This window comes from Rhodoplanes azumiensis (assembly GCF_042682915.1).
Classification (GTDB): domain Bacteria; phylum Pseudomonadota; class Alphaproteobacteria; order Rhizobiales; family Xanthobacteraceae; genus Rhodoplanes; species Rhodoplanes azumiensis.
Map to the genome: position 1 here is coordinate 57,672 of NZ_JBHUIW010000017.1, position 55,333 is coordinate 113,004.

Consider the following 55,333-nt stretch of genomic DNA (forward strand, 5'->3'; position numbering starts at 1 on the left):
AGCGGCAGCAGGATCAGATGCGCGGCGCCGAGCCAGACGAACACCGAGCGCCAGCCGATCGCCACCAGCACGGCGGCCAGCACGGCGATCATCACGAGCTGGCCGAGGCTCATGCCGGCCGTCACGGCGGCGTTGGCGAGTCCGGCACGGGCCGGGAAGGCACGCGTCACCATCACGCTGACCGGGATCAGCGAGGCTGCGCCGTTGCCGGCGGCGAACACCACGCCGTAGAGGAGGAGCGCGTGCCAGGGCGCGGCGACGAGGCTCATCGCGCCGATGCCGATGCCGGCGACGAGCAGTCCGCCGGCGAGCACCAGGCGCGGGCTCGCCCGGTCCGACATCCGCCCGGCCAGGAACATGCAGACGGCGGACACCACCTGGAACAGCGCCACCGCGAGCCCGAGCTCGGCCCGCCCCCAGCCGAGATCGTCGACCACCGCCTTGAGCGTCAGCCCGATCGCGAAGCGCGCCCCGCCGCCGACGAACAGCACCGCGAAGCCGGCGACCAGCACCAGCGCGGCGCCGGCGGGGAGGGGACTTCTCGGGGGCATGCGGTCACCGACACGCTGTGGGAGGAACGAAAGACATCCTGCCAGACACGCACCGCAATTCGACAGTCCGCGGCGGCCGAAATGCCGCTTGGCTTCCGCCGCCCGACCCCTTACCTCGTGCGGCGCGTCGTCCGACGGTGGACGTGCGGCAGGCCTCCTGGAAAAACAGCCCCCGATGAGCAGCAACGAGATCGTCTTCGACAAGAGCTTCGCCCTGCCGCCCGGGCAGGTGGAGGAGGTGGCGCCGGGCGTGCGGCGGCTCTTGTGCGACAACCCGAGCCCGTTCACCTGGAAGGGGACGGTGAGCTACATCCTGGGGCGCGGCAACGTCGCGATCGTCGATCCGGGGCCGGACGATCCGCGCCACGTCGCGGCCCTGCTCGACGCCGTGCGGGGCGAGACCGTCACCCACATCCTGATCACCCACACGCATCGCGATCACTCGCCCGCCGCCGCCGCCGTGAAGGCGGCGACCGGCGCGCCGACCTTCGCCGAGGGGCCGCACCGGCCGTCGCGCCCCATCGAGATCGGCGAGGCGCCGCGGCTCGACGCCAGCGCCGACACCGATTTCTCGCCCGACCATGTGCTCGCCGACGGCGACACGATCACGGCGGGGGGCTTTTCGGTGGAAACCGTGACGACACCCGGCCACACGGCGAACCACGTCGCCTTCGCGCTGCGCGGCACCGGGATCCTGCTCTCCGGCGATCACGTGATGGCGTGGGCGACCTCGGTCGTGGCGCCGCCCGACGGGGCGATGAGCGACTACATGGACTCGCTGCGCAAGCTCGCACGGCGCGACGAGGCGCTCTACCTGCCGGGCCACGGCGGTGCGGTGCGCGACGCGCAGACCTTCGTCGTCCAGTACATCCGCCATCGCGAGGGGCGCGAGGCGTCGATCCTCGGCCGGCTGCGGAAGGGTGCGGCCGACATCCCGACGCTGGTGCGCGCGATCTATATCGGGCTCGACCCGCGCCTCGTCGGCGCCGCCGGCCTGTCGGTGCTGGCCCATCTGGAGGACATGGTGAGGCGCGGCGTCGTCGCGACCGAGGGCCCGCCCTCGGTGACCGGCACCTATCGTCTCGCCGACTGACCGCCCTTGGCGGGGGCGGCCGGCTTCGGCGGTGCCCGCTCCGGCTTCGCCACGCTGGTGAGGTCGTCGATGTCGTCGAGCAGGCTGCGGACGCGCGCGGCGTTGTCGCCGAAGTCGATGCGGCCGTAGCGCGAGGCCGAGCGCATGTCGATGCGGCTGCCCGGCCCGACGGCGCGGATGCGGATCGCCACGTCCTCGCGGAACGCCATGATCGGCGTGAGCGCCACCGCCTCGATGAAGCCGTCGCGTCGCCCGGCCTGCGGGCTGCGGGCGTTGACGACGCGCCACTTGCGCTTGGTCACCAGCGCCATCGTCGCCTCGTAGGCCGCCTCCGGAGCGACATTGACCATCAGGGGCTCGATGTCCGGCCAGGCGGCGCGCTGCTGCTCGGCCGTGTAGAGCCCGGCATAGAGAACCGGATTGGCCTGCCGGGTGCGCAGCCGCGCGATCGCCTCGAAGCGCGGCGGATCGAGCGCGTCGGTGGTGATGTCGGCGATCATCGGCAGCTTGCTCGCCTTGTATCCCAGGTAGGACGGGTAGGCGATCAGCGCCGTGCCGAGCGCGAGCGCCGTGACGGCGTGGCCGAAGCCGCGTGCCCCCGACTGCCAGATCACCCCGAAGGCGATGAAGGCGACCAGAATCCCGAGCACGGCCAGCACCAGGCCGGCGCCGAGCGTGACCAGCACGGGCAGCGTGTCGAGCAGGCCGGCGCGCGCGATGACGATCGCCAGCAGGACCACGGCGAGCGAGAACAGGACGAGCCGCCGCGACCAGACGGCGAAGCGGGACAGCGGTTCTTCGGGCAGGCGGCGGCGCGCCATCGTTCAGCCTTTCCGGGCGCGCATTCGTCGGCCCGCCGGCCGCATCGATAGAGCGAAGCGCTGCGGCTGGCAACGTCCGGTCGGACCGGACGCCGGGTCTCCGCCCGCGCTGCGCCGCGACGATCCGCGACGCGGTCGCCCGCGCGCGCCGGCGTCGGTCCTGCTAGAGTGCCGCACCGCTCGCCGCTTTGCCTGTTTCGTGAAAGTTTCAGCCATGACCGTATTCGGAAACCAAGCCGTCCGCGACATCGAGACCGTTCTGCACCCCTACACGAACCTCGCCGCCCACCGCGACACCGGCCCGTTGATGCTGGAGCGCGGGCAGGGCGTGTTCGTCTACGACACGAGCGGCAAAGACTATATCGAGGGCATGGCGGGCTTGTGGTGCCTGTCGCTCGGCCACGGCAACGAGGAGCTGATCGAGGCCGCCGCGTCGCAGATGCGCAAGCTCTCCTTCGCGCATCTGTTCAACGGCAAGAGCCACGACCCGGCGATCGAGCTCGCCGAGACGCTGAAAGGCCTGATGCCGGTGCCGACCTCCAAGGTGTTCTTCTGCAACTCGGGCTCCGAGGCGAACGACACCCAGGTCAAGCTGGTGCGCTACATGAACAACGCGCTCGGTCGGCCGGAGAGGAAGAAGATCATCGCCCGCGACAAGGCCTATCACGGCGTCACGGTGGCCTCGGCCTCGCTCACCGGGCTCGCCGCGAATCACGCCGATTTCGACTTGCCGATCCCCGGCATCCTGCGCACGGCGTGCCCGCACTACTACCGGGGTGCGCAGCCGGGCGAGAGCGAGGACGACTTCGCGACCCGCCTCGCCGCCGAGCTCGAGGCGCTGATCGAGGCCGAGGGGCCCGAGACGGTCGCCGCCTTCATCGCCGAGCCGGTGATGGGGGCGGGCGGCGTCGTGGTGCCGCCGGCGAGCTACTTCCCGAAGATCCAGGCCGTCTGCGACAAGTACGAGCTGTACGTCATCTCCGACGAGGTGATCTGCGGCTTCGGGCGCACCGGCAAGATGTTCGGCTGCGAGACGCTCGGCTTCCGGCCCGATTCGATCTCGGTCGCCAAGGCGCTGTCCTCGGCCTATGTGCCGATCGCCGCCGTGACGATTCCCGAGGCCATGTACGAGGCGATGCTGATCGAGAGCCGCAAGATCGGCACGTTCGGCCACGGCCTCACCTATTCGGGCCATCCGGTCGCGGCCGCGGTCGCGCTGAAGACCCTCGAGATCTATGCGCGGGAGAAGATCGTCGCGAAGGTCGCGGCCAGGGCGCCGCAGTTCCTGGGGCATCTGAAGCGGCTGGCCGAGCATCCGCTGGTCGGCGACACGCGCGGCGTCGGACTCGTCGGCGGCATCGAGCTGGTCGCCGACAAGGCGACCAAGCAGGGCTTCGAGCCGAAGCAGGGCGTCGCCGCGGCATGCGTGCGCTTCGCCGAGGAAGAGGGCCTGATCGTCCGGGCCCTCGCCAACGACACGATCTCGGTCTGCCCGCCCATGATCATCACGGCGGACGAGATCGACGAGCTGTTCCGCCGCCTCGACCGGGCGCTCGCCCGCACCCAGGCGTGGTTGCGGAAGGGGTGAGCGGGTTCGGCTGATCGACCCGGTCGCCATTCCGGGGCGGCGCATTCCGGGGCGGCACGTCACGTCGAACCCGGAATCCGGCCGAGACGACCGAGCGTGCGGCTGGATTCTGGGTTCGCCGCGGAGCCTGTGCTCGGGCGGCGCGAAGCGCCGACCCGCGTGCGGCGCCCCGGAATGACGGCGATAAAAAAAAGTCCCGCGTCTCCGAAAGACGCGGGACTTGAGATCGCGCCGTGAGCCCCCCAGCCCGGCGCGCAGTGATCGGTCGGTCAGTTGTTGCCGAGTCCGGCGACCTTCGCCCCGCTCATCGGCGAGGGCTGACCGGTGCCGGGCGCCAGCACGACGACGGTCGTGCCCGTCTTCACCCGGCTGTACAGGTCGATGACGTCCTCGTTGGTCATCCGGATGCAGCCGGACGAGATCGCCGAGCCGATGTATTCCGGCTGGTTGGTGCCGTGGATGCGGTACAGCGTGTCCTTGCCGTTCGCATAGAGATAGAGGGCGCGGGCGCCGAGCGGGTTGGCCGGACCCCCCGGAACATGGGCCGGCAGGCCTTCGATGCGCTTGTGAATGTCCGGGGTCGGCGTCCAATTCGGCCACTCGGCCATGTTGCCGACCTTGGCGATGCCGGAGAAGGCGAGCGCCTCCTCGCCGACCGTCACGCCGTAGCGGATCGCCTTACGGTTCGGCAGCACGAAGTAGAGGAAGCGCGCGTCGGAATCGACCACGATGGTGCCGGGCGCCTCGTTGCGGTGATAGTCGACGATATGCCGCTGGTACGGCGCCGGGATCGACGCCTTCTGGTACGGCGCCCGCGCGAGAAGCTCGCGATCGCGCGGCTTGAGGCTCGCCTCCGGCGCCGGCTCCGGCGTCGCGGCCGTCACGCACGCGCCGAGAGACAGCCCCGCAAGGACAACCACGATCGCCTTCGGAATCATCGCCGGCCCCATCCCGTTCCTGTATTTCGGTCGACTCATGGTGTAACGAAATCCGCCCGGTCGTTCCAGGCTATGGCGCACCGGCGTGGCAAGAACGCCCGTGGCTGTTGCGGTTTTGCCGCACATTCCTGGAACTTGGCGAAAATACGGCGCGTCCTCCGGGCTTTGCCGGAGGCTTGGCATGATTTCGGAAGCTGCCAGCATTCCAGGATTATCATGCCGGACCTTTTACGGCTCCTTTAACATGTGAGCGCTCAACTGGGGCCGACGGCGCGTCGCGAGACGGGCGAGCGGCTCGTGAGAGGACGGGCACCCGGCCCGTCGATCGGCACCGAATGGCCGCGCTCTCGGACGGTTTTCCACCCAAATCCGCCGAGGTCGGTCGCCATTTCCGGGGCGCCCCGGCCGAGGCCGCCGGGTGAGCCCCTCGAGGAGTTCGACATGACGAAGACTGCCCAAGAACAGGCTGCCGGCGCCATCGCCGACGCCGCCCACGACCAGCATTTCGCCCGCATCGGCATCGGCGCCGTCGCGGCGGCGGTGAACTGCCAGCATCTGCCGGAGCCGGCCAAGCTCGTCCACACCGCCGAGGACGACGAGTGCTGGGGCGGCCATCACGACTTCGCGGCCTGACCGGTCGAGCCCGCCCCGAACGAGCCCGCGCCCCCCCGGGCGGCGCGGGCCGACGGCGACGCGCCGCCGCCTCTCCGCGCGGCCTGCTTCCCCCTTCCACCTCCTTCCTCCGCCTCCGGTTCTCGCCTGACGCGCCCCGGCCCGACGCGACTCGGCCGACGCGACTCGGCCGACGCGACCGTAGCCGGTCGCATCGGCGGCTCGGCCGAACCGCGGCGTCGCCGCCAAGGGGCTTGCGAAAAACGCCGAATAGGTCTCGATTAGGCCGAGCCGCTTCGGCGGAGTTCCTGGTCACCGCCGAGGCCCGATGCTCGTCGTCAAGCTTCCCACCGGCACGACGCTCGAGGGGCGTGTCATCGCGCCCGACGAGGACATTCCCGACTCGGCCGTGTGGATCGACCTCGTCTCGCCGGTGCCGCCCGAGGACAAGATGGTCGAGCGGGCCGTGGGGGTCTATGTCCCGACCCGCGAGGAGATGCAGGAGATCGAGCCGACCAGCCGGCTCTATGTCGAGAACGGCGCCCGCTACATGACGGCGACGTTGATGTGCCGCTCCGACTCCGACACCCCGACCACCACGGCCGTCACCTTCATCCTGGCCGGCCATCGCCTCATCACGGTGCGCTACGACGAGCCGAAGCCGTTCAGCCTGGTCGCCAACAAGCTCGCCCGCCAGTGCTCGGCGACGATCTCGGGCGAGATCGTGCTGATGGAACTGCTCGACGCCATCATCGACCGCTCCGCCGACATTCTCGAGCGGATCGGCACCGAGGTCGACGCGGTGTCGCGCACCATCTTCCTGCCGGAGCGGCCGGGCGGACGCATCCGTAGTCAGGACATCCTGCGCGAGATCGGCCGCACCGGCGACCTCACCTCCAAGGCGCGCGAGTGCCTGGTCTCGATCGGCCGGCTGGTGCTCTATCTCGCCAACGAGGCGGACGGGCTGCGCTGGGCCAAGGATCAGCGCGCGACTCTGAAGGGCATGCAGCGCGACGTCCAGTCCTTGTCCGACCACGCCACATATCTGGCCAACAAGATCACGTTCCTGCTCGACGCCATGGTGGGGGTCGTCACCATCGAGCAGAACAACATCATCAAGATCTTCTCGGTCGCCGCCGTGGTGCTGATGCCGCCGACGCTGGTCGCGTCGATCTACGGCATGAACTTCAAGCATATGCCGGAGCTCGACTTCCCCTACGGCTATCCGATGGCGTTGGTCCTGATGGTGGTCGCGGCAGTCGTGCCCTACGTGTTTTTCAAGCTGAAGAAATGGCTGTGACGCGACCTGCCGCACCGTCGGGAGACACCCGCCGGAATCGGCCGGTGCGTCCGCCGCCGAGATGCAATTGCGGGAATTTACCTATGCGATGCGCGCTCGCCCGCATGGCGAGTGTTCCGTGAAGCTGCTATAGCCCACCCGATCGACACCTGGAGCGGACCGAGGGACATGTTGGCGACCACGAAGATTCCCCCCCATGTGAAAAGCGAGCGCCTGAAGGCCTGGGTGACCGAGATGATCGCCTTGTGCAAGCCGGCGGACGTGCACTGGTGCGACGGGTCTCAGGAGGAGTACGACGATCTCTGCGAGCAGCTCGTCCAGGCCGGCACCTTCAAGCGCCTGAACCCGGCCAAGCGTCCGGGTTCCTACCTCGCCTTCTCCGACCCGAGCGACGTCGCCCGCGTCGAGGACCGCACCTACATCTGCAGCCTCAAGAAGGAGGACGCCGGGCCGACCAACAACTGGGTCGACCCCAAGGAGATGAAGGCGACGATGACGAAGCTGTACGACGGCTGCATGGCCGGTCGCACGCTCTACGTCATCCCGTTCTCGATGGGGCCGATCGGCTCGGACATCTCTTACATCGGGTACGAGATCACCGACTCGGCCTATGTCGTCACCAACATGAAGCTGATGACGCGCATGGGCCGCGCCGTCGACGAGGCGCTCGGCGACTCGGACGTCTTCGTGCCGTGCCTGCATTCGGTCGGCGCGCCGCTCGCCCCCGGCCAGCAGGACGTCGCGTGGCCGTGCAATCCGACCGTGAAGTACATCGTGCACTTCCCGGAGGAGCGGCTGATCTGGTCCTACGGCTCCGGCTACGGCGGCAACGCGCTGCTCGGCAAGAAGTGCCTCGCGCTGCGCATCGCCTCGGTGCTCGGTCGCGACGAGGGCTGGATGGCCGAGCACATGCTCATTCTCGGCGTCACCGACCCGAAGGGCCGCAAGACCTACGTGGCGGCGGCGTTCCCGAGCGCCTGCGGCAAGACCAACTTCGCCATGCTGATCCCGCCCAAGGAGATCGAGGGCTGGAAGGTCTCGACCATCGGCGACGACATCGCCTGGCTGAAGCCCGGCTCCGACGGCAAGCTCTACGCCATCAATCCGGAGGCCGGCTATTTCGGCGTCGCGCCGGGGACGAACTACAAGACCAATCCCAATGCGATGCGGACCATCGAGAAGAACACCATCTTCACCAACGTCGCGCTGACCGACGATGGCGACGTGTGGTGGGAGGGCATGGACGGTGATCCGCCCGCGCACGCGATCGACTGGCAGGGCAAGGACTGGACGCCGGACTGCGGCCGCAAGGCGGCGCATCCGAACAGCCGCTTCACCGTGCACGCCTCGCAGAACCCGGCGATCGATCCGGAGTACGAGAACCCGAAGGGCGTGCCGATCTCGGCGCTGATCTTCGGCGGCCGCCGCTCGACCGTGACGCCGCTCGTCTACCAGTCGCTGTCGTGGGCGTTCGGCGTCTATGCCGCCGCCACAATGGGCTCGGAGATGACGGCCGCCGCCTTCGGCAATATCGGCGAGGTGCGCCGCGACCCGATGGCGATGATCCCGTTCTGCGGCTACCACATGGGGAGCTACTTCAACCACTGGCTCGACATGGGCCGCAAGTTCCCGATCCCGCCGCGCATCTTCAACGTCAACTGGTTCCGCAAGGACAAGGACGGCAAGTTCCTGTGGCCGGGCTACGGCGAGAACATGCGCATCCTGAAGTGGATCGTCGAGCGCTCGAACGGCAGCGCGCGGGCGGTCGAGAGCCCGCTCGGCTACACCCCGACCTACGACGACATCGACTGGCGCGGCAGCGACTTCACCCACGAGCAGTTCGAGGAGGTGATGTCGGTCGACCGGGCCGAGTGGATGAAGGAGATCCTCAGCCACGAGGAGCTGTTCATCAAGCTGTTCGACCGCCTGCCGAAGGAGTTGCTCGCCGTGCGCGACCTGATCCTCTCCGGCCTCTATCGCTCGCCGAACCGCTGGCTGCCGCCGGACTACGGCACGATCAACAGCTGATCTTTCTCGCGTCGCCGCGAGACGCGACGGCCGGGCGAGAGCCCGGCCGTCTTTTTTCGGGACGACTTTGCATGAGAAGTCATCCCGGGGCGCGGACCCGGAGGTCCGCGAGCCCGGGATCCGATCCCTGGTGTCTGCGGCTCACGAGAGCTCGGGGGTGCGGGTTCCGCCTTCGCCGCTTCGCGGCGACCCGGAACGATGGGGGACTGGGCCGCGCTCTTCCGCTTCGCTCCCCCGCACCAATGTCCCGATTGGTCGCTCGCCGGGTCTTTCACCCGGCCTCTCGCTCGGGCTAGGATCGCGGCCCATCCTGCGAGAGTCCTCCCGATGCCTGTCGATATCCCCCATTTCGTCGCCGGTGCGCGCGTGCCCGGCCGCAGCGGCCGTTCTGCGCCGGTGTTCGATCCGGCGACCGGCGAGGTCACCGGCACGGTGCCGCTCGCCTCGCGCGACGAGGTGAACGCCGCCGTCGCCGCCGCCCATCGCGCCTTTCCGGCCTGGGCCGCGACCCCGCCGCTGCGCCGCGCCCGCATCCTCAACCGCTTCCTGCGGCTCCTGGAGGAGCGCACCGACGACCTCGCCGCCGTCATCACGGCCGAGCACGGCAAGGTGCTGTCCGACGCCAAGGGCGAGGTGCAGCGCGGCCTCGAGGTGGTCGAGTTCGCGACCGCGGCGCCGCAGCTCCTGAAGGGCGAGGTGACCGAGAACGTCGGCACCAGCGTCGACAGCCATTCGCTGCGCCAGCCGCTCGGCGTCGTCGCTGGCATCACGCCGTTCAACTTCCCGGCCATGGTGCCGCTGTGGATGCTGCCGGTGGCGCTCGCCTGCGGCAACTGCTTCGTGCTGAAGCCGTCCGAGCGCGACCCGTCCGCATCGCTGCTGCTCGCCGACTGGCTGAAGGAGGCGGGCCTGCCGGACGGCGTGTTCTCGGTCGTGCACGGCGACAAGGAGGCCGTGGACGCGCTGCTCGCGAATCCCGACATCGCGGCGGTGTCGTTCGTCGGCTCGACGCCGATCGCCAAGTACATCTACGAGACCGCGACCCGCACCGGAAAGCGGGCGCAGGCGCTCGGCGGCGCCAAGAACCACATGGTGGTGATGCCCGACGCCGATCTCGACCAGGCGGTCGATGCGCTGATGGGTGCCGCCTACGGCTCGGCCGGCGAGCGTTGCATGGCCGTGTCGGTCGCCGTGCCGGTCGGCGAGAAGACGGCCGACGCGCTGATCGCGCGCCTCGCGCCGCGCGTGCGGGCGCTGAAGATCGGACCCGGCACCGATCCCGAGGCCGAGATGGGGCCGCTAGTCACCAAGCAGCATCTCGACAAGGTGCGCGGCTATGTCGACATCGGCGTGCAGGAAGGCGCCGAGCTCGTCGTCGACGGGCGCGGCCTCAAGCTGCAGGGCCACGAGAACGGCTTCTTCATCGGCGGCTCGCTGTTCGATCGCGTGACGCCGTCGATGCGCATCTACAAGGAGGAGATCTTCGGCCCGGTCCTGGCGGTCGTGCGGTCGCGGAGCTTCGAGGATGCGGTCCGCCTGATCAACGCGCACGAGTTCGGCAACGGCACCGCGATCTTCACCCGCGACGGCGACGCCGCGCGCGAGTTCGCGACCCGCATCCAGGTCGGCATGGTCGGCATCAACGTGCCGATCCCGGTGCCGATGGCGTTCCACTCCTTCGGCGGCTGGAAGGCGTCGCTGTTCGGCGACCATCACATGCACGGCCTCGAAGGCGTGCGCTTCTACACCCGCCTCAAGACCATCACGACCCGCTGGCCGACCGGCATCCGCTCCGGCGCCGAGTTCGTGATGCCGACGATGAAGTGAGGACGACGTTGGGGTGAGACGAGGGCGCGCTGCTCATCCGAACAGCGCGCCGACGTCGATTTCGATTTCGGGCGGATCGAGCCGCAGCGCGTCGTCGCGGGCGATCCTGGTCGCAACGGTGTCGCCGTCGCTTCGGGCGTGATGGACGACGATCCGGTTGTCCGGATCGACGATCAGATAGTGCCGCACGCTGGCGAGGCGGAAGTAGCCGAGGAACTTGTCGCGCAAATCGGTGAGCGCGTTGCCGGGGGAGCGCACCTCGACGACGATCACCGGGCTTTCCAGCACCACGGCGTCACGCGCGCGACCGGCTCGCCACAGATCACCATCGCATCGGGTTGGAACAGCGTCCGCTCGTCGATCCGCACCGCGGCGCTGTCGAGCACGAAGCGGCATGGCACGCCCGCGGTTCCGATCGCCGCGTCGAGGGCGCGGGCGAGCCGGTACTTGGTGTCGCCGTGGATCACCCGCTCGGGCGACATCGCGACCGGCACACCGTCGTGCAACTCGAACGACCCGGGACGCCGATCGGCCCAGGCGAGGAACTCCTCCACGGTCATGCTCGTCTCGCGCAGCGCGGTCATGAGCGGATGATAGGGGGCATCCGGGCCGCGATCAACGCGACCCTCGCGCCCGGCTCGCCTCAGACGTGCTGGCCGCCGTTGATGTGGATCTCGGCGCCGTTCACGTAGGACGAGGTCTCGGTGCACAGCACGTAGATGATCTTCGCCACCTCGTCGGTGGTGCCGAGCCGCTGCATCGGGATCTGCGCCACGATCTTGTCGGTGCCGGGCGAGAGGATCGCCGTGTCGATCTCGCCCGGCGCGATGGCGTTCACGCGGATGCCGACCCTGCCGAAGTCCGACGCCATCTCGCGGGTGAGCGCGGCGAGCGCCGCCTTCGAGGTCGCGTAGGCCGAGCCGGCGAACGGATGCACGCGCGAGCCGGCGATCGAGGTGACGTTGACGACCGAGCCCTTGGTCGCCTTCAGCTCGTCGATCAGGCCGCGGGCCAGCATGATCGGTGCGAAGAAGTTGATCTGGAATACCTGCTGCCAGGTCTCCAGCGGGGTCTCGATCGAGCCGAGACGGTGCCCCTCCTCGTCCTTGGGCGAAATGCCGGCATTGTTGACCAGCGCGTGCAGCTCGCCGTCGAGCCGCTCCTTGATCTCGGCGATCGCCTCGCGGGTCGAGGCCGGATCGGCGAGGTCGACCTGGATGTGGTCCTCCGGGCCGCTCGCCCACGGGCAGTTCTCCGGGAAGGCGTGGCGCGAGCAGGTGATGACCCGCCAGCCGGCGGCCGAGAAGCGCTTCACGGTGGCGTGCCCGATGCCGCGGCTCGCGCCGGTGAGCAGAAGCGTGCGGCGCGGCTGGTTGCTGATCGGCGTGGTCATGGGCGGCCTCCGGTCGACGGGTCGATGCGTCGGGTCAATGGCAAGGTGGTGAAAAGGATCAGGCGCAAGATCGAGACGAGATCAGGGATAGAGGCGGAACTTGGTCCACGGGGCACTCGGCCGCTCGCGCTTGAACACGATCCGGTCGTGCAGGCGGAACGGCCGGTCCTGCCAGAACTCGATCGACAGGGGCGCGATCCGGTAGCCGACCCAGGTCGGCGGCCGCGGCACGCTGCCGATCGCGTACTTGGCCGTGTAATAGGCGACCGACTTCTCGAAGGCCAGCCGGCTCTCCAGCGGGCTCGACTGCTTGCTGGCCCAGGCGCCGATCTTCGATTGGCGCGGCCGGCTGTCGAAATAGGCGTCGGCCTCGGCGTCGGAAACCAGCGAGACCGGGCCGCGCAGCCGCACCTGGCGCTGCAGCGACTTCCAGTGGAACACCGCGGCGGCGGACGGGTTGGCGGCGATCTCCTGGCCCTTCTGGCTGGTCTGGTGCGTGTAGAAGACGAAGCCGCGCTCGTCGACGCCCTTGAGCAGCACCATCCGGACGTTCGGCATGCCACCGGCGTCCGCCGTGGCGATCGCCATGGCGTTCGGATCGGCCGGCTCGCTCCTGCGCGCCTCCTCGAACCACGCGTCGAACAACACGAAGGGCGCGTCGGATTCGGTGAAATCACCAGACGTTAACCGGCTCGGTTGTTCAATCGGAGTTGTATCGGACATGGTTCGGAGCACCTCTTGGCAATCGATCCGCCGGCTCTTGCGGTCGGGTCCGGGCCTTATAGGCCCGGCGGTCGCGGTCGCCTACGCCGCCGTGGTGGTGGCCGCCACCGCCGTGGCGTATGGGCCGTCGGGCTCGCCGTCGCCGTGCTGACGGGGGTGCTCGGCGGCGGCTGTGCTTATCAATTGGGGTCGCTCGGCGGGAAAGACGAGGACTCCTCGCTCGCCGCCACCGGGGCGCTCGGCGCCCGCGCCGCGGCCGGCCACGTCGGTTCGGCCGGAACGCCGGCCGAGGCGGCGCTGCCCGGCGAGGCCGACCTCGCCGTCGCCCGCACGGCGATCGCCGAGGCGCTCGGCAAGAGCGGCACCACGGCGAGCGCGTCCTGGGAGAATCCGACGACCGGCGCCCGCGGCACCGTCACGCCGATCACCTCGGCCTACAAGGAGGACGGGCGAACCTGCCGCGACTTCCTGGCGAGCCATGTCCGCGACGGCGCCGAGACCTGGCTCGAGGGCGGTGCCTGCCGGGTGGGCCTCGGCCGCTGGGAGGTGAAGCGGCTCAAGCCCTGGAAGCGGGCCTGAGCCGCGGGCCGATCGGCGCCGTCGTCCATCCCCGATCTCCGCCTGCGATCTTTGCGCCGAACCGCCCGCAGGCCGACCGGCTCGCGTTGCGAAATCGGGCGATTCCCCCCACATTGATCCGTGAACGGGTGAATCACCCGACCTGCGTTTCGGAGTTTTCAGAGCATGCGCAACCCCTACGAGGTTCTCGGGGTGCCGCGGACCGCGGACGCGGCCGCGATCAAGAGCGCGTTCCGCAAGCTCGCCAAGAAGCTGCACCCCGACGCCAACCAGGACGACCCGAAGAGCGCCAAGCGCTTCGCCGAGGTCAACCAAGCCTACGAGATCATCGGCGACGAGAAGAAGCGCAAGGCGTTCGACCGCGGCGAGATCGACGCCGAAGGCAAGCCGCGCTTCCACGGGTTCGAGGGCTTCGGCGCCCATCCCGGCGCCGGCGCCGCCGGCGGCGGCCCGGGCGGCGCCCATTTCGAGAACTTCTCGTTCGGGCCGGAGGGTTTTCGGCGCGCCGGCGGCGGCGCGGGGGCGCGCGGCTTCGGTGGCGGCTTCGAGGACATTCTCAAGGACGTGTTCGGCGCGGCCGCGGCGAGCCAAGGCGGCCGCCGCACCGGCTTCGGCGGGATGCCGTTCGAGGCCGAGGATCTGCACCAGCCGGCCGGCCGCGACGTCGAGGCCGCCGTCACCATCACGCTGGCCGAGGCGGCCAAGGGCGGCACCCGGCGCGTCCACCTGCCGACCGGCAAGGAGGTCGAGGTCAAGATCCCGGCCGGGCTCGCCGACGGCCAGCAGATTCGCCTGAAGGGGCAGGGGCTTCCCGGCCCCGGCGCGGTCGGCGACGCGCTCGTCACCGTGACCATCGCGCCGCATCCGCTGTTCGACCGCGACGGCGCCAATCTGCGCCTCGACCTGCCCGTGACGCTCTACGAGGCGGTGCTCGGCGGCAAGGTGCGGGTGCCGACGCTGGACGGCGCCGTCGAGCTGAACATCCCGGCCGGCACGTCGAGCGGCCGCACCTTCCGGCTCAAGGGCAAGGGTCTGCCCGCCAAGGGGGCCACCGGCGATCTCCTGGTCGGCGTCCGCATCGTGCTGCCCAAGGAGCATGACATCGAGCTCGACGAGCTGATGCGCCACTGGCGCGACGCCAAGCCCTACGACCCCCGCCGCGACATGGAGTGAGCCGGGCGGACGGGACCATTCGCGGGCGAGCCGCGCCGCGCCAGAGTGGCTTCGTCCGAGACGCGCTTCCGAGCCCCGAGATCGTCGCACGCCGGTTTCCGGAACGCTCGGTGCCCTGCGGAGTGGCCGCCCCAGGACGGTGAAAACGTTTCCATCGTAGGTGGTTGAGCCCGGTTTCCGCGCCGCGACGGAGACGGTGTGGGCGATCCGCGCGCCACCGCGGCATCGCCCGGGGGGTGATGCTCCCGTCGCACATCCGACCAATGGCGCGCCGTGCTTGCGTCCGCCCCGCCTTGCCGCGGCCCGGCCCGGCGTGCCATAGGTGCGGCCGCGCCGGTCACGGCGGTTCAGAGGATCATCATGCCGGATACTGCAGGGCTCCTGCGCGGCAAGCGCGGGCTCATTTTTGGCGTCGCCAACAATCGTTCGATCGCCTGGGGGATCGCCAAGGCGGCCCGCGCCCAGGGGGCGGAGCTCGGCTTCACCTACCAGGGCGACGTCCTCAAGAAGCGGGTCGAGCCGCTCGCCGCCGAGCTCGGCGCGCGCCTCCTCGGGCATTGCGACGTCACCGAGCCGGCGACCATCGACGCCGTGTTCGCCGCCGCCGCCGAGGCGTGGGGCTCGATCGACTTCGTCGTCCACGCCGTCGCCTTCTCGGACAAGGACGAGCTCGACGGCCGCTATGTCGACACCTCGGTCGACAACTTCACCAAGACGATGCTGATCAGTTGCTACTCGTTCACGGCGATCGCCCAGCGGGCCGAGAAGCTGATGCCGAACGGCGGCGCGCTGCTGACGCTCACCTATTACGGCGCCGAGAAGTGGATGCCGCACTACAACGTCATGGGCGTCGCCAAGGCGGGGCTCGAGGCGTCGGTGCGCTACCTCGCCGCCGATCTCGGCGCCAAGGCGATCCGGGTCAACGCCGTCTCGGCCGGCCCGATCAAGACGCTCGCCGCCTCCGGGATCGGCGACTTCCGCTACATCCTGCGGTGGAACGAGTACAACGCGCCGCTCAAGCGCACCGTGACGATCGACGAGGTGGGCGACACGGCGGTCTATCTGCTGTCCGACCTGTCGCGCGGCGTGACGGGCGAGATCCACCATGTCGACGCCGGCTACCACGTCGTCGGCATGAAGCGGCCGGACGCGCCCGACATCTCGGTCGTCAAGGAGTAGCCGGGGCCGCAGCGCCCTCGGGTGCGGGGCGCGGACCCGTCCGCGTCGCCCGCGCGCCGGGCGGGGCGATTTGACCCCGGCAGGTCCGGCGCGCTACCAGACCGGGCAGCGCAGGATCCCCTTAGAACCATGTCGTTCAACACCTTCGGCCATCTGTTCCGGGTCACCACCTTCGGCGAGAGCCACGGGCCGGCGCTCGGCTGCGTGGTCGACGGCTGCCCGCCGCGCATCCCGATCGAGGCGGCCGAGATCCAGGCGTTCCTCGATCGCCGCCGGCCCGGCCAGTCGCGCTTCACCACGCAGCGCCGCGAGCCGGACGCGGTGAAGATCCTCTCCGGCGTGTTCACCGACCCGGAGACCGGCGTCCAGGTGACCACCGGCACGCCGATCGCCCTTCTGATCGAGAACACCGACCAGCGCAGCAAGGACTACGGGGCGATCAAGGACACCTATCGGCCCGGTCACGCCGACTACACCTACGACGTGAAATACGGCTTTCGCGATTATCGCGGGGGAGGGCGCTCCTCGGCGCGCGAGACCGCCGCGCGGGTCGCGGCCGGCGCGATCGCGCGAAAAGTGGTGCCGGGCCTCTCGGTGCGGGCCGCGCTGGTCCAGGTCGGCCGTCACACCATCGATCGCGCCCGCTGGGACTGGGACGAGGTCGACAAGAACCCGTTCTTCTGCCCGGACGCCGAGGCGGCGAAGGTCTTCGCCGACTATCTCGACGACGTGCGCAAGGCCGGCTCCTCGGTCGGTGCGGTGGTCGAGGTGATCGCCGAGGGCGTGCCGCCGGGGCTGGGCGCGCCCGTCTACGGCAAGCTCGACGCCGATCTCGCTGGCGCCCTGATGGGCATCAACGCCGTGAAGGGCGTCGAGGTCGGCGCGGGCTTCGCGGCCGCCGCGCTCACCGGTGAGGAGAACGCCGACGAGATGCGCCTCGGCAACGACGGCGCGCCGCGGTTTCTCACCAATCACGCCGGCGGCGTGCTGGGCGGCATCTCGACGGGCCAGCCGCTGGTCTGCCGCTTCGCCGTCAAACCGACCTCCTCGATCCTCACGCCACGGGCGACCGTGAACCGCTTCGGCGAGGAGACCGAGATCCTCACCAAGGGCCGCCACGACCCTTGCGTCGGCATAAGGGCCGTGCCGGTCGCCGAGGCGATGGTTGCGTGCGTGGTGGCCGATCATTATCTGCGCCAGCGCGGGCAGGTCGGCACGCCGCCGGCCTGGCCGTTCGCGCGCCCTGCCGGGGCCCCCGAAGAGATCCCCGCCGCTCACACGAAAGTCCGCGAATGACCAACGAGAACAGCAGGCGCGTGGAGGCGGCCGTCGCCGCCTTCGCGCGGGGCGAGCTGGTGATCGTCACCGACGACAACGACCGCGAGGACGAGGGCGATCTGTTCGTCGCCGCCTCGATGTGCACGCCCGAGAAGATGGCCTTCGTCATCCGCCACACCTCGGGCATCGTCTGCGCGCCGCTCTCCGCCGAGGAGGCGAAGCGACTGCGGCTCGATCCGATGGTGGCCTCGAACGACGCGCCGCTCGGCACGGCGTTCACGGTGTCGGTCGACGTCAAGCGCGGCTTCGTCACCGGCATCTCGGCCGAGGAGCGCACCAACACGGTGCGGGCGCTCGCCAACCACAACACCGTGGCGGCCGACTTCGTGCGGCCCGGCCACGTCTTCCCGCTGGTCGCCCGCGAGGGCGGCGTGCTCATGCGCTCCGGCCACACCGAGGCCTGCGTCGACATGTGCCGGCTCGCCGGCCTGCCGCCGGTCGGCGTGCTGGCCGAGCTGATGAACGACGACGGCACCGTCATGCGCGGCCCCGAGGTCGCGGCCTTCGCGAAGAAGCACGATCTCGTCGCCATCTCGGTCGCCGATCTGATCGCCTACCGGCAGGTGCGCGACAAGCTGGTCGAGCGCATCTCGACCTTCACGGTGCAGACCGAGATCGGCCCGCTCAAGGGCCACGCCTATGTCACGCCGTTCGAGGCCGTGCACCACATGGCCCTGGTGGTCGGCGACATCGGCGACGGCCGGAACGTGCCGACCCGGCTGCACCGCCACAACCTGCTGCGCGACACCTTCGGGGGCGCCCCGACCGTGCACGCGGCGCTGCGGCGCTTCAAGCAGGAGGGGCGCGGCGTGTTGGTGTTCCTGCGCGACGGCACGGTCGGCGTGCCGGCCGCCGACCTGCCGAAGAACGGGAACGGCAACGGGAGCGGCGAGGCGCCGACCGACTCCGAGGCGGCCCGCACCCTGCAATGGCGCGAGATCGGCGTCGGCGCACAGATCCTCAAGGATCTCGGCGTCACCTCGATCCGCCTGCTCACCTCGGCCGAGCACAAGTATGTCGGCCTCGCCGGCTTCGGCATCGAGATCACCGGCACCGAGCCGATCGGGGCGTAGGGCGGTTTCCGAAGCCGGTCGTTCCGGGGCGGCGCGCAGCGCCGAGCCCGGAACCCATATCCCCTGAGTCCCGAATTCGCAGGGACCGGGCGTGTGGATTCCGGACAGCCGCTCTGCGGCTTCCGGAATGACCGCCTCTGTTCTTTATGTCCGATAAATCGATCGTGAACGCCAGTTCAGCGCCGCCCGTGAGAACATTGCGATTCTCGGCACGGCGGAGACGGGCATGCGGACGGGATTCTCGGCGGCGGTGATCGGGGCGGGGCTCGCGGCTCTCGTCGTGGCTGGCGCCGGACCTGGCCTGGTGGCCGCGCCGGCGGTGCGGCTCGCGGACCTCCCGACGTCGCAGGCCGATTCGACCGTCGACGTGGAGCTGGTGCTGGCCGTCGACATCTCCTACTCGATGGACCCCGAGGAGCAGGCGCTCCAGCGCGAGGGCTACGTCGCGGCGCTGACCTCGCCGGAGTTTCTCGCCGCCCTCAAGCAGGGCATGCACGGCAAGATCGCCGTCACCTATGTCGAATGGGCGGGCTCGGCCGACCAGCGCGTGCTGGTGCCGTGGCGCGTGGTCGACGGCCCCGGCAGCGCCGAGGCCTTCGCGGCGTCGATCGCCGAGGCGCCGTATCGACGCGCTTACCGCACCTCGATTTCCGGTGCGCTCCTGTTCTCGGCGGATCTGTTCAAGGACAGCGGCCAGCGCGGCATCCGCCGCGTCATCGACGTCTCGGGCGACGGCGCCAACAACCAGGGCGCCCAGGTCGATCACGTCCGCGACGAGGTGATCGCCAAGGGCATCACCATCAACGGCCTGCCGCTGGTGCTCAAGCGCCCGAACGCCGCCACCATGGATCTCGAGGCGCTCGACATCTACTACGAGGATTGCGTGATCGGCGGCCCGTCCGCCTTCATGATCCCGATCCGCGACCGCAGCCAGTTCAAGGAGGCGACCCGCACCAAGCTGGTGCTGGAGATCGCCGGGCGCACGCCCGAGGCGCGGGTGATCCCGGTGGCCGAACCCGAGCCGCGCGCGACCCCCCGGGTCTCCTGCACGATCGGCGAGCGCATGTGGCAGCAGCGCTGGGGCCGGGATTTCAATTGAGCGATCGGCCGGGGTGTCGCCCCGGTCCGACGGCGCCGTGCGCCGGTGCCGGTCCGTTCGATTACGCTTTGCCTCCGCGTGGCTCGCTGTACAGTGGAGCGGATCGGCGCGACTGGAGCGACACCGTGTCCCCGTTCCTGCCCTGGCTGAAGCTCGCGGCTTGCGCGGCGCTGATCGGTTTCGCCGGCCCGCGGCTGACGCGTTACGGCGACATCATCGCGCGGCGCACCGGGCTGTCGCGCTCGTGGATCGGACTCGTCCTCCTCTCCACGGCCACGTCGCTGCCCGAGCTCGTCACCGGCATCAGTGCCGTCACGGTCGCGGGCGCACCCGACATCGCGATCGGCGATGCGCTCGGAGCCTGCATCTTCAATCTCGCCATCCTGGTCGTGCTCGACGCGCTCCATCGCGACGAGCCGATGTATCGGCGCATCGAGCAGGGCCACATCCTGACGGCCGGCTTCGGCGTCATCCTGATCGGCTTCGTCGGCGCGTTGGTGTTGCTGTCGCGCGAGACGCCGGGGCACCGCCTCTTCCACGTCAGTGCCTACACGCCCGTGATCGTGGTTCTCTACGTGGTGGCCATGCGGGCCGCCTATGTCTACGAGCGGCGTGCCGCCGGCGCGCTGCCGCCGATCAGCGGGTCCGAGCCCGGCACGACGCTGCGCGAGGCCGTTCTACAGTACGCCGCGGCGGCTGCCGTGATCTTCGCGGCGGGCGCCTGGCTGCCGTTCGTCGGCACCGAGCTCGCCGACGCGATGGGCTGGCGGACCTCGTTCGTCGGCACGCTGTTCGTCGCTGCCTCCACCACGCTGCCGGAGCTCGTCGTCACGGTCAGCGCGGTCCGCATCGGAGCGATCGACATGGCGGTCGCCAACCTGCTGGGCAGCAACCTGTTCGATGTCCTGATCGTGGCGGTCGACGACGTCGCCTTTGCCGACGGGCCGCTGCTGGCCGCCGTCTCGCCGGTTCACGCGGTGTCGGCCTTCGCGGCCGTGATCATGTCGGCGATCTTCATCGTCGGGCTCCTCTACCGTCCGGAGACCCGGTTGCGCGGCACGATCGGCTGGGTCAGCGTCTCGCTCCTGATGGTGTATCTGCTCAGCGCTTACGCGATATATCTGCACGGACACTGAGACGACGATGTCTTACCGCACGAACGTCGCGACGATCTCGACGTGATAAGAATACCTGAACTGGTCGACCGGTGTGACGTCGGTCAGCCGGTATCCGCCGGCGATCAGGATCGCGGCGTCGCGCGCGAAGGTCGCGGCGTTGCACGACACCGCGACGACGACAGGCACGCGGCTCGCCGCCAGCGCGCGCGCCTGCGCCTCGGCGCCCTGGCGCGGCGGATCGAACACGACGGCATCGACCTTCATCAGCTCCTGCGCCACCAACGGCCGGCGGAACAGATCGCGCGCCTCCGCCGTCACGGGCTTCAGCCCGGACGTGTTCTGCGCGGCGCGCGACAGCGCCTGGACGGCGGCGGCGTCGATCTCGACGGCGCGCACCTTCGCGCGCTCGGCGAGACGTAGCGCGAACGGCCCGAGGCCGGCGAACAGGTCGACGACGCGCTTCGCGTCTCCCACCTGGGCCTCGACCAGCCGGGCGAGCGCCGCTTCGCCTGCGGCGGTCGCCTGCAGGAACGGTCCCGGCGGCAGCGCGACCACGGCGCGGCCGATCTTCAAGGTCGGCGCGACCCGCTGCGCCACCATCTCGCCGTGCCGTGTGAGCCGGGCGAGCCGGTGCGTTTCTGAGACTGCGGCGAGTGCGCCGGTGCGGCCGGCGTTCAGCGGGCCGGAGCCGCGCACGTCGACGTCGAGCCCGTCGTCGGTCGCCGTCACCTGGATGTCGAGCGGCTTCTTCAGCGGACCCAGCGCCTCGGCGATCGCCCAGGCGACCTCGACGAAGCCCTTCAGGCTGGGCGCCGTCACGGGGCAGCGGTCGATCGGCACGATCTCGTGGGCGCGCTGCGCCGCAAAGCCGACCTGGAGGATGTCGCGGGTGCCGCGCCGCGCGTGCAGGGTGACGCGGCGGCGGCCTTCGCCGTGCGCGTCGATCAGCGCGCCGACCGGCGCCTCGATCCCGGCGGCGCGCAGCGCCTCGACGAGACACGCGCGCTTCCAGGTCCGGTAGGGCGCCTCGGCGAGGTGCTGGGTGGCACAGCCGCCGCACACGCCGAAATGCGGACAGATCGGAGCGATCCGGTCCGGGCTCGCCACCTCGACCCGCACCAGCCGGCGGCGGTCCGGATGGCCCGGCACCGGCTCGGCCGCGACGGTCTCGCCGGGCAGCGCATAGGGCACGTAGATCGGGAACTCGGGTCCGTCCACGACGCCGTCGCCGCGCCGGCCGAGCGACGCGATGGTGAGGTGCTCGGTCACGTCGGGTCTCCGGGCGGCGCGTCGCGCCGCGCGATCAGCAGGAACTCGCGGTTGCCGTCGCCGCCGGTGATCGGGGAGGGGAGCAGGACGCGCACCTCGCAGGCGAGGGATCGCACCAGCGCCGCGGCATTCTCGCAGACGGCCGCGTGGACGGCGGGATCGCGCACGAGGCCCTTCTTCAGATGCTCGCGGCCCGCCTCGAACTGCGGCTTGATCAGTGCGACGAGGTCGCAGCCGGGTGTGGCGAGCGCGAGCGTGGCCGGCAGCACCAGCGCGAGCGGGATGAAGCTGACGTCGATCACGACGAGGCTCGGCGCGGTATCGAAGTCGTCGGACGTCAGCGTCCGGATGTCGGTCGCCTCGCGGGAGACCACCCGCGGATCGGCCCGCAGCTTCGGGTGGAGCTGATCACGACCGACGTCGATCGCATGGACCTTTTCGGCGCCGCGGGCGAGCAGCAGATCGGTGAAGCCCCCCGTCGAGGCGCCGACGTCGAGGCAGACGCGGCCGGCCGGGTCGATCGCGCCGGCGTCGAGCGCGGCCGCGAGCTTCAGGGCGCCGCGCGAGACGTAAGGATGCGCCGGTGCGGCCGCGATCACGGCGTCGGCGGGAAGCGTGTCGGAGGGCTTGCCGACCGGCACGCCGTCGGCCGTGACCAGGCCGGCCGCGATCGCGGCCTGCGCCTTCGCGCGGCTCTCGAACAGGCCGCGGTCGACCAGCAGCCGATCGGCGCGCAGGCGAGGGGACATGATGGGCCGACGTCTCGTGCCGACGTGTAGACGTGTAGGGTGGGCAAAGCGAAGCGTGCCCACCGTGTCGGATCGATGACCGATGGATCGCCGAGTCTCGACGGCGTGGGCACGGCGCTCGCGCCCCTTTGCCCACCCTACGGTCTCGGGCCGCCCGCCTCAGGCGAGCTTGGCGATCTCCTTGGCGGCGTCCTTGCCGAGCACCTCGAACACCTTGGTGACGATGCCCTTCCGGTCGAGGCCGGCGACCCCGTACATGGCCGGCTGGGTGTCGTGGTCGATGTAGCTGTCGGGCAGCACCATCGAGCGCACCTTCAGGCCGCGGTCGAGGAGGCCGTGCTCGGCCAGTGCGTGCAGGCAGAAGCTGCCGAAGCCGCCGATCGAGCCTTCCTCGATGGTGATCAGCACCTCGTGCTCGCGGGCGAGCCGGGCGAGCAGCTCGACGTCGAGCGGCTTGGCGAAGCGCGCGTCGGCGACCGTGGTGGAAAGCCCGAGGGCGGCGAGCTCGTCGGCCGCCTGCAGGCACTCGGCGAGCCGGGTGCCGTAGGAGAACAGCGCCACCTTGTGGCCCTCGCGCACGATGCGGCCCTTGCCGATCGGCAGCGGCGTGCCTTCGAGCGGCATCTCGACGCCGTTGCCCTCGCCGCGCGGGTAGCGCAGCGCGGTCGGGAACTCCTCGCAGGCGACCTGGGTCGCCACCATGTTGACGAGCTCGGCCTCGTCGGCGGCCGCCATCAGCACCATGTTGGGGATGCAGCCGAGATAGGCGATGTCGAACGAGCCCGCATGGGTCGGCCCGTCGGCGCCGACCAGGCCGGCCCGGTCCATGGCGAAGCGCACCGGCAGCTTCTGCAGCGCGACGTCGTGCACGACCTGGTCGTAGGCGCGCTGCAGGAAGGTCGAGTAGATGGCGACGAACGGCTTGTAGCCCTCGGTCGCGAGGCCGGCCGCGAAGGTGACGGCGTGCTGCTCGGCGATGCCGACGTCGAAGCAGCGCTCGGGGAAGAGCTTGCCGAACAGGTCGAGCCCGGTGCCGGACGGCATCGCGGCCGTGATGGCGACGACCTTGGAGTCCTTGCGAGCCTCCTGCACCAGCGCCTCGGCGAACACCTTGGTGTAGGAGGGCGCCTTGGCGTTGGACTTCACCTGGGTGCCGGTCGCGACGTCGAACTTGACGACGCCGTGATACTTGTCGGCGGAGGTCTCGGCCGGCGGGTAGCCCTTGCCCTTCTGGGTGACGCAATGGACCAGGATCGGGCCCTTGCGCTTGGCGTCGCGGACGTTCTTCAGGACGGGCAGCAGGTGGTCGAGATTGTGCCCGTCGATCGGGCCGACATAGTAGAAGCCCAGTTCCTCGAACAGCGTGCCGCCGTGGGTGATCATGTTGCGGGCGAACTCTTCGGCCCGCACCGCCTGCTCGTGCAGGCGCCGCGGCAGATGCTGGGCGAGCTGCTTGCCGATCTCGCGCAGCGACAGATACGGCTTGCCCGACATCAGCCGCGCCAGATAGGCCGACAGCGCGCCGACCGGCGGGGCGATCGACATGTCGTTGTCGTTCAGCACCACGATCAGGTTGGAGTCCATGCCGCCGGCGTTGTTGAGCGCCTCGTAGGCCATGCCGGCCGACATCGAGCCGTCGCCGATCACCGCGACCACGTGATTGTGCTTCGTCTTGTCGAGGTCGCGGGCGACCGCCATGCCCAGTCCGGCCGAGATCGAGGTCGAGGAGTGGGCGGCGCCGAACGGGTCGTAGGGGCTCTCGCTGCGCTTGGTGAAACCCGAAAGACCGCCGCCCTGGCGCAGCGTGCGGATGCGGTCGCGCCGGCCGGTGAGGATCTTGTGCGGATAGGCCTGGTGGCCGACGTCCCAGATCAGCCGGTCGGTCGGGGTGTCGAACACGTAGTGCAGCGCAACCGTCAGCTCGACCACGCCGAGGCTGGAGCCGAGATGGCCGCCGGTCTGGGAGACGGCCGCGATCGTCTCGGCGCGAAGCTCGTCGGCGAGCTGGCGAAGCTCGCTCGTCTCGAGGCGGCGCAGATCCTCGGGAAGGACGACGCGGTCGAGCAGCGGCGTTTGCGACGGCTGGTGCGACGGCTGGGGCAAGGCACTACCTCCCTCGAGGGGTCGACAACGATTTCCTATCAAGGGCTTACACCAGATAGGCCGGTCCGACAAACGGATCGGCGGCAGCGCGCCGCCGGGCGTGAGCACGCTCCCGCCAGAAACCGTTCGACATTATTCAGCGTTCTCTCTCGACAACTTGTCAACTCTGCTTGACGCCCGACCATGTCCTCCGGGAAGCCCATGGCGGGATACGGAAACCCGAAAAACTACCTCAAGCTCTCGCTCGTGTCATGTGCCGCCCGTCATCCGTCGGGGTCGACGGCCCGGTGCGGGCGCTTTGATATCCTTAGTAAGACGACCGGCCGACGGGTTCGCAATGCCGTCGTCGATTCCGAGACCGATGCGCCGGCTCCCGCGGACGATCCTGGCAAAGACGGCCGGCTGGTGGACGGGTTCCATGTCGGACTCGGCCACGACGAGTTCGACCGGATCGCTCGCGGGCGCACCCATCGCCTGGACTTCGACCCCGTCGTGCCGGCCGACCCGTTCGGTCCGGTCGATGTCGCCACGCCTTACGATCTGGTTCCCGACCACGGCATCGACCGGGGGCCATGCGGTGGCCCGCGTCGCCCTGGCGGCCGGGACGGTCGTCGGCCTCGCCCGGTGGTGGGCCGCCCTGCGATCGGCGTGACCCGGGCGATCGGGGCGGTCGCGGTCGGCACGGTCCGGGACGGCGTGCTGCGATCCGTCGGCCGCACGGCCGCACGGCCGCATCGGCACCGACCACACCGAGACGAGCGCGCGCGATCTGTTTCGGCGCTTGTCGTCGAGGCCGACCCGTGGGCCGACATCGGCACGGTGACCCAGACGCGTCCGAAGGCCTGATCGCGCCCGACCGTCATGGCGATCCGGGATCGCCTCACGACTTCGGGGCCGACGCCGGATCGGCGCCGAGCGCGATCCAGGTCAGCACCGCGTCGTGGAAGCGACGCGCCGGGGCGAGGCCGGTGATCTCCTCGAACTGCCGCAGCCGATAGGCGAGCGTGTTGCGGTGGATGCCGAGCGCCGAGGCCGCCGCGCTGGCGTCGAGATTGGCGGCCAGCACGGCCGCGACGGTGTCGCGCAGCGCCGGACGCCTGGCGAAGGCCGCCGCGATGCGGGCGGCGAGCGGCTGCGCCGCCGCGCCGCCGTCACCCGCCATCAGGCGGTCGCGCAGATAGTCGGCGAGCAGCGGCTCCTCCGTCACGGCCCGCACCGGGAGCCGCTTGCCGGCGCGGAGAAGCGCGAAGCGCGCCTGCCGGAACGAGGCCGGGAACCGCCCCGGCGCCGCCCGTCCGCCGACGCCGCCGCGCACTACCAGCCCGGAGCGGTGGGCCAGATCCCGCCGCACCGCATGGACGCGGGCGAGCAGCGCCGCGTCGGGCGGGCCGGAGGAAGCGAACAGCACCGCGACGGCCTTCTCCAGCGTGCCGACGAAATCGGCCGGCCGCAGCGTGCCGCTGTGCCGCAGGTGAGTCTCGCTGTCGGCGAGCGGCATCGCGGCGAGGGTGCCGACCCCCTCGGTCGCCGTCGCGTCGGGAGCGACGCCGGCGTCGGCCGCGAACAGCGCGACGATCCGGGCCGGCTCGACGTCGAAGCCGACCGAGCGGGCGAGCCGGCGCGCGGCCGCCGGCAGCTCGTCGCCCTCGTGCATCAGGAGGAGCTGGGTGAACTCCTCGCGCATCCGCCGCGTCGCGCCGGACTCCCGCTGCAGCGACTCGCGCTCCAGCACCAGCTCGGTGATCATCTTCACCAGCTGGGCGGTCGCGCGCACCTCGGGCGGATCGCCGAACACCCCGACGACGCCGATCGGGCGCTCGCCCTGGAGGATCGGCATGTTGATGCCCTGCAGGGCGCCCGGATAGCGGGCGAGCTCGTCCGCGAAGATCTCGATGGTCTCGCCGTGCTCGATGGCGATACGGGCGCCCATGTGCACGGTGCCGATCCGGTGCGGATGCCCGGAGGCGATAATCTGGCCCCGCAGATCCATAAGATTCACGTTGCGGTGCACGACCGGGATGATGATGTCGACGATCCGCTGGGCGAGGTCGGGGCTGATGTGCATGGTCGCCGCCTTTTGTGCATGACGCACAAAAACGGATTAGCGAGCGCGGGCCTTCGCAGCAAGCTTCCTGTTCGCGCCGCGCGCCGCCGCGCCTATCCTCGAACCGTACTCACCGGCGCAGATCGAGCCTTCGCTCTCCCCCGCCGTGCTTCGTTCCGGAGCACGGAGCGCTGTCCTTCGCCTCCGCGTCAGTCGTCCCGCTGGAGCCTTCGCTGGAAGGACACCATGACAACGGAACTCTATCTGCTGGTGCTCGCCGCCAGCATCGTCCTGCTTCTCGTGCTCACGATCGCGGTGAAGCTGCACCCGTTCGTGGCGCTGGTCACCACCACGGCCTTCGTCGGCTTCGCCACCGGCATGCCGCTCGATCAGATCCTGAAATCGATCGAGGGCGGCATCGGAGGCTTCCTCGGCATGCTGGCGCCCATCCTCGTGCTCGGCGCGATCGTCGGCAAGATGATGGAGGTCTCGGGCGGCGCCGAGCGGCTCGCCCGCGCGCTCATCCGCCTCATGGGCAAGCGCAACACCCACTGGGCCATGATGGTGGTCGGCTACATCTGCGGCATCCCGGTGTTCTTCCAGGTCGGCATCGTGCTCCTGATGCCGCTTCTGTTCAGTGTCGCGCGGGCCGCCGGCATGTCGCTCGTGATGGTCGGCCTGCCGATGATCATCGGCCTGTTCACGGTCCATTGCGTGGTGCCGCCGCACCCGGCCGCGACCGCCGTGGCCGTCGCCCTGCACGCCGATCTCGGCAAGGTGATCCTCTACGGCCTGATCGTCGGCCTGCCGGCGGCCGCGGTCGCCGGCCCGATCTTCGGTCGGATGATCGGCGACAAGTTCACGCTGCAGCCGCCCGAGCGGCTCAAGCAGATCGCCGCCCTGCCGGACGAGGCGCTGCCCCGCCTGGACGTCACGCTGATCACCATCCTGTGCCCGCTGATCCTGATGATCAGCAAGACCGTGTTCGAGATGGCGCTCGGACCGAAGCACCCGATCATGCCGATCGTGAGCTTCGTCGGCCAGCCGATCACGGCGCTGTTCATCGCCGCGATCCTGTCCTACTTCACGCTCGGGCTGGCCCGCGGCCGTACCATGACGTCGCTGCGCGAGTTCAGCGAGCAGGCGATCGGGCCGATGGCCGCCATCCTGGTCATCATCGGGGCGAGCGGCGCCTTCAACAAGGTGCTGATGGACTCCGGCATCGGCGCCGCCCTAAAGGTGGTGCTGACCGCCTGGCAGATCGACCCCTATCTGCTCGCCTGGGGCACGGCGCTGATCATGCACATCGCCATCGGCGGCGCGACCATCGCGATGCTCACGACCGTCGGCCTGATCCTGCCGATCCTGCCGCTCTATCCGGGCGTCGACCCGGCGCTCGTCGCGGTCGCCATCGGCATCGGCACGATCGGCTTCTCGCACGTCAACGATCCGGGCTTCTGGTTCGTCAAGGAGTACTTCGGGCTGTCGATGCCCGACATGTTCAAGACCTACACGGCGTCGACCGTCATCGCCGCCTTCGTCGGACTGGCCGCCCTGATGGCCTTCCGGTTCGCCATCGGCGCTTGAGAGGAGAACTCCCATGAAAGTCACGGTCGCGATGGACAACAACGTCCCGATCAGCGCGCCGCTGCCGCTCACGGCCGAGCACGGCGCCGCCTTCCTGATCGAGGTCGACGGCAAGACGATCCTCTACGACACCGGCCAGACCGGCGCCGTGACGGGCAACATCGCGCTGCTCGGCAAGCACCCGCAGACGCTCGACACGGTGGTGATCAGCCATGGCCATTACGACCATGTCGGCGGGCTCGTGCGGGTGCTGCAGGAGGCCCGCAAGGACGTCGAGGTGGTGATGCACGCCAAAGTGTTCGGCGATCGATACTCGGTCGCGGGCGGCCGGCGACGGCCGATCGGCGTGCCCTATCCGGAGGACTATCTGCGCTCGCTCGGCGGCGTCTGGGATCTGCGCGAGACGCCGCGCCGGCTCACCCCGCATCTGTGGTTCTCCGGGACGGTGCCGCGCGTCACCGACTTCGAGTTCGGCGACACCTGGCTGGTGCTGCGCGGCGAGGCGGGCGACGTGCAGGATCCGATCGAGGACGACGCCGTGCTCTACTGCGAGGGCGAACGCGGCCTGATCGTGATCGGCGGCTGCAGCCATTCCGGGCTCGTCAACATCGTCAGGCACGGCTTCGCCGTGACCGGGCTCGACCGACTGCAGGGCTTCGTCGGCGGCACCCATCTCGGCCCGGTCTCGCAGGATCAGCAGGACAAGACGATCGCGCAGCTCGTCGCCTGGAATCCGGAGTTCGTCGCCGCCAATCACTGCACCGGATTCGCCATGATGGCGCGCCTGAAGGAGGCGTTCGGCCAGCGCTTCATCCCGGCCTTCGTGGGCGAGTCGATCACCACGAGCTGAAACCGGGTGCCCTTCGCCGCGCCCGTCGTGCGTCGTCGATGGCTTCGCAAGCCTTGGTCGTCCCGGGGCGGCGCGCAAGCGCCGAGCCCGGGCCCCAACCCCGGTCTGTCGTGAGATCCCGGGCAGTTCTGCAAAGGCCCGTCGTCACTCCGGCAGCGGGATGAACTCGCTCTCGCCCGGCACGGCGGCGAAGCGGCCGGCCTTCCAATCGGCCTTGGCGGCCTCGATGCGGTCCTTCCGTGACGAGACGAAGTTCCACCAGATGTAGCGCGGCCCGTCCAGCGGTGCGCCGCCGAGGATCGCGAGCCGCACCGGCGTCAGCGCCGTCACGGTGATGCGGTCGCCGGGTCGGAAGACGAGCAGCCGCCCGGCCTCGAAGCGGTCGCCGGCGATGTCGATCGCGCCCGACACCAGATAGATGGCGCGCTCCTCCGCGGCGGGGTCGAGCGGCAGCAGCGCGCCGGTCTCCATCGTCACGTCGGCGAACAGAGTCTCGGATGCGGTCGCGAGCGGCGAGGTGCGGCCGAACAGCGTGCCGGCGACGACGCGCACGCGCTTGCCTTCGGCCGTCTCGACCGGCAGCGCGGCGACGTCGTGATGCATGAAAGCCGGCGCGCTCTCCTCGCGGGCAGCCGGCAACGCCACCCAGCATTGCAGCCCGTGCAGCGGCTCGCCGCCGCCGCGGTGGTCGGCCGCGGTGCGCTCGGAATGGGCGATGCCCGAGCCGGCGCTCATCCAGTTGACGGCGCCGGGGCGGATCGCCTGGGCGGTGCCTAGACTGTCGCGATGGACGATCTCGCCCTCGAACAGATACGTCACGGTGGCGAGGCCGATATGCGGATGCGGCCGCACGTCGAGCCCGTCACCCGCCTTGAACTCGGCCGGTCCCATCTCGTCGAGGAAGACGAACGGGCCGACCATCCGGCGGCGCGCCGAGGGCAGCGCCCGGCGCACCGCGAAGCCGCCGATGTCGCTGGTGCGCGGCACGATCACGTGCGCGATGGCGTCGCACGCGAAGGCGTCGCCTTGGGCGGGGTCGTTCGCCGGGAAGAAGCTCATCCGGGCCTCCGGGGGTACGAGGCGGTATTATGCGAGGCGTCGGGCCCGACGCGGGCGGATCATCCGACGTCGAGCGGCTCGGTGCCCTTCGGCTTGCCGGCGGCGTCGAGCGTGATCTTCTGCACGCGCGCCTCGGCCTGGGTCAGCAGTTCCTCGCAGCGGCGCTTCAGGCTCTCGCCGCGCTCGTAGATCGCGACCGATTCCTCCAGCGGCACGTTGCCGCTCTCCAGGCGCTCGACGATGCTCTCGAGCTCTTCGAGCGCGCGCTCGAAGGCGAGCGTCGCGACCTCGGCTTGCTTCTTCTCGGCCATCCTGTCCGTCGACTCCGGTTGTCTCGGGCCGCAGAAGAGCCCGGCGCGGGGCATTTGTCCACCGCCGGCGGCGCTACGTCGTGGGCATGCTCGCCGGGATCGAGGCGTCGGCGGTGCGCGGCTCGGCGTGGCCGATGGCGCGGCGAATCTCGGGGAAGCGCCGGCGCAGGTCGCGCTCCAGCGCGTCGACCGCCTCGTGGACGTCGATGACGCTGCGGGCCGGATCGATGTGGCAGTGGAACACCACGATCTCGCCCTCGGAGGTCTCGCGCACCCGCACGTCGTGGACGTTGCGCAGCGCCTCGTGCTCGCGGACGAGGTCGGCGAGCGCGCGCGACAGCGCGGCGACCCGCTCGGCCGTCGCGTCGCGGCCCGGGATGTTGGGCGCCTGCAGCGGCTCGATATGGGTCTCGACCTCGACCGAGGGGCCGAGCTCGGCGGCGACGGCGTCCTCGAGCGCGCTGGCGATCTCGTGGGCGGCGCCCATCGGCATGTCACCGTCGACCTCGATGTCGAGCGCGACCGCGAGCCGCTCGCCGATCGCCTGCACGGTGAGGTGATGGACGGCGAGTCCGCGGTTGCGGGCGATCACCATGATGCGCTCCTGCACCGACTCGTCGTCGAGCGCCACCGGCGTGGTCGTGATCGTCACGTCGGCGTCGGCGTCGCCGAGCGTCGCCGCGATGGCGTCCTGCAGCACGCCCTTGAGGGCGGCGACGCGATCGAGCGGCAGGGTGCGCGGCACCGCGATCGCGAGATCGACGAAATGCCGCGGCCCGACGGTGCGGACCCGCAGCCGCTCGACCCGCACGACGCCGGCGACGCCGGAGACGACGCGCGACACCCGGTCGCGCACGCCGGGCGGGGCGGCGTCCATCAGCGCCTCGATGGTGCGGCGGCTCATGCGCAGGCCGAGTGCCGCGATGATGACGGCGACGACGAGCGCGGCCGCCGCGTCGCCCCAGCCGTAGCCCCAGGCGGACAGCCCGAGCCCGACGACGACGGCGACCGAGCCGTACATGTCGGAGGCGAAGTGGAGCGAGTCGGCCTCCAGGGCCTGGCTGCCGGTCTCGCGCGCCGTCTTCTTCAGCACGTGGGCGCGCCAGCCGTTGACCCCCATCTCGACCGCCAACACGGCGAAGGGCAGGAGCGAGAAGGTCGGCGCGCTGCCGCCCTCGCGCAGGCGCTGCACGGCCTCCACGGCGACGCCGCCGGCGAGCAGGAACAGGAGCGCCGTCTCGGCGAGCGCGGCGAGGCTTTCCACCTTGCCGTGGCCGTAGTGATGGCTGGCGTCCGGCGGCTTGTCGGAGACCCGGACCGCGTACCAGGTGACGAGTGTGGCGCCGAGATCGATCAGGCTGTGCAGGGCGTCGGAGATCAGCGCGAGGCTGCCGATCGCGACGCCGATGACGAACTTGGCGCAGGCGAGCGTGCCGCTCGCGGCGACCGAGACGGCGGCCACCCGCTCCTTCTTGCTCAGCATGGTCGCGGTCGCTTCCCCGTCGTCGCGACGGCCCGCACCTTCGCGCCGAAGGTCGCACCGTGCAGAATGCCCGTACCCGCCGGTCGGGTGCGCGGCCCGATCGCGCACACCAGGATAGCCGATCGCGGTCGGGCATTCACGGCGGCCGCCACCACCCGCCGGACCGTCGGTGGGACCTCGGATCGAGACGACGCCCCGGCCGGGTGGGGCGGCCGCCCCGCGGACCTGTCGCCGCCAATTGCGGCATCAACGTGCCGCAGCGCAGCAGAGCCGACGATTTCTCACAGCGTCGGATGTCTCAAAGCATCTCCAGCGCCGTCTTGCGAACCGGTGGCGGGAAGGCGCGATCGAGCGCTTCGAGATCCTGGGCGTCGAGCGCAAGATCCAGGGCGCCGCGATTCTCGCGCACATGCGCCGGGTCGCCGGCGCGCGGGATGGCGATCGTGCCGGGCCGGCGCAGCGCGAAGGCGAGCGCCACCTGGGCCGGCGTCGCGCCGTGGCGGGCCGCGATCGCGACGAGCGCGCGGTGCTTCAGGACGCGGCCCTGCTCGATCGGCGAGTAGGCCATCACCGGGATCTTGTGCCGCTCGCACCAGGGCAGGAGATCGAACTCGATGCCGCGCCGGGTCGGGTTGTAGAGCACCTGATTGGTCGCCACCGCGCCGCCGCCGGGCGCGGCGAAAAGCGCCTCCATGTCGTCGGTGTCGAGATTGCTGACGCCCCAGTGGCGGATTTTTCCGGCACGCTGCAGGGTCTCGAACGCTGCGATCGTCTCCTCGAACGGCACGCCGCCGCGCCAGTGCAGCAGATAGAGGTCGATGCGGTCGGTCGAAAGCCGCTTCAGGCTCGCCTCGCAGGCCTTCACGGTGCCGGTGCGCGAGGCATTGCCGGGCAAGACCTTGTCGACCACGAAGACGGCGTCGCGGCGGCCCGCGACGGCGCGGGCCACGACCTCCTCGGCGCCGCCGTCGGCATACATCTCGGCGGTGTCGATCAGCGTCATGCCGAGATCGATGCCGAGCTGCAGCGCGGCGACCTCCTGTGCCGGCGAGCGCAGGCCTTCGCCCATCCCCCAGGTGCCGAGCCCGAGCACCGGCACGGCCTCGCCGGAGGGCAGACGGGTGGTCGGAACGGCGGAGAGAGGCGGGGAGGAGGTGCGCATGGGGGACTCACGGTGGCGGGCGAGGAGGCGGCTGCCCGTTCCTAACGCGCGAAGACGGCTACGGCCAAGACGCTGCGCCGCACGTCCGGGCTGCGGCCGGTTCGATCCGCGCCAGGGGTCGATCAGCCGATCGCCCGCCGCCATTGCGTTCGCGGCTCCGCGGCGGCAAGGAGGGGCGGCATTTCGGAAAGGCAATCGCGATGGACCGCCGCTCGCTTCCCCACACCGATCTCACCGTCTCTCGCCTGTGCTTCGGCACCATGACGTTCGGCAAGCCGGTCGATCAGCCGACCGCCGACCGCATGGTGGCGCGCTGCCTCGACGCGGGGATCGACTTCTTCGACACCGCGAACGCCTATCAGCTCGGCGGTGCCGAGGAGATCCTCGGGCGGGCGCTGGGCGCGCGGCGCAAGGACGTGGTGCTCGCCACCAAGGTGCAGCACAAGATGGGCGAGGGCGCCGACCAGCAGGGGCTGTCGCGCGCCGCCATCCTGCGCCAGATCGACGAGAGCCTGACGCGGCTCGGCACCGATTGGGTGGACCTCTACTACCTGCACCAGCCCGACCCGAGCGTGCCGATCGAGGAGAGCCTCGCGGCCATGCAGGAGCTGGTGACGGCCGGCAAGGTGCGGTACGTGGCGACCTCGAACTACGCGGCCTGGCAGGTCTGCGAGATGTTCTGGCTGTCGGAGAGGAACGGCTGGCGGCCGCCGGCCGTGTCGCAGCCGATGTACTCGCTGGTCGCGCGCGGCATCGAGCAGGAGTACCTGCCGATGGCCAAGCGCCTCGGCGTGTCGAGCTTCGTCTACAACCCGCTCGCCGGCGGCCTGCTCACCGGCAAGCACGACCCCGCCGCCGTCACGGCGGGCGGCCGCTTCGACGCGGCGTTCTGGGGCAAGTCGCTCTATGCCGATCGCTACTGGCACCCGCGCACCTTCGAGGCGGTGGAGCGTCTGAAGGCGATCGCCGCGGAGGCCGGCCGCTCGCTGGTGAGCCTCGCCTTCGCCTGGGTGCTGCACCACACCGCCGCCGACGGCCTGATTCTCGGCGCCTCGCGTCCCGAGCAGCTCGACCAGAACCTCGCCGCCTGCCGTGAGGGGCCGCTGAGCCCCGAGACCGTCGCGGCCTGCGATGCCGTGTGGGAGGCCTTCCGCGGGCCGGTGCCGGTCTACAATCGCTGAGCCGCGGCGGTCCGGACGGCGTTGCCGGTCGGGCCGGGCCGCCGTGCCGGCCCGATCGAAATCCGATCAGAACGAGCCGAACAGCGTGCCGAGCCCGATCACGGCGGCGAGCGCCACGATGGCGCCGACGACCGCGACCATGACGATGTCGAGATAGCCCTCGCGGTGCGTGGTGCCGCAGACGGCGAGCAGCGTCACCACGGCGCCGTTGTGGGGCAGGCTGTCGAGCGTGCCGGCGCCGATCACGGCGACCCGGTGAAGCAGCGCCGGGTCGATGCCCTGCACGGCGGCGAGGCCCAGATAGACGGCGCCCAGCGCATCGAGCGCGATCGTCATGCCGCCCGAGGCCGAGCCGGTCAGCGCCGCCAGGATGTTGGTCGAGACGGCGAGCGACACCAGCGGGCCGCCCTCGATCGACAGCACCCAGTCGCGAACCACCTCGAAGGCCGGGAGCGCGGCGACCACGGCCCCGAAGCCGACCAGGCTCGCGACGCTGACGGCCGGCAGCACCGAGGCGTTGACGCCGGCGTCGATGCTGGCGCGCGGCGTCGCGAGGCGCTTCGGATTGAGCACCAGCACCGTGACGATCGCGGCGGCGAGCGCGACGACGACCGACCACACACCGCCGACCGCGGCGAGCGAGGTCTCGCCCCAACGTGGCTCGGCCAGGAACGCGGTGTCGAGCCGCGGCAGCACGACGAGCGACATCACCAGATTGACCACGACCACCACGACCAACGGCGCGAAGGCGACGGCGGTGGGAGGTCCGGCGACGGCGCGGTCGCCGCGCGGCGCCTCGATCGGATCGAAGCCCTGCGCCACCGTGGCCCGCTCGCGCACCGTCGCGTCCGCGGCGGCGCCCTCGACATCCGCCATCAGGCCGGGGCCGAAGCCCTCGCCGCGGCGCCGTGCGCGCGCCTCGGCAAAGGCGAGCCAGCCGAGCCCGAAGGCGAGCATGACGAGCGACGCGACGATGCCGAGACCGGGCGCCGCGAACGGCGTGGTGCCGAAGAACGGCATCGGGATGGCGTTCTGGATCGCCGGGGTACCGGGCAGCGCCGACATCGTGAACGTGGAGGTGCCGAGCGCGATCGCGGCCGGCATCAGCCGGCGCGGAATGTCGGCGGCGCGGAACAGCGCCTCGGCCATCGGCGCCAGCACGAAGAAGGCGACGAACAGGCTGACGCCGCCATAGGTGACGATGGCGCCGGCGACGACCACGGCCATGACGGCGCGGCGCGGACCCAGCGTCCGCGTCATCGCCTCGGCGATCGCGCTCACCGAGCCGGTGTCCTCCATCAGCTTGCCGAACAGCGCGCCGAGCAGGAAGATCGGGAAGAACTGCATGAGGAAGCGCGACGCGCTGCCCATGAAGGTCTGGGTCCAGTGGGCGAGCAGCGGCTCGCTGGCGAAGGCCGCGGCGACCAGCGCGGCGAGCGGCGCGAGCAGCAGCACGCTCCAGCCGCGATAGGCCAGCCCGATCAGGAGCGCGAGGCCGACGAGAATTCCGGCGAGCCCGAGCATCGGATCAGGGTCCGGCGAGGAGCGCGTCGAGATCGTAGGTCGAGCGCTCGCCGAGCGCCGCGGCGTTCTCGCTCAGGAACGTCTCGGCGGCGGCGCGGCCGAGATCGCGCAGCTTGCAGAAGAAGCCCCATTCGGCGAGCAGCTTGGAGGAGGCGGAGAGCTCCGCCATCGCGGCCGAGGCGATGCGATGGATGCGCATGCGGGCCCACTGCGCACCCTCGCAATTGCCGGCGTCGGCGACCTGGCGCAGCAGCGCGATCATGCGCAGCTCCTTCAGCAGCACACCGTTGAACGACACCTCGTTGAGCCGGTTGAGGATGTCGCGCGCGGAGCGCGGCGTGCCGAGGCGCTCGATCGGGTTGATCTGCACGATGATCGTGTCGTGCGAGCGGCACTCGCGGACCAGCGGCGTGATGGTCGGATTGCCCGAATAGCCGCCGTCCCAATAGGCCTCGCCGTCGATCTCGACCGACTGGAACATGGTCGGCAGGCAGGCCGAGGCGAGCAGCACGTCGGGGGTGATCTCGTCGTTGCGGAAGACGCGGCCCTGGCCGGTGCGCACGCTCGTCGCCGTGACGAACAGCTTGATCGGTGCCTGCGAGAGACGCGCGAAATCGACATGCTTCTCGAGAATCGCGGCGAGCGGGTTGGCCCCGGCCACCAGATCGTAGGGCGAGACCAGGCGGGCCATCAGGTCCATGATCACGTAGAGGGGCGAGTTGTCGAGCGTCCAGCGGCCGAGCATCAGGTCGAGCGGCGTGCGCTGGAACGGGCTGAAGCGCGCCCCGTCCGACACGCTGCGCCAGAACGATTCCAGCGCCGCCCGGGCGCCCTCGCGCCCGCCGGCCGCGAAGCCGTCGACCAGCACGGCGGCGTTCATGGCGCCGGCCGAGGTGCCGGAGACGCCGTCGATCTCGAGCCAGGGCTCCTCCAGCAGGCGGTCGAGGACGCCCCAGGTGAAGGCACCGTGGGCGCCGCCACCCTGCAGGGCGAGATCGACGAGAGCGGGCGAGCGGTCGATCGTCATGGGCACCTCGCTGTCACTTTCTCGCTGTCACCTATTCGTGTCGTCGTCTCACGTCGTCGTCTCACGTCGTCATCTCACGTCGCCGTCTCACGTCGTCGTCTCATCTCGTCGTCCCGCGGATCGCCATCGGGACCGCTCTGGCCGACGGCAGGTTCTTTCGTCGATCGGGCTCCGGTGCGCTGCAGCATCGCCGCATCGTGCGACGTTTGCAAGAAGCCGGACCGAATCGAGGGGGCATCGTCGCGACGTCGCCGCGGGCCGCGCCGGCCGGCGTGCCGCATCGCCGTCGGAGCTAGTCTTCGTTCTCACTACTTACGACGAACGACGGTGTCTTGCTCGCGCAGCGACAGCGATCATAATGATCGATAACGATCGATCGCCGAGCGCCGTCCTGATCACGGCATCCATGCGATCGTCTCGGTGCATCTCGGTGCATCGTGAACCAGAAGAAGCCTGCAGAGGGAGCGTCTCATGGGCATGCGGCTCACCGCGGGCGACCGCGGGGCCTACACGAACGTGTCGACCGGCCGGCTTCCGGACCCGGACCAGGTGCGAGCCCTGGTCGGCGAGGCCCATGCCCTGTTCAGGGAAGACCGCGAGGGCGAGGTCTCGCAGGTCTATCCGGCGCTGGCGCGCGTCGCTCCCGACCTGTTCGGGATCTGTGTCGTCGGCACCGGCGGCAACGTCCATGCCGTCGGCGACACCGAGGTGCCGTTCTCGATCATGAGCGTGTCGAAGCCGTTCGTCTTCGCCCTCGTGTGCGAGGTGATCGGCCCGGCGCGGGCGCGCGAGAGGCTCGGCGCCAACAGCACCGGCCTGCCGTTCAACTCGGCCGCCGCGGTGGAGTGGAGTCCCGACGGGCGCACCAATCCGATGGTCAATGCCGGCGCGATCGCGACGAAGGCCGCCCCGACGTGCAGATCGACCTGGTCGGTGTCGTTCTCGCCGCCGCCGCGATCGTGTCGATCAGCTTCGGGTTCAACAATCTCAACCGCTGGGGCCTGGCGGTCGCCACGCCCAACGCGCCGTTCGATCTCGCCGGCTTCTCCCCGGCCCCGGTGCTGATCGTCGTCGGCATCATGCTCGGCTTCGCCTTCGTGCGCTGGACCTCGGCGCGTCAGCAGGCCGGCAAGACGCCGCTCCTCGCGCTGGAGGTGATCGGCTCGGCGCAGGAGCGGGCCGCCGTGATGGCGATGTTCGCCGTGGTCGCCCTCGAGGCGATGCTGAACTTCTCGGTGCCGCTCTACATCCAGATCGTCCAGGGCCGCTCGCCGCTCGCCACGGCCATCGCCATGATGCCCTTCAATCTGACAGTGTTCTTCTCGGCGATGCTGATCGTCAAGCTTTACAAGCGGCTGACGCCGCGGCAGATCGGCCGCTGGGGCTTCGGGCTGTGCACGCTGGCGCTGCTGTGGCTGGCCTTCGTGGTGCGCAACGACTGGAGCGCCGGGCCGGTGCTGGTCGGCCTCGTCCTGTTCGGCATCGGCCAGGGCTCGCTGGTCACGCTGGTGTTCAACGTCCTCGTCACGGCCTCGCCCAAGGAGCTCGCCGGTGACGTCGGCTCGCTGCGCGGCACCACCAACAACCTCGCCGCCGCGGTCGGCACCGCGGTGGCGGGCGCCCTGATGGTCGGGCTCTTGTCCAGCATCATTCTCGGCAGTCTCGCCGCCAACACGATCCTGACGCCGGAGCTCCGGGCGCAGGTCGACCTCGACAGCATCAACTTCCTCAGCAACGATCGCCTGCAAAGCGTTCTCGTCGCGACGACGGCGACGGCCGAGCAGGTCCAGGAGGCGCTGCGCGTCAATGCCGAGGCGCGGCTCAAGGCGCTCAAGATCGGCCTCGTGATCATGGCGGGCGTCGCCTTGCTCGCGATCATCCCGGCCAGTCGATTGCCGAACTACATTCCAGGTGAGATCCCGGATCCGTCCCCGCGGCGGCGTGAGGGGGAGGAGACGCGGTAGGCGGCGCTCGACGCACCCGGCGATGCTCGGCTAGGACGGGCTAGAACGCAGCGGACATGGCGGAGCGGCCCTCCGGCCGGGGCGATCGCGTCGTCGGATCAGACGCGACCCGCTGGCCTTTGATCCCGCGGCTCGGTAGTCTCCCGATGTCGGCTGGCGGGCCGATCGGCAGAGCGGCCGAGCGGCCCGGTGGGGGCCGACGCCGGCGAACCGTGAGTGCGCATGAGGATGGACGGGCGGGGCAGCGAGCGCGTCGGTGGCTTCGCGGCGAAGCGAGGTCGGGACGACGCCCGATCGACGGCATCCTCGCCGTCTTTTCCATCGGAACATTTCAATCGAAAATTCGGTCTCGGAGTGGCTCATGTCGCGATCGCTGTCGTCGTCCGCACTGCGCGCGCGCCGACGTCCTGACGCCGCGACCGCGGGCGCGATTCTGCTCGTGGCCCTGCTCGCCGCCTGTGGTCCGGCCGAGGAGACGCGGGCGCCGGAGCCGCGCCCGGTCCGCACCGTCACGGTCGCTCAGCGCGAGGCGGGCGAGACGGTAGCCCTGACCGGCCGGATCGCCGCCGAGGACGTCGCGGCCCTCGGCTTCCGCATCGCCGGACGGGTCATGGAGCGGCCCGTCAACGCGGGTGACCGGGTCACGGCCGGGCAGGTCATCGCCCGACTCGAGCCGCAGAACGAGACCAATGCCGTGCGCGCCGCCCAGGCCGATCTCGCCGCCGCGCAGGCGGCGCTGACCCAGGCCCGCAATCATTTCGAGCGCCAGGAGACCTTGCTGGCGCAGGGTTGGACCACGCGCGCCCTGTTCGACCAGGCCAAGCGCGAGCGCGACACCGCACAGGCCCGCGTCGACGCCGCGGAGGCGCAGCTGAAGACGGCCGACGACCTGCTCGGCTTCACGGTGCTGACGGCCGACGCGCCCGGGATCGTCACCATGGTCGGCGCCGAGCCCGGCGAGGTGGTGCAGGCCGGTCAGGCGATCGTGCGCCTCGCCCGGCAGGGCGGCCGCGACGCCGTGTTCGAGGTGCCGGCCCAGGTTCTCCGCACGGCGCCTCCGGACGCCGTGATCGCCGTGAGCCTCACCGACGATCCCGCCGTGACGGCGAGCGGCCGGGTCCGCGAGGTGGCGCCCGAGGCCGATCCGGTGACCCGCACCTTCGAGGTCAAGGTCGGCCTCACCGATCCGCCCGAGGCGATGCGGCTCGGCGCCACCGTGACGGGGCGGCTGACGCTCGCCGCGCAGGCCGTGATCGAGATTCCGGCGACGGCGCTGACCCGCGCCGATCAGCGGCCGGCCGTGTGGGTGGTCGATCCGAAGACCACCACGGTCACGTTGCGTAACGTCGACGTCGTGCGCTTCGATCCGGCCAAGGTGGCAGTGGCGGGCGGGCTCGACGTCGGCGAGGTCGTCGTCACGGCGGGCGTGCAGGCGCTGCATCCGGGCCAGAAAGTGCGCCTGCTCGGGGCGCGCCCATGAGCGGGCCGAACCTGTCCGCCTGGGCGCTGCGGCACCGCTCCTTCGTGCTCTATCTGATGATCGCCGTGACGGTGGCGGGTCTCCTGTCCTACGTCCGGCTCGGCCGCAACGAGGATCCGGCCTTCACGTTCCGCGCCATGGTGGTCGAGGCGGCGTGGCCGGGCGCCACGCTCGCCGACACGCTCGACCAGATCACCGACCGGCTGGAGCGCACCCTCAAGGAGGTGCCGAACCTCGACTTCATGCGCTCCACCACGGTGCCGGGTCGCACCACCATCTTCGTCAACTTGAAAGGCTCGACACCGCCCGGAAAAGTGCCGGACATCTGGTACGAGGTGCGCAAGCGCGTCGCCGACATGCGCCACACGCTGCCGGCCGGCGTCGTCGGACCCGGCTTCAACGACGACTTCGGCGACACCTTCGGCATCATCTACGGCCTCACGGCCGACGGCTTCACCCAGCGCGAGCTGCGCGACCAGGCGGAGGCGATCCGCAAGCGCCTGCTGGCGCTCGCCGACGTATCCAAGGTCGAGATCCTCGGCGCCCAGGACGAGCGCGTCTTCATCGAGTTCTCGACGGCGACGCTGGCCGGCCTCGGGCTCGACCGCGCCGCCATCGTTTCGGCGCTGCGCGCCCAGAACGCCGTGAGCCCGGCGGGTGCGATCCAGACCGGCGACGAGACGCTGGTGCTGCGCGTCTCCGGCGCCTTCGAGTCCGAGCTCGATATCCTCGACATCAACATCGCGGCCGGCGGCCGGCTGATCCGGCTGCGCGACATCGTCACGGTGCGGCGCGGCTTCGCCGACCCGCCGCAGCCGATCTTCCGGGTGAACGGGACGCAGGCGGTCGGCCTCGCCGTGGCGATGCGTGACGGTGGCGACATTCTGGCGCTCGGCCGCGACGTGAAGCGGATCATGGCCGAGGTCACGGCCGACCTGCCGATCGGCATCGAGCCCGTGCTGGTCGCCGACCAGTCGGCCGTGGTCGACACCGCGATCGGCGAGTTCATGGAATCGCTGTGGCAGGCGATCGTGATCATCATGGCGGTCAGCGTGGTCAGCCTCGGCTTCCGGGCCGGCGCCGTGGTGGCGCTGTCGATCCCGCTGACGCTCGCCCTGGTGTTCCCCGTGATGGAGCTGATCTCGGTCGACCTGCAGCGCATCTCGCTCGGCGCCCTGATCATCGCGCTGACGCTGCTGGTCGACGACGCGATGTCGACCATCGACGCCATGTCGATGAAGCTCGCCGAAGGGGCCAGCAAGGAGGAGTCGGCCGCCTTCGCCTACAAGACGCTGGCGATGCCGATGCTGACCGGCTCCTTCGTGACGCTCGCCGGCTTCATCCCGATCGGCTTCGCCAAGAGCTCGGCCGGCGAGTACACGTTTTCCATTTTCGCCGTGGTCAGCGTGGCGCTGATCGCATCGTGGGTCGTGGCGGTGCTGTTCACGCCACTGGTCGGTGTCGCGCTGCTGCCGACCCCGAAGGGTCCGAGCGAGCCGGGGCGGCTGGTGCGGCTCTTTCGCGCCGTGCTGATCGGTGCGATGCGCCGGCGCTGGGTGACGATCCTGGTCACGCTCGCCTGCTTCGCCGCCTCGATCGCCGCGCTGCCGCTGATCCCGCGGCAGTTCTTCCCGTCGTCCGACCGGCCCGAGCTGCTGGTCGACCTGCGGCTGCCGCAGAACGCCTCGATCCACGCGTCGGCCGACGCGTCCGCCCGTCTCGACAAGATCCTGGCCGCCGATCCGGACGTCGCCCATTGGAGCACCTATGTGGGCCGCGGCGTGATCCGCTTCTACCTGCCGCTCGACGTGCAGCTCCGCAACGACTTCTTCAGCCAGCTCGTCGTGGTCGCGAAGGACGTCTCGGCCCGGGAGAGGCTGCGCGAACGCCTGACGAAGATCCTCGCGGAGGAGTTTCCGAGCGCCGTGTCGCGCATCGTTCCGCTCGAGCTCGGCCCGCCGGTCGGCTGGCCGGTGCAGTACCGCATCGGCGGCCCCGACCTCGCCGAGGTGCGCGCCGCCGCCATGCTGCTCGCCTCGACCATCGCGACCGACACGCGGGTGCGCCAGATCAACTTCGACTGGATGGAGCCGGCCCGCAAGGTGCGCGTCCGGGTCGATCAGGACCAGGTGCGCCTGCTGGGCTTGAGCTCGGAGGCGATCGCCGGCGTGCTGGCGAGCGTCGTCTCCGGCAACGCCGTGACCCAGATGCGCGACGGCATCTATCTGGTCGACGTCGTCGTGCGGGCGACCGACGAGCAGCGCGTCTCGCTCTCCACCTTGCGTAACCTGCAGGTCGGCCTGCCGAACGGACGCACCGTGCCGCTCGGCCAGTTCGCCGTGCTGGAGGACGAGCAGGAGTATCCGCTGATCTGGAGGCGCGACGGTCTGCCGACCCTCACGGTGCAGGCCGACGTCGCGCCCGGCGTGTCGTCCGAGGCCGTGGTGGCGGCGCTCGCCGACAAGGTGGCGTGGGTGCAGCGGGGGCTGCCGGCCGGCTATCGCATCGCCACAGGCGGCACCGTCGAGGAGAGCGCGAAGTCGCAGGCCTCGGTGTTCGCCGTGGTGCCGGCCATGCTGTTCGTCACCGTCACGATCCTGATGATCCAGCTCCAGAGCTTCTCGCGGCTCGCGCTCGTGCTCAGCGTCGTGCCGCTCGGGTTGATCGGCATCGTGGCGGCGCTGCTCCTGTTTCAGAAGCCGCTCGGCTTCGTGGCGATCCTCGGAATTCTGGCGCTGATGGGCATGATCGCCCGCAACGCCGTGATCCTGATCGACCAGATCGAGACCGAGCGCGGCGAGGGCAAGTCGATCTGGGACGCCGTGATCGCCGCCGCGCTGTCGCGGCTGCGGCCGATCGTTCTGACCGCGATCTCCACGGTGCTGGGCATGATCCCGATCGCCCCGACGATCTTCTGGGGGCCGATGGCCTATGCCATCATGGGGGGTCTCCTGGTGGCGACCGTGCTGACGCTGATCTTCCTGCCGGCCCTCTACGTCGCGGCGTTCCGGGCCAGGGAGCCGGCGGCGAGTCCACAGGGCGCGAGCCTTTAGCGGGGCGGCAGAGCATGACGCAGCGGCAGCCCTCGCATTCGGACCATGCGTCGGTCCGGCCGGCGCTGGTCCGCGCCGTGCCGCTGTTCGGGCTGTGGGTGATCATGACCGGCACGGCCCCGGCCGATCTGCTGGTCGGTGTCGGCGTCGCCGCGCTGGCGACCCGGTTGAGCCTCGATCTTCTGCCGCCGACGTCTCGGCGATACGACCAGGCGGCGCTGGTCCGTCTCGTGATCCACTTCCTGTATCAGTCGGTGGTCGCCGGTCTCGACGTCGCGCGCCGTGCCTTCGATCCGCGGCTGCCGCTGCGGCCGGGCTTCGTGACCTATCCGGCGCGGAGTCCGTCCGGGCTGTTCCGCAGCGTCTTCACGGCCTGGACCAGCCTGCAGCCCGGAACGCTGCCGACCGGCCGCGCACCGGCGGGCGGTGACGCTGCGAGAGGCGACGAGCGCGGCATCGTCTATCATGCTCTCGACATCGACATCCCGGTCGTCGACCAGCTCGCCGCCGCGGAGGCGACACTCGCCCGGGTGGTCCGTGATGTGGGTGGTCCGTGATGAACGAGTTCCTGACCGCCGCCGTCGGCTTGATCCTGATGTCGCTGGCCGTCGGCCTGGTGCGGGTGCTGCGCGGTCCCGGGGATGCCGACCGCATGATGGCGGCACAGCTCGTCGGCACGTGCGGCATCGCCGCGCTGCTGATCGTCGGCGTGATCGGCGCGACCGCGGCGGCGATCGACGTGGCGCTGGTGCTGGCGCTGCTCGCCGCGTTCGCTGGTGCCGCTTTCGCTGGCGCCGCCTTCGCGGCGCGCGCGCAGCGCGGGCCGGCTCCCGACACGCAACGGAAAACGGAGTCGCGATGAGCGCCGTGCTTGACCTGATCACGATCGCCGCCGTGTCGTCCGGGGTGGTGTTCTTCCTCGCCGGGACGGTCGGGCTCATCCGCTTTCCCGACACGCTGACGCGGCTGCACGCCCTGACCAAGGCCGACAACCTCGGTCTCGGCCTGGTGGTGCTCGGCCTGCTGCCGCAGGTGGGCAGCGTCGCCGACGCGGTCAAGCTCGTCTGCGTCTGGCTCATGGTGCTGCTGGCCGGCGCCACGGTGTCCCAGCTCGTCGCCGGGGCGGCGCGGCGCGAGGGGTCGTCGTCATGACCATCGTCCCGGCCCTCGACCTGTTCGTCGCCGGCATCGTGCTGGTCGTCGGCGTGTGGACGATCGTCGCCCGCGACACGATGTCGGCGGCGGTCGGCTTCGTCGCCTACGGCCTGCTGCTGGCACTGGTCTGGGTCCGTCTCGGCGCCCCCGATGTCGCCCTGACCGAGGCGGCCATCGGCAGCGGCCTCACCGGCGCGCTGCTGATCGCCGCCGCCGCCCGGCTGCGCGGGACCGCGGGGGCCGCCGCGGCCGAACGGCTCGGCACCGGCGGACGGGTGCTCGCGGCGCTGCTGTCGACGACCGTCGCCGGGATGGTCGCGGCCGTGCTGCTGGCGCTGCCCGAGCCGGCGCCGTCGCTCGCGCCGGCGGCGGCCGCCAATGCCGGCGCCACCGGCCTGGGCAATCCGATCACCAACGTGCTGATGGCGTTCCGGGCGATGGACACGATGCTGGAGAAGGTCGTGCTGGTGCTGGCGCTCGTCGGCGTCTGGTCGCTGGCGGACGATCGCGCCTGGGGCGGTCGTCCGCGCTCCTCTGACATGGCGGATCCCGACGGCGCGCTGGTGCTGCTGGCCCGGCTGCTGCCGCCGGTCGGCGTGGTGCTCGGAGTCGCCGTCCTGTGGATCAGCGCCGATCGGCCGGGCGGCGCGTTCCAGGGCGCGACGATCCTGGCCGCGATGTGGCTGCTGATCCTGATGGCGGGTCTCGCCGACTTGCCCGCGACGGGCCGGCGGCGCTTGCGGCTGATGCTGGTCGCCGGCCCGGCCGTGTTTCTTGCGGTCGGGCTCGGCGGTCTCGTGTCGGGCGGCGCCTTCCTGTCCTATCCTCCGGCCTTCGCCAAGCCGGTGATCCTGGTGATCGAGTTCGCCATGATCCTGACCGTCGCGGCGACGCTCGCGCTCCTGGTGGCGGGGCCGCCCGAGAGGAGCACCGCGCCGTGAGCGAGACGACCGTGTTCGCCCTCGCCGCCGCCGCGCTCGTCGGGCTCGGCCTCTACGGTGCGATCGTCGATCCGCGCCCGCTGCGAAAGATCCTCGCCTTCAATCTGCTCGGCAGCGGCGTGTTCCTGATCTTCGGCGTCGTCGCCCGGCGCGGCGCGGCGGCCGGATTCGCGGGGGATCCGGTGCCGCAGGCTCTGGTCATCACCGGCATCGTCGTCGCCTTCTCGGCGACGGCGCTCGCCACTGCGCTGCTGCGGCGCCTCGTCGACCTGGCCGGGACGGCCTCGCTGCGCGACGGTGCCGCAGACGCCGGCCGTCACGCGCCGCCGGACGCGTGATGGCGAGCCCGGTCCCCGTCCTGGAGCCGGCGACCTGGGGCGGCGCCCTGCTGGTGACGGCGATCGTGATTCCGGTCGCCGCGGCACTCCTCGGCGTCGTCGCCGGCGGCCGACGCCCGGCCTGGATCGGGCTCGCCGCGCTGCCGCTCGGTCTCGTGGTGACGATCGCGATCGCGACGGGCGTGGCGAGCGACGGAGGTCTCGTCTACCGGCTCGGTGGCTGGGCCCCGCCGCTCGGGGTCGCGTTGCGGGCCGACGGCCTGTCCGCCGTCATGCTGGTGCTGGCGGCCGGGGTCGTCACGGCGATCGGCGTCTATGCGTGGTCGGACGTCCGGATCGCCGGGGGCGTGCCCGAGCAGCGCGCGCCCTACGCCTTCTGGATCCTGCTGCTCGGCGTATGGGCCGGCCTGAACACGGTCTTCCTCGCCGGCGACCTGTTCACGCTCTACGTGGCGCTGGAGATCCTCACCTTCGCGGCGGTGCCGCTGGTCTGCCTCGAGGGAACACCGGAGACCGTGCAGGCGGCGCTGCGTTATCTGCTGTTCGCCCTCGTCGGCTCGGTGCTGTATCTCGGCGGCGTCACGCTGCTCTACGGCGCCTATGGCACGCTCGACGTCGTCCTCCTGGCGCAGCGCGTGACGGCGACGCCGGCGGGGCTGGTCGCCGCCGCGCTGATGACGGTCGGGCTGCTGGCCAAGACCGCGCTGGTGCCGCTGCATCTGTGGCTGCCGCCGGCCCATGCCGGGGCGCCGCCGGCCGGCAGCGCGCTCTTGTCGGCGCTGGTCGTCAAGGGCTCGTTCTTCATCGTCGTGCGGCTTTGGTTCGACGTGATGCCGAGCTTGGCGACCGTCGCGGCGACGCAGCTCGTCTCGGCGCTCGGCGCCGCCGCGGTGCTGCTCGGCAGCCTGGTCGCGCTGCGCCAGGAGCGGCTGAAGCTGCTGATCGCCTACTCGACACTGGCCCAGATCGGCTACCTGTTCCTGATGTTCACGCTCGCCTTCGACGTCGACGCGGCGGCGATGCAGAGGGGTGGCGCGCTGGCCGGCGGGATGCTGCAGGCGATGTCGCACGCCGCCGCCAAGGCCGCGATGTTCATGGCCGCGGGCGCGATCTACGCGGCGCTCGGTCACGACCGGATCGCCGATCTCGCCGGGGCCGGCCGCCGCGTGCCGGGCGCCGTCGCCGCCTTCGCGCTCGGCGGCGTCGCGCTGGTGGGGCTGCCGCCGGGCGGGGCGTATCTGGCCAAGGAGCTCTTGCTGCGCGCCGCCGCCGATACCGGGCAGTGGTGGTGGGCCGTGGTGATCCAGGCCGGCGGAGCCTTCACGGCCGCCTATTTGGTGCTGGTGCTCGCCCGTGTCTTCCGCCCGGCGACCGCGACGCCGACCGACGCCGCACAGGCGGATCGCATGGCACCGCGCGGCGTCGCATGGTCGCAACAGGCCGCGGCACTGGCGCTCGCCGCGTCCTCGCTGTCGCTCGGGCTGATCGACTGGAGCCCGTGGCTTCCGGTTGCGCCAGGCAGCCGCCTGACGGCGTCGCTCGCAGACACGATCGCGGCGTCGGCGTGGCCGCTGGCGGCCGGTGCCGGGCTGGCCGTCCTGATCGGGCGCTGGACGCCGTCCCGCGCGCCGACGTCGGCCGCGGCCGTGCTCGCCCCGTTGCGCCACGCCGGCGGCGCGCTCGGGACCGGCGCCTGCCGGATCGACGGCTCGCTTCGGCGGTGGCCGGTGGCGGGACTGTCACTGCTGGCGCTGGCGATCGTGCTCGGCATCGCCTTGTCGGCACGACCGTGAGCTCCGGTCGCGGGGACGCGCGCGACGGACGCAAGGTCTGGTCGGAGCAAGGCGACGCGCTGTCCGACCGCGAGAACCTCTCCCGCCCTCGACCGCCGGCGCCGCGTCGCCGTCGACACCGACGGTCGGCTTCTGTGGGTGAACCTCACGCCGGCCGGCATCTCCGACAGCGTCGGCGCCCTCATGATCCCGGCGGTGATCCGTGCGAGATGGCCGGGGATCGCGCATCTCTGCACCGACAGCGATGGTGACCGGGCCAGGCTGATGGACAAGGCCGAGCAACTCGATGTCGTGATCGAGATGATCCGCCGCATCGACGGGCAGCGCCGACCACCTCGGCGGCTCGCATCTCATGATCGGCCCATTCCTCGGCGTCTCGACGGCGGAGAAATGTCTCGTTGACAGACGTCCCCTTCCATCGGACTTGGGTTCGCCGGGAGCCGGACTTCAGGGTCGTGACGGTCGCCGCGGCGTGTCGGGTACGGGTGTGCCGAGGCGTCGAGAAACCGGAAGACGCGTCGCATCCGGGTGGTCGCATCGTGGCGGTCGCACCCGGGCGGTCGCATCGGGGCGTAGGGTCAGATGCACACGGGTCGCGCCACATGCATCAATCCGAACGAATAACGATGAAAAATCAATTATATCGCTTCTGTGTCGCCCCGATGATGGACTGGACGGACCGTCCGTGCCGCGCTTTTCACCGGGCGCTGACGCGAAAAGCGCGGCTCTACACCGAGATGGTGACCACGGGCGCGGTGCTGCGCGGGGACCGGGCGCGTCTCCTGCGGTTCGACCCGAGCGAGCATCCGGTCGCCGTGCAGCTCGGCGGCAGCGAGCCGGCGGCGCTCGCCGCGGCGGCGCGCATTTGCGCCGACATGGGCTACGACGAGGTGAACCTCAATGTCGGCTGCCCGTCCGACCGGGTGCAGGAGGGGCGGTTCGGCGCCTGCCTGATGGCGGAGCCGCGGCTCGTCGGCGACTGCGTCGCCGCCATGAAGGCGGCCGTCGCCGTGCCGGTCACGGTCAAGTGCCGCATCGGCATCGACGACCAGGATCCGGAAGCCGCGCTCGACACGCTGGCCGACGCCGTGGTGGCGGCCGGCGCCGACGCCCTGATCGTGCACGCCCGCAAGGCCTGGCTGCAGGGCCTGTCGCCGCGGGAGAACCGCGACGTGCCGCCGCTCGACTACGAGCGCGTCTACCGGCTGAAGGCGCGGCTGCCGCAGGTGCCGATCGTCATCAACGGCGGCATCGGCACGATCCCGGCGGCGGCCGAGCACCTCAGGCACGTCGACGGCGTGATGCTGGGCCGCGCCGCCTACCAGGAGCCTTGGCGGCTGCTCGCCGTCGATCCCCTTCTGTTCGGCACTGCGGCTCCGGCCGCGAGTCTCCATGAAGCGGTCGAGCAGTTCATTCCTTGGATCGAGCGCGAGCTCGCGACCGGCGAGCGACTCTACGCCACCGCGCGGCATATGCTCGGCCTGTTCCAGGGCATCCCGGGCGCGCGCGCCTATCGCCGGCATCTGGCGACCGAAGCCGTGAAGCCGAGCGCCGGCATCGACGTGCTGCGCGCTGCACTGGCCTTGGTGCAGCGGTCGGATCGCGTGTCGGCCTCGACCAGCGAAGCCGACGACGCGGCCGCCTGAACCGAAGTTCGGCCGCGCCGGCTCGGCGCCTCCTCAACCACGCATGCGTCCACGGCGGCCCAGTCGCGCATCCGGCGGCTTGGCGGACGATGAAAACTCTGCGACACACGGCCGCTGAACGGAGATTTACAGCATGTGGAACGTGCCGGTCGGCGAGCTCGCCGTGCTCGCCTTGGCCATCGCGGGCGGTGGCGTGGTGACGGGGATTCTCGCCGGGGCGTTCGGTATCGGCGGCGGCGCCGTGCTGGTGCCGGTGCTGTTCGAGATTTTCCGGCTGATCGGTGTCGACGACGAGGTCCGCATGCAGCTCTGCATCGGCACCTCGCTCGCCATCATCGTGCCGACCGCGTTCCGCTCCTACAAGACCCACAAGTCCAAGGGCCTGGCCCTGCAGGACGTGGTCAAGTTGTGGACCGTGCCGGTGGTCGCCGGCGTCGTCGTCGGCTCCGCCCTCGCGGTCGTCGCGCCGGGCGACCTGTTCAAGACCGTCTTCGCCGTCATCCAGACCACCATCGCGATCAAGATGCTGTTCCTCGGCGACCGCGTGTTCATCGCCGACGCGCTGCCGGGCCCGGTCACGATGCGAGTCTACGGCGCCGTCATCGGGCTGCTCTCGGCCATGATGGGGGTCGGCGGCGGCGCCATGGCGACCATGTTGCTCACCCTCTACAAGCGGCCGATCCACAACGCGGTCGCCACCTCGGCGGGCTTGGGCGTGCCGATCGCCGTCACCGGCACGATCGGCTACATGCTGGCCGGCATCCCGCACATGGGCGACCTGCCGCCGCTGTCGGTCGGCTTCGTCTCGGTCATCGGCTTCGTGCTGATGGCGCCGATCTCGACCTACACGGCGAAGTTCGGTGCGCTGATCGCCCACCGCACCTCGCGCCGGCATCTCGAGGTCGCCTTCGGCGTGTTCCTGATCCTCACCGCGGCCCGCATCCTCTACAGCGCGGTGACCTGAGGTGAGTGCCGCGTCGCGCCGCTCCCGGCTCGCGCCTGCGGTTCCCGGGAGCGCCCCGTGATGCCGAGCGTGCCGGTCGGCGAGCTGGTCGTTCTCGTCCTCGCCGTCACGATCGGCGGCGTCGTCACCGGGATCATCGCCGGGTTGTTCGGCGTCGGCGGCGGTGCCGTGCTGGTGCCGGTGCTGTTCGAGATCTTCCGCCTCGTCGGCGTGCCCGACGCGGTGCGCTTCCAGCTCTGCGTCGGCACCTCGCTCGCCATCATCGCGCCGACGGCGTGGCGTTCCTATCGCAGCCACCGCGTCGCGGGCGCCGCCATGCCCGAGGTGGTGCGGCTGTGGACCGCGCCGGTGGTGATCGGCGTCGCGCTCGGCGCGGCGCTCGCCGTCGTCGCGCCCTCGGCGCTGTTCAAGATCGTGTTCGGCTGCACGGCCGGCCTCACGGCCTTGAAGATGCTGATCCTCGGCAACCGCCTCGTCATCGCGCCGACCCTGCCGGGGCCGTGGCCGATGCGCGCCGCCGCTTTCGTCATCGGTCTCCTGTCGTCGCTGATGGGGGTCGGCGGCGGCGCCCTGGCGACCATGATGCTGACCTTCTACGGCACGCCGATCCATGCCGCGGTCGCGACCTCGGCCGGGCTCGGCGTGCCGATCGCCGTCACGGGCACGTTCGGCTACATGCTGGCCGGGCTTCCGCACATGCGCGAGATGCCGCCGTTCTCGATCGGCTACGTGTCGTTGGTCGGCTTCGCCGTGATCGCGCCGATCTCCACCTGGACCGCGAAGTTCGGCGCCGTGATCGCCCATCGCCTGTCGCGGCGGACGCTCGAGGTCGCCTTCGGCCTCTTTCTGCTCGGCACGGCGATCCGGATATTGTTCAGCGTCTGAGACCGGCCGCCGCCGCCTCGGCGCCGTCATGCGTGGGCGCGACCCACGCATCCATCCCCCAAATACGGCGTTGCACGTTCCCTCATCCCGGGGCGCGAACCGCAGGTTCGCGAACCCGGGATCCATACCCCCGGTGCAAGTGGTTCACGAAGGACCGGGGTTATGGGTTCCGGGCTCCGGCCTTCGGCCGGCCCCGGAACGACGGAGGTCGGAATTTCGACATCCTGCTAGGCCGCCGCCTCGTCCGCCTCGACCTCCAGGATGGTCAGCGAGCGCTCCTCGCCGGACGGCGTCGTCCACGCGATCGACTGGCCCTTGGAGAGGCCGACCAGCGCGGCGCCGATCGGTGTCAGCACCGAGATGCGGCCGGCCGAGACGTCGGCGTGCTCCGGATAGACCAGCATGACGCGGCGCGTGCGGCCCGAGGTCTCGTCCCGGAACGTCACCCAGGATCCCATCGTGACGATGTCGCGGCCGGCCTCGTCGGGCGGCAGCACGCGGGCGCGCTCGATCTCGCGCGCCAAGTAGTCGGCGATCTCGGGATTGCGCGAAAAGTTCGCCTGGGCGATCTGCTCGAGCTTGGCGCGGTCGTCGGGCCGCAGCGCGATCGGCGGGAGGGGCCAGGTGCTCGTCTGTGTGCTCATGGGGCTCGTCTTTCGTGATGCTTCGATCGGTCCCGCCGGAACGCCGACGCATCGCGCCATGGCGCGATGCTGTCGGCTCACGCGGGTCGCCAGTCGGACAGTCCAGTGTCGTGGCTATGAAATGCGGTCGGAGTTCAGGTCGTCGGCCGCCGAACCTCGGGCGAACGCCGAACGACAGCGGGCCCGGACGGGCGCCGCATGGCCGTCCGGGTCAGGTGCCTGCTCTGAGGCGTCCCGCGCGATCCTGTCGGGCGCGGATGCGCGGACACATCGTGTCCGCGAGCCTGGCGTCCGTGAGCAGGGCGTGCCGATGGTGGGTCGAGGTCATGGGTCGAAGCTAGTGTCTCGGCCCGTCCTGTCAACCCATGGCCCGAGCGCCGGTTCCGCGACACCGTGTCCCCCCGATGCCGACATCGGTCCGGTCGCCGACGCTCGGGTCCGCCTCAGCGTTGATGCACGTAGGTGCCGGGGGCCTCGACGAGCGGCACGTAGCCCTTCGCGGGTGCGCCCATCGCGGGCGGTTGGACGCGCTCGCCCGAGGACTGCGCCGCGAGCCAGTTGGCCCAGGCGAGCCACCACGAGCCGGAGCGCGTCGCCGTCGCCGCCATCCATTCGTCCGGGCTGATGCAGCAGTCGGCGGCGCGCTTGAGGGCGAGCCGGTATCTGCGGTGCGGCCGGTCGGGTTCGGCGACGATGCCGGCATTGTGGCCGCCCGAGGTCAGCACGAAGGTGACGTCGGTGTCGGACAGATAGTGGATCTTGTAGACCGAATGCCACGGCGCGACGTGATCACGTTCGGTCGCCACCGCGAAGATCGGTGCGCGGATGTTCTGGATCGCGGCCGGATGGCCCTCCACCATGAAGCGGCCGGCGGCGAGCTCGTTGTCGAGATAGAGCCGCTTCAGATACTCCGCGTGCATCCGGTAGGGCATGCGGGTCGAGTCGGCGTTCCATGCCATCAGGTCGTTCATACGACTGCGCTCGCCCATCAGATAGTCGTGGACGAGACGCGACCAGACGAGGTCGTTGGTGCGCAGCATCTGGAACGCGCCGGCCATCTGGTCGGCCGACAGATAGCCGCGGTTCCACATCATGCTCTCGAGCACGTTGAGCTGGCTGTGGTCGATGAACAGGGCGAGCTCGCCGGGCTCGGAGAAGTCCATCTGGGCGGCGAGCAGCGTCAGCGAGGCGAGCCGGGCGTCGCCGGCGCGCGCCATCGCGGCCGCCGCGATCGCTGCGAGCGTGCCGCCGAGGCAGTAGCCCGCGGCGTGGATCGTCCGGTTCGGCACGATCGTGGCGACCGCGTCGAGCGCCGCCATCACGCCGAGCCTGCGATAGTCGTCGAAGGCGAGGTCGCGGTCCTCGGCGCCGGGATTGCGCCAGGAGATGCAGAACACCGTGTGGCCGCGCTCGACCAGCCAGCGGATCAGCGAGTTCCGCGGCGACAGGTCGAGGATGTAGTACTTCATGATCCAGGCCGGCACGATCAGGATCGGCTCGGCCGCCACCGTCTCGGTCGTCGGCGCGTACTGGATCAGCTCGATCAGCGCGTTGCGGAACACCACCTGGCCCGGCGTCACGGCGACGTCGCGGCCGACCACGAACGCCTCGGTGCCGACCGGCGGCCGTCCCGTGACGGCGCGGCTCGCGTCCTCGGCCCAGTTCTGGAATCCGTGAATCAGATTGGTGCCGGAGCTCGCGCGCGTCTTCTCGATGACGTCCGGATTGAGGAACGGGATGTTGGCGGGCGACATCATGTCGAGCCACTGGCGCACCGTGAAGGCGACGACGTCCTGGTGATGCGGCGCGACCCCCGGCACCTTGTGGGTGAGGTCGTGCCAGAGTTGCTGCTGCATCAGGAACCACTGGGCGTAGAGGCTGAACGGCGCCTCCGCCCAGGCCTCGCTCGCGAAGCGCGTGTCGTCGGCCGGCGCTGCGATGCGGGGCGGCGGGTCGCGGCCGATCGCGGCGGCCGCCGACTGCGCCGACCAGCGGGCGGCGCGCCGGCTCGCCGTCCAGGCGAGCTCCATAATGCGGCCGGGCGAGGCGGCGAGATGCATGCCCCAGTCCAGGAAGGCGAGCGCCATCGCGGCCGGCGACATTCCGCCGGTCGCCTGCGCCATCAGGGCGAGGCGGGTGCGGTCGAGCGCCCGGAACGCCTCGAAGCTGCCGTCGTCGTCGATCGCGGCGGCGGCCGGCGGCGGCGGCCGGCGGGCCGGCGCGGCTTCGGCTGCCGGGACGGTGGCCGCCGGGGTGGCGGATGCAGAAACGGCCGCGGGTGATGCGGCGGGGCCGAACGCCACGATCTGCGAAGGCTGGGTCGACGCTTGGATCGACGTCTGGGACATGGAGCCGCCCTTTCGAGAGGCCCGGGCGCAGCGCCGGCCGCGCGCCGGGGGACGGTGGCAGGTGGCATGATTGAGCGCCGTTGCCGCGCCGCAGCATTGATGTGGGGCAAGATTTCCCGTCACAGCCGTGGCTTGTGGATGCGCGGGCGGCCCTCGCGCCGGGAAATCCGGGATTCACGTGCGCGGGCTAAGTGTGAGGCCCGTCACGGTCGCGGGCACGACCACGAGGCTTGCTCGCTGCGGAAGGCCGGCGGCGTGCGCCGGCGCGGCTCCAGGAGGCGACGATGGCGCAGATGGATTCCGGGCAATCGAAACGGTTCAGCGTCGGCAGGATCGTCGCCTGGACGGTCGCCGGGCTCGCGGTGCTGCTGCTGGCGGTCGCCTTCTCGGCGTCGCCGTTCTTCACGGTGGAGCAGGGCGAGGCCGGCGTGGTGCTGCGCTTCGGCAAGGTCGTCAACGTCGCCTCGCCGGGCCTCAACACCAAGATTCCGGTGATGGACCGGGTCCAGCACATGTCGACGCGGATCGAGAAGCGCGTCTACGACAAGGTCGTGTCCTACTCGCGTGACGTCCAGGAGGCGTCGATCCGGCTGTCGGTGAACTATCACGTCCCGTTCGACAAGATCGACGAGGTCTACTCGCGCTACGGCATCAACTATCCGGAGCGGGTGATCGATCCGGTCGTGCCGGACCGGCTCAAGAAGGTGTTCGGCCAGTACCAGGCGCAGACCGTGGTGTCGGATCGCGTGAAGCTCGGCCAGCAGATCGAGGACGCCATCAAGGCCTCGGTGCCGGACGGCATCGTGGTGGACAGCGTCCAGTTCGAGAACATCGACTTCTCGGCCAATTACACCAAGGCGATCGAGGCGGCCGCGCAGGCCGAGGCCGAGGTGCGCAAGTCGCGCTACGAGCTCGAGCGCGAGCGGGTCGAATCGGAGAAGCGCATCGTCCAGGCTCAGGCACAGGCCCAGCAGATCCGCGAACGCGCCCAGGCCGAGGCGGATTCGATCCGGCTGCGCGGCGAGGCCGAGGCGCGCGCCATCGCGGCCAAGGCGCGCTCCTTCATCGACAACCCGGCCTACGCCAACCTGATCGCGGTGGAGCGCTGGAACGGCGTGCTGCCGCACACCATGCTGCCCGGCTCGGCGCTGCCCTTCGTGCCGGTGCCGCTCGGCGACACCGAGCCCGCCACGAAGCCGGCGGCCGGAGCGCGCGCCGCAACGCCTGCGCCGGCGCCCGCCGGAGCGTCGGGCGGACCGCGCCCGGCCCAGTGAGGCCGCGGGGCGTGGCGCGCCCGCCGGGGGCGCGGGCCCGGTGACCTCGGATCACCGCGCGTCCGT

Annotated in this window: 49 protein-coding genes and 1 pseudogene (1 of these 50 running past the window's edge); 32 read left to right on the forward strand and 18 right to left on the reverse strand. The window is 70.7% G+C overall.

The window, feature by feature from the left end; genetic code table 11:
* Positions 1 to 551, reverse strand: partial view of an MFS transporter gene (locus ACFSOX_RS14885; protein ID WP_378478597.1) — the 5' portion only. Its footprint begins 646 nt before the window's first position; the window shows 551 of its 1,197 coding nt (coding positions 1-551); its start codon is at positions 549 to 551; the stop codon falls past the left edge of the window.
* 175 nt (positions 552 to 726) lie between these two features.
* Between ACFSOX_RS14885 and ACFSOX_RS14890 the strand changes: the two genes are divergently transcribed.
* Complete coding sequence (locus tag ACFSOX_RS14890; protein WP_378478598.1) at positions 727 to 1,644, forward strand: MBL fold metallo-hydrolase; 918 nt, start codon at positions 727 to 729, stop codon at positions 1,642 to 1,644.
* On the opposite strand, the gene ACFSOX_RS14895 is transcribed toward ACFSOX_RS14890, so the two are convergent.
* Complete coding sequence (locus tag ACFSOX_RS14895) at positions 1,626 to 2,465, reverse strand: DUF1499 domain-containing protein (protein WP_378478599.1); 840 nt, start codon at positions 2,463 to 2,465, stop codon at positions 1,626 to 1,628. The two genes, ACFSOX_RS14890 and ACFSOX_RS14895, sit on opposite strands and share 19 nt — an antisense overlap.
* Positions 2,466 to 2,679: 214 nt before the next feature.
* Between ACFSOX_RS14895 and ACFSOX_RS14900 the strand changes: the two genes are divergently transcribed.
* Positions 2,680 to 4,053, forward strand: coding sequence for an aminotransferase (locus tag ACFSOX_RS14900; RefSeq protein WP_378478600.1), 1,374 nt, complete (start codon positions 2,680 to 2,682; stop codon positions 4,051 to 4,053).
* A gap of 269 nt (positions 4,054 to 4,322) precedes the next feature.
* On the opposite strand, the gene ACFSOX_RS14905 is transcribed toward ACFSOX_RS14900, so the two are convergent.
* Complete coding sequence (locus tag ACFSOX_RS14905) at positions 4,323 to 5,030, reverse strand: L,D-transpeptidase (protein ID WP_378478601.1); 708 nt, start codon at positions 5,028 to 5,030, stop codon at positions 4,323 to 4,325.
* A gap of 402 nt (positions 5,031 to 5,432) precedes the next feature.
* On the opposite strand from ACFSOX_RS14905, the gene ACFSOX_RS14910 reads away from it, so the two are divergent.
* The 4 genes from ACFSOX_RS14910 (at position 5,433) to ACFSOX_RS14925 (ending at position 10,758) form a co-directional block, all read left to right on the forward strand.
* Positions 5,433 to 5,624 (forward strand): hypothetical protein, encoded by a 192-nt coding sequence (locus tag ACFSOX_RS14910; RefSeq protein WP_378478602.1) that lies wholly within the window; start codon positions 5,433 to 5,435, stop codon positions 5,622 to 5,624.
* Between the two features lie 307 nt (positions 5,625 to 5,931).
* Positions 5,932 to 6,903, forward strand: a complete 972-nt coding sequence (locus ACFSOX_RS14915) for a magnesium transporter CorA family protein (RefSeq protein WP_378478603.1) — start codon at positions 5,932 to 5,934, stop codon at positions 6,901 to 6,903.
* Positions 6,904 to 7,071: 168 nt separating this feature from the next.
* Positions 7,072 to 8,931 carry a phosphoenolpyruvate carboxykinase (GTP) gene (locus tag ACFSOX_RS14920; protein WP_378478604.1) on the forward strand — a complete coding sequence of 620 codons (1,860 nt, stop codon included), beginning with the start codon at positions 7,072 to 7,074 and terminating at the stop codon, positions 8,929 to 8,931.
* A 327-nt stretch (positions 8,932 to 9,258) separates the two neighbouring features.
* A complete protein-coding gene (locus tag ACFSOX_RS14925; RefSeq protein WP_378478605.1) occupies positions 9,259 to 10,758 on the forward strand; it encodes a CoA-acylating methylmalonate-semialdehyde dehydrogenase in 1,500 nt (499 codons plus the stop codon).
* A gap of 33 nt (positions 10,759 to 10,791) precedes the next feature.
* Here the strand turns inward: ACFSOX_RS14925 and ACFSOX_RS14930 are convergent.
* The 3 genes and pseudogenes from ACFSOX_RS14930 to pdxH all read right to left on the reverse strand — a co-directional run bounded on the left by ACFSOX_RS14930 (position 10,792) and on the right by pdxH (position 12,874).
* Positions 10,792 to 11,342: pseudogene (locus tag ACFSOX_RS14930) on the reverse strand (Uma2 family endonuclease).
* Between the two features lie 59 nt (positions 11,343 to 11,401).
* Positions 11,402 to 12,151, reverse strand: coding sequence for an SDR family NAD(P)-dependent oxidoreductase (locus tag ACFSOX_RS14935; protein WP_378478606.1), 750 nt, complete (start codon positions 12,149 to 12,151; stop codon positions 11,402 to 11,404).
* 81 nt (positions 12,152 to 12,232) lie between these two features.
* On the reverse strand, positions 12,233 to 12,874 hold the full coding sequence (gene pdxH, locus ACFSOX_RS14940) for a pyridoxamine 5'-phosphate oxidase (protein WP_378478607.1): 642 nt from the start codon (positions 12,872 to 12,874) through the stop codon (positions 12,233 to 12,235).
* A gap of 144 nt (positions 12,875 to 13,018) precedes the next feature.
* Here pdxH and ACFSOX_RS14945 point away from each other — a divergent pair, with 144 nt between their 5' ends.
* The 7 genes from ACFSOX_RS14945 to ACFSOX_RS14975 all read left to right on the forward strand — a co-directional run bounded on the left by ACFSOX_RS14945 (position 13,019) and on the right by ACFSOX_RS14975 (position 20,451).
* Complete coding sequence (locus tag ACFSOX_RS14945) at positions 13,019 to 13,453, forward strand: RT0821/Lpp0805 family surface protein (RefSeq protein WP_378478608.1); 435 nt, start codon at positions 13,019 to 13,021, stop codon at positions 13,451 to 13,453.
* A 165-nt stretch (positions 13,454 to 13,618) separates the two neighbouring features.
* Complete coding sequence (locus ACFSOX_RS14950) at positions 13,619 to 14,626, forward strand: DnaJ C-terminal domain-containing protein (protein ID WP_378478609.1); 1,008 nt, start codon at positions 13,619 to 13,621, stop codon at positions 14,624 to 14,626.
* 360 nt (positions 14,627 to 14,986) lie between these two features.
* Entirely contained in the window at positions 14,987 to 15,805 is an 819-nt protein-coding gene (gene fabI / locus ACFSOX_RS14955) for an enoyl-ACP reductase FabI (RefSeq protein ID WP_378478610.1), read from the forward strand.
* A 129-nt stretch (positions 15,806 to 15,934) separates the two neighbouring features.
* A complete protein-coding gene (aroC, locus tag ACFSOX_RS14960; protein ID WP_378478611.1) occupies positions 15,935 to 17,101 on the forward strand; it encodes a chorismate synthase in 1,167 nt (388 codons plus the stop codon).
* Positions 17,098 to 18,216 (forward strand): 3,4-dihydroxy-2-butanone-4-phosphate synthase, encoded by a 1,119-nt coding sequence (gene ribB, locus ACFSOX_RS14965; protein WP_378478612.1) that lies wholly within the window; start codon positions 17,098 to 17,100, stop codon positions 18,214 to 18,216. The genes aroC and ribB overlap by 4 nt, the downstream gene beginning before the upstream one ends.
* Positions 18,217 to 18,442: 226 nt before the next feature.
* On the forward strand, positions 18,443 to 19,315 hold the full coding sequence (locus ACFSOX_RS14970; protein WP_378478613.1) for a DUF1194 domain-containing protein: 873 nt from the start codon (positions 18,443 to 18,445) through the stop codon (positions 19,313 to 19,315).
* Positions 19,316 to 19,440: 125 nt separating this feature from the next.
* The gene (locus ACFSOX_RS14975; RefSeq protein WP_378478614.1) at positions 19,441 to 20,451 is read left to right on the forward strand and encodes a sodium:calcium antiporter; all 1,011 of its coding nucleotides are present in this window, start codon (positions 19,441 to 19,443) and stop codon (positions 20,449 to 20,451) included.
* 12 nt (positions 20,452 to 20,463) lie between these two features.
* Here ACFSOX_RS14975 and ACFSOX_RS14980 read toward each other — a convergent pair whose 3' ends face one another.
* The 3 genes from ACFSOX_RS14980 to dxs form a co-directional block, all read right to left on the reverse strand.
* Positions 20,464 to 21,702, reverse strand: a complete 1,239-nt coding sequence (locus ACFSOX_RS14980) for a class I SAM-dependent RNA methyltransferase (protein WP_378478615.1) — start codon at positions 21,700 to 21,702, stop codon at positions 20,464 to 20,466.
* Positions 21,699 to 22,451, reverse strand: coding sequence for a TlyA family RNA methyltransferase (locus ACFSOX_RS14985; RefSeq protein ID WP_378478616.1), 753 nt, complete (start codon positions 22,449 to 22,451; stop codon positions 21,699 to 21,701). Before ACFSOX_RS14985 ends, ACFSOX_RS14980 begins: the two co-directional genes overlap by 4 nt.
* 159 nt (positions 22,452 to 22,610) lie before the next feature.
* Complete coding sequence (gene dxs / locus ACFSOX_RS14990; protein WP_378478617.1) at positions 22,611 to 24,554, reverse strand: 1-deoxy-D-xylulose-5-phosphate synthase; 1,944 nt, start codon at positions 24,552 to 24,554, stop codon at positions 22,611 to 22,613.
* Positions 24,555 to 24,755: 201 nt separating this feature from the next.
* Here dxs and ACFSOX_RS14995 point away from each other — a divergent pair, with 201 nt between their 5' ends.
* Positions 24,756 to 25,400, forward strand: coding sequence for a Ku family protein (locus ACFSOX_RS14995; protein WP_378478618.1), 645 nt, complete (start codon positions 24,756 to 24,758; stop codon positions 25,398 to 25,400).
* A gap of 34 nt (positions 25,401 to 25,434) precedes the next feature.
* Here the strand turns inward: ACFSOX_RS14995 and ACFSOX_RS15000 are convergent, their stop codons facing one another.
* The gene (locus ACFSOX_RS15000) at positions 25,435 to 26,619 is read right to left on the reverse strand and encodes a CdaR family transcriptional regulator (protein ID WP_378478619.1); all 1,185 of its coding nucleotides are present in this window, start codon (positions 26,617 to 26,619) and stop codon (positions 25,435 to 25,437) included.
* Between the two features lie 225 nt (positions 26,620 to 26,844).
* Between ACFSOX_RS15000 and ACFSOX_RS15005 the strand changes: the two genes are divergently transcribed.
* Both ACFSOX_RS15005 and ACFSOX_RS15010 read left to right on the forward strand, forming a co-directional pair.
* Positions 26,845 to 28,185: a GntT/GntP/DsdX family permease gene (locus ACFSOX_RS15005; RefSeq protein ID WP_378478620.1), complete on the forward strand. Its 1,341-nt coding sequence runs from the start codon at positions 26,845 to 26,847 to the stop codon at positions 28,183 to 28,185.
* A gap of 13 nt (positions 28,186 to 28,198) precedes the next feature.
* Positions 28,199 to 29,035 (forward strand): MBL fold metallo-hydrolase, encoded by an 837-nt coding sequence (locus tag ACFSOX_RS15010; protein ID WP_378478621.1) that lies wholly within the window; start codon positions 28,199 to 28,201, stop codon positions 29,033 to 29,035.
* 144 nt (positions 29,036 to 29,179) lie between these two features.
* Here the strand turns inward: ACFSOX_RS15010 and ACFSOX_RS15015 are convergent, their stop codons facing one another.
* From ACFSOX_RS15015 to ACFSOX_RS15030, 4 genes are all read right to left on the reverse strand, one after another.
* Positions 29,180 to 30,094, reverse strand: coding sequence for a pirin family protein (locus tag ACFSOX_RS15015; RefSeq protein WP_378478622.1), 915 nt, complete (start codon positions 30,092 to 30,094; stop codon positions 29,180 to 29,182).
* A gap of 59 nt (positions 30,095 to 30,153) precedes the next feature.
* Positions 30,154 to 30,405 (reverse strand): exodeoxyribonuclease VII small subunit, encoded by a 252-nt coding sequence (locus ACFSOX_RS15020; protein ID WP_378478623.1) that lies wholly within the window; start codon positions 30,403 to 30,405, stop codon positions 30,154 to 30,156.
* Positions 30,406 to 30,478: 73 nt separating this feature from the next.
* Positions 30,479 to 31,888, reverse strand: coding sequence for a cation-efflux pump (locus ACFSOX_RS15025; RefSeq protein WP_378478624.1), 1,410 nt, complete (start codon positions 31,886 to 31,888; stop codon positions 30,479 to 30,481).
* A 298-nt stretch (positions 31,889 to 32,186) separates the two neighbouring features.
* A complete protein-coding gene (locus tag ACFSOX_RS15030; protein WP_378478625.1) occupies positions 32,187 to 33,050 on the reverse strand; it encodes an aldo/keto reductase in 864 nt (287 codons plus the stop codon).
* Between the two features lie 200 nt (positions 33,051 to 33,250).
* Here ACFSOX_RS15030 and ACFSOX_RS15035 point away from each other — a divergent pair, with 200 nt between their 5' ends.
* Positions 33,251 to 34,231, forward strand: a complete 981-nt coding sequence (locus ACFSOX_RS15035; protein WP_378478626.1) for an aldo/keto reductase — start codon at positions 33,251 to 33,253, stop codon at positions 34,229 to 34,231.
* Positions 34,232 to 34,297: 66 nt separating this feature from the next.
* Here the strand turns inward: ACFSOX_RS15035 and ACFSOX_RS15040 are convergent, their stop codons facing one another.
* Complete coding sequence (locus tag ACFSOX_RS15040; RefSeq protein ID WP_378478627.1) at positions 34,298 to 35,755, reverse strand: GntP family permease; 1,458 nt, start codon at positions 35,753 to 35,755, stop codon at positions 34,298 to 34,300.
* 4 nt (positions 35,756 to 35,759) lie between these two features.
* Positions 35,760 to 36,782: a patatin-like phospholipase family protein gene (locus ACFSOX_RS15045; protein ID WP_378478628.1), complete on the reverse strand. Its 1,023-nt coding sequence runs from the start codon at positions 36,780 to 36,782 to the stop codon at positions 35,760 to 35,762.
* A 471-nt stretch (positions 36,783 to 37,253) separates the two neighbouring features.
* On the opposite strand from ACFSOX_RS15045, the gene ACFSOX_RS15050 reads away from it, so the two are divergent.
* The 14 genes from ACFSOX_RS15050 to ACFSOX_RS15115 all read left to right on the forward strand — a co-directional run bounded on the left by ACFSOX_RS15050 (position 37,254) and on the right by ACFSOX_RS15115 (position 51,001).
* Positions 37,254 to 37,847, forward strand: coding sequence for a glutaminase (locus tag ACFSOX_RS15050; protein ID WP_378478629.1), 594 nt, complete (start codon positions 37,254 to 37,256; stop codon positions 37,845 to 37,847).
* 14 nt (positions 37,848 to 37,861) lie between these two features.
* Positions 37,862 to 38,746 carry an MFS transporter gene (locus tag ACFSOX_RS15055; protein WP_378478668.1) on the forward strand — a complete coding sequence of 295 codons (885 nt, stop codon included), beginning with the start codon at positions 37,862 to 37,864 and terminating at the stop codon, positions 38,744 to 38,746.
* A 361-nt stretch (positions 38,747 to 39,107) separates the two neighbouring features.
* Positions 39,108 to 40,226, forward strand: a complete 1,119-nt coding sequence (locus ACFSOX_RS15060; RefSeq protein WP_378478630.1) for an efflux RND transporter periplasmic adaptor subunit — start codon at positions 39,108 to 39,110, stop codon at positions 40,224 to 40,226.
* Positions 40,223 to 43,279, forward strand: coding sequence for an efflux RND transporter permease subunit (locus ACFSOX_RS15065; protein WP_378478631.1), 3,057 nt, complete (start codon positions 40,223 to 40,225; stop codon positions 43,277 to 43,279). The genes ACFSOX_RS15060 and ACFSOX_RS15065 overlap by 4 nt, the downstream gene beginning before the upstream one ends.
* A gap of 14 nt (positions 43,280 to 43,293) precedes the next feature.
* On the forward strand, positions 43,294 to 43,836 hold the full coding sequence (locus ACFSOX_RS15070) for a Na+/H+ antiporter subunit E (protein ID WP_378478632.1): 543 nt from the start codon (positions 43,294 to 43,296) through the stop codon (positions 43,834 to 43,836).
* On the forward strand, positions 43,836 to 44,141 hold the full coding sequence (locus ACFSOX_RS15075) for an MrpF/PhaF family protein (protein WP_378478633.1): 306 nt from the start codon (positions 43,836 to 43,838) through the stop codon (positions 44,139 to 44,141). The genes ACFSOX_RS15070 and ACFSOX_RS15075 overlap by 1 nt, the downstream gene beginning before the upstream one ends.
* The gene (locus ACFSOX_RS15080) at positions 44,138 to 44,431 is read left to right on the forward strand and encodes a cation:proton antiporter (protein ID WP_378478634.1); all 294 of its coding nucleotides are present in this window, start codon (positions 44,138 to 44,140) and stop codon (positions 44,429 to 44,431) included. Before ACFSOX_RS15075 ends, ACFSOX_RS15080 begins: the two co-directional genes overlap by 4 nt.
* Complete coding sequence (locus ACFSOX_RS15085; protein WP_378478635.1) at positions 44,428 to 45,375, forward strand: Na(+)/H(+) antiporter subunit B; 948 nt, start codon at positions 44,428 to 44,430, stop codon at positions 45,373 to 45,375. Before ACFSOX_RS15080 ends, ACFSOX_RS15085 begins: the two co-directional genes overlap by 4 nt.
* Positions 45,372 to 45,713 carry an NADH-quinone oxidoreductase subunit K gene (locus tag ACFSOX_RS15090; RefSeq protein WP_378478636.1) on the forward strand — a complete coding sequence of 114 codons (342 nt, stop codon included), beginning with the start codon at positions 45,372 to 45,374 and terminating at the stop codon, positions 45,711 to 45,713. The genes ACFSOX_RS15085 and ACFSOX_RS15090 overlap by 4 nt, the downstream gene beginning before the upstream one ends.
* On the forward strand, positions 45,713 to 47,506 hold the full coding sequence (locus tag ACFSOX_RS15095; RefSeq protein WP_378478637.1) for a complex I subunit 5 family protein: 1,794 nt from the start codon (positions 45,713 to 45,715) through the stop codon (positions 47,504 to 47,506). The genes ACFSOX_RS15090 and ACFSOX_RS15095 overlap by 1 nt, the downstream gene beginning before the upstream one ends.
* Positions 47,507 to 47,644: 138 nt before the next feature.
* The gene (locus tag ACFSOX_RS15100; RefSeq protein ID WP_378478638.1) at positions 47,645 to 47,908 is read left to right on the forward strand and encodes a hypothetical protein; all 264 of its coding nucleotides are present in this window, start codon (positions 47,645 to 47,647) and stop codon (positions 47,906 to 47,908) included.
* A gap of 224 nt (positions 47,909 to 48,132) precedes the next feature.
* The gene (gene dusA, locus ACFSOX_RS15105; RefSeq protein ID WP_378478639.1) at positions 48,133 to 49,152 is read left to right on the forward strand and encodes a tRNA dihydrouridine(20/20a) synthase DusA; all 1,020 of its coding nucleotides are present in this window, start codon (positions 48,133 to 48,135) and stop codon (positions 49,150 to 49,152) included.
* Between the two features lie 133 nt (positions 49,153 to 49,285).
* Positions 49,286 to 50,116, forward strand: a complete 831-nt coding sequence (locus tag ACFSOX_RS15110; RefSeq protein WP_378478640.1) for a sulfite exporter TauE/SafE family protein — start codon at positions 49,286 to 49,288, stop codon at positions 50,114 to 50,116.
* A 60-nt stretch (positions 50,117 to 50,176) separates the two neighbouring features.
* Positions 50,177 to 51,001 carry a sulfite exporter TauE/SafE family protein gene (locus tag ACFSOX_RS15115; protein ID WP_378478641.1) on the forward strand — a complete coding sequence of 275 codons (825 nt, stop codon included), beginning with the start codon at positions 50,177 to 50,179 and terminating at the stop codon, positions 50,999 to 51,001.
* Positions 51,002 to 51,228: 227 nt separating this feature from the next.
* Here ACFSOX_RS15115 and rnk read toward each other — a convergent pair whose 3' ends face one another.
* Both rnk and ACFSOX_RS15125 read right to left on the reverse strand, forming a co-directional pair.
* Positions 51,229 to 51,645: a nucleoside diphosphate kinase regulator gene (rnk, locus tag ACFSOX_RS15120; protein WP_378478642.1), complete on the reverse strand. Its 417-nt coding sequence runs from the start codon at positions 51,643 to 51,645 to the stop codon at positions 51,229 to 51,231.
* A 443-nt stretch (positions 51,646 to 52,088) separates the two neighbouring features.
* Positions 52,089 to 53,993: a PHA/PHB synthase family protein gene (locus ACFSOX_RS15125; RefSeq protein ID WP_378478643.1), complete on the reverse strand. Its 1,905-nt coding sequence runs from the start codon at positions 53,991 to 53,993 to the stop codon at positions 52,089 to 52,091.
* A gap of 284 nt (positions 53,994 to 54,277) precedes the next feature.
* Here ACFSOX_RS15125 and ACFSOX_RS15130 point away from each other — a divergent pair, with 284 nt between their 5' ends.
* A complete protein-coding gene (locus tag ACFSOX_RS15130; protein ID WP_378478644.1) occupies positions 54,278 to 55,267 on the forward strand; it encodes a prohibitin family protein in 990 nt (329 codons plus the stop codon).
* Positions 55,268 to 55,333 lie beyond the last annotated feature (66 nt).

Excerpts from the sequence above, each read along its gene's own strand:
- rnk (WP_378478642.1), bottom strand. The coding sequence starts at position 51,645 with ATGAGCACACAGACGAGCACCTGGCCCCTCCCGCCGATCGCGCTGCGG.
- ACFSOX_RS14995 (WP_378478618.1), top strand. The coding sequence starts at position 24,756 with ATGGCGGGATACGGAAACCCGAAAAACTACCTCAAGCTCTCGCTCGTG.
- ACFSOX_RS15030 (WP_378478625.1), bottom strand. The coding sequence starts at position 33,050 with ATGCGCACCTCCTCCCCGCCTCTCTCCGCCGTTCCGACCACCCGTCTG.
- ACFSOX_RS15080 (WP_378478634.1), top strand. The coding sequence starts at position 44,138 with ATGAGCGCCGTGCTTGACCTGATCACGATCGCCGCCGTGTCGTCCGGG.
- ACFSOX_RS14910 (WP_378478602.1), top strand. The coding sequence starts at position 5,433 with ATGACGAAGACTGCCCAAGAACAGGCTGCCGGCGCCATCGCCGACGCC.
- ACFSOX_RS15045 (WP_378478628.1), bottom strand. The coding sequence starts at position 36,782 with ATGACGATCGACCGCTCGCCCGCTCTCGTCGATCTCGCCCTGCAGGGT.
- ACFSOX_RS15060 (WP_378478630.1), top strand. The coding sequence starts at position 39,108 with ATGTCGCGATCGCTGTCGTCGTCCGCACTGCGCGCGCGCCGACGTCCT.
- ACFSOX_RS15095 (WP_378478637.1), top strand. The coding sequence starts at position 45,713 with ATGGCGAGCCCGGTCCCCGTCCTGGAGCCGGCGACCTGGGGCGGCGCC.
- ACFSOX_RS14900 (WP_378478600.1), top strand. The coding sequence starts at position 2,680 with ATGACCGTATTCGGAAACCAAGCCGTCCGCGACATCGAGACCGTTCTG.
- ACFSOX_RS15125 (WP_378478643.1), bottom strand. The coding sequence starts at position 53,993 with ATGTCCCAGACGTCGATCCAAGCGTCGACCCAGCCTTCGCAGATCGTG.
- ACFSOX_RS14895 (WP_378478599.1), bottom strand. The coding sequence starts at position 2,465 with ATGGCGCGCCGCCGCCTGCCCGAAGAACCGCTGTCCCGCTTCGCCGTC.
- ACFSOX_RS15050 (WP_378478629.1), top strand. The coding sequence starts at position 37,254 with ATGGGCATGCGGCTCACCGCGGGCGACCGCGGGGCCTACACGAACGTG.
- ACFSOX_RS15040 (WP_378478627.1), bottom strand. The coding sequence starts at position 35,755 with ATGCTCGGGCTCGCCGGAATTCTCGTCGGCCTCGCGCTCCTGATCGGG.
- ACFSOX_RS14920 (WP_378478604.1), top strand. The coding sequence starts at position 7,072 with ATGTTGGCGACCACGAAGATTCCCCCCCATGTGAAAAGCGAGCGCCTG.
- ACFSOX_RS15035 (WP_378478626.1), top strand. The coding sequence starts at position 33,251 with ATGGACCGCCGCTCGCTTCCCCACACCGATCTCACCGTCTCTCGCCTG.
- ACFSOX_RS14985 (WP_378478616.1), bottom strand. The coding sequence starts at position 22,451 with ATGTCCCCTCGCCTGCGCGCCGATCGGCTGCTGGTCGACCGCGGCCTG.
- ACFSOX_RS15085 (WP_378478635.1), top strand. The coding sequence starts at position 44,428 with ATGACCATCGTCCCGGCCCTCGACCTGTTCGTCGCCGGCATCGTGCTG.
- ACFSOX_RS15000 (WP_378478619.1), bottom strand. The coding sequence starts at position 26,619 with ATGCACATCAGCCCCGACCTCGCCCAGCGGATCGTCGACATCATCATC.
- ACFSOX_RS15075 (WP_378478633.1), top strand. The coding sequence starts at position 43,836 with ATGAACGAGTTCCTGACCGCCGCCGTCGGCTTGATCCTGATGTCGCTG.
- aroC (WP_378478611.1), top strand. The coding sequence starts at position 15,935 with ATGTCGTTCAACACCTTCGGCCATCTGTTCCGGGTCACCACCTTCGGC.
- ACFSOX_RS14970 (WP_378478613.1), top strand. The coding sequence starts at position 18,443 with ATGCGGACGGGATTCTCGGCGGCGGTGATCGGGGCGGGGCTCGCGGCT.
- ACFSOX_RS14915 (WP_378478603.1), top strand. The coding sequence starts at position 5,932 with ATGCTCGTCGTCAAGCTTCCCACCGGCACGACGCTCGAGGGGCGTGTC.
- ACFSOX_RS15010 (WP_378478621.1), top strand. The coding sequence starts at position 28,199 with ATGAAAGTCACGGTCGCGATGGACAACAACGTCCCGATCAGCGCGCCG.
- ACFSOX_RS15130 (WP_378478644.1), top strand. The coding sequence starts at position 54,278 with ATGGCGCAGATGGATTCCGGGCAATCGAAACGGTTCAGCGTCGGCAGG.
- ACFSOX_RS15005 (WP_378478620.1), top strand. The coding sequence starts at position 26,845 with ATGACAACGGAACTCTATCTGCTGGTGCTCGCCGCCAGCATCGTCCTG.
- ACFSOX_RS15115 (WP_378478641.1), top strand. The coding sequence starts at position 50,177 with ATGCCGAGCGTGCCGGTCGGCGAGCTGGTCGTTCTCGTCCTCGCCGTC.
- ACFSOX_RS15025 (WP_378478624.1), bottom strand. The coding sequence starts at position 31,888 with ATGCTGAGCAAGAAGGAGCGGGTGGCCGCCGTCTCGGTCGCCGCGAGC.
- pdxH (WP_378478607.1), bottom strand. The coding sequence starts at position 12,874 with ATGTCCGATACAACTCCGATTGAACAACCGAGCCGGTTAACGTCTGGT.
- ACFSOX_RS15015 (WP_378478622.1), bottom strand. The coding sequence starts at position 30,094 with ATGAGCTTCTTCCCGGCGAACGACCCCGCCCAAGGCGACGCCTTCGCG.
- ACFSOX_RS15020 (WP_378478623.1), bottom strand. The coding sequence starts at position 30,405 with ATGGCCGAGAAGAAGCAAGCCGAGGTCGCGACGCTCGCCTTCGAGCGC.
- ACFSOX_RS14905 (WP_378478601.1), bottom strand. The coding sequence starts at position 5,030 with ATGAGTCGACCGAAATACAGGAACGGGATGGGGCCGGCGATGATTCCG.
- ribB (WP_378478612.1), top strand. The coding sequence starts at position 17,098 with ATGACCAACGAGAACAGCAGGCGCGTGGAGGCGGCCGTCGCCGCCTTC.
- ACFSOX_RS14890 (WP_378478598.1), top strand. The coding sequence starts at position 727 with ATGAGCAGCAACGAGATCGTCTTCGACAAGAGCTTCGCCCTGCCGCCC.
- fabI (WP_378478610.1), top strand. The coding sequence starts at position 14,987 with ATGCCGGATACTGCAGGGCTCCTGCGCGGCAAGCGCGGGCTCATTTTT.
- dusA (WP_378478639.1), top strand. The coding sequence starts at position 48,133 with ATGAAAAATCAATTATATCGCTTCTGTGTCGCCCCGATGATGGACTGG.
- ACFSOX_RS14950 (WP_378478609.1), top strand. The coding sequence starts at position 13,619 with ATGCGCAACCCCTACGAGGTTCTCGGGGTGCCGCGGACCGCGGACGCG.
- ACFSOX_RS14935 (WP_378478606.1), bottom strand. The coding sequence starts at position 12,151 with ATGACCACGCCGATCAGCAACCAGCCGCGCCGCACGCTTCTGCTCACC.
- ACFSOX_RS15110 (WP_378478640.1), top strand. The coding sequence starts at position 49,286 with ATGTGGAACGTGCCGGTCGGCGAGCTCGCCGTGCTCGCCTTGGCCATC.
- ACFSOX_RS14925 (WP_378478605.1), top strand. The coding sequence starts at position 9,259 with ATGCCTGTCGATATCCCCCATTTCGTCGCCGGTGCGCGCGTGCCCGGC.
- ACFSOX_RS15065 (WP_378478631.1), top strand. The coding sequence starts at position 40,223 with ATGAGCGGGCCGAACCTGTCCGCCTGGGCGCTGCGGCACCGCTCCTTC.
- ACFSOX_RS15055 (WP_378478668.1), top strand. The coding sequence starts at position 37,862 with ATGCTCGGCTTCGCCTTCGTGCGCTGGACCTCGGCGCGTCAGCAGGCC.
- ACFSOX_RS15070 (WP_378478632.1), top strand. The coding sequence starts at position 43,294 with ATGACGCAGCGGCAGCCCTCGCATTCGGACCATGCGTCGGTCCGGCCG.